General features: G+C 33.0%; 63 protein-coding genes and 5 other annotated features (1 of these 68 running past the window's edge). Of the genes, 60 read left to right on the top strand and 3 right to left on the bottom strand.

Features of this window, described 5'->3' with window-relative positions; all coding sequences use genetic code 11:
* A protein-coding gene (locus ACOX6R_RS01030) for a transglycosylase domain-containing protein (RefSeq protein ID WP_433446325.1) crosses the window boundary here: on the bottom strand, positions 1-499 show its beginning. The gene continues 2297 nt to the left of window position 1, outside the view; the window shows 499 of its 2796 coding nt (coding positions 1-499); its start codon is at positions 497-499; its stop codon lies off the left edge, out of view.
* 105 nt (positions 500-604) lie between these two features.
* Here ACOX6R_RS01030 and hflX point away from each other — a divergent pair, with 105 nt between their 5' ends.
* The 7 genes from hflX (at position 605) to ACOX6R_RS00995 (ending at position 7623) form a co-directional block, all read left to right on the top strand.
* Positions 605-1894, top strand: a complete 1290-nt coding sequence (gene hflX / locus ACOX6R_RS01025) for a GTPase HflX (RefSeq protein WP_433446323.1) — start codon at positions 605-607, stop codon at positions 1892-1894.
* Positions 1887-2519 carry a YigZ family protein gene (locus ACOX6R_RS01020; RefSeq protein ID WP_433446321.1) on the top strand — a complete coding sequence of 211 codons (633 nt, stop codon included), beginning with the start codon at positions 1887-1889 and terminating at the stop codon, positions 2517-2519. The genes hflX and ACOX6R_RS01020 overlap by 8 nt, the downstream gene beginning before the upstream one ends.
* A gap of 8 nt (positions 2520-2527) precedes the next feature.
* Positions 2528-3250, top strand: coding sequence for an NAD(+) synthase (nadE, locus tag ACOX6R_RS01015; protein WP_433446319.1), 723 nt, complete (start codon positions 2528-2530; stop codon positions 3248-3250).
* Positions 3251-3294: 44 nt separating this feature from the next.
* Positions 3295-3526 (top strand) — a binding site (T-box leader).
* 47 nt (positions 3527-3573) lie between these two features.
* A complete protein-coding gene (locus ACOX6R_RS01010) occupies positions 3574-4518 on the top strand; it encodes an ABC transporter substrate-binding protein (protein ID WP_433446317.1) in 945 nt (314 codons plus the stop codon).
* Positions 4519-4650: 132 nt separating this feature from the next.
* Positions 4651-4881: a binding site (T-box leader), on the top strand.
* A gap of 42 nt (positions 4882-4923) precedes the next feature.
* On the top strand, positions 4924-5937 hold the full coding sequence (locus ACOX6R_RS01005) for an ABC transporter substrate-binding protein (protein WP_433446315.1): 1014 nt from the start codon (positions 4924-4926) through the stop codon (positions 5935-5937).
* 17 nt (positions 5938-5954) lie between these two features.
* Entirely contained in the window at positions 5955-6842 is an 888-nt protein-coding gene (locus tag ACOX6R_RS01000) for an ABC transporter permease (RefSeq protein ID WP_433446311.1), read from the top strand.
* Entirely contained in the window at positions 6829-7623 is a 795-nt protein-coding gene (locus tag ACOX6R_RS00995; protein ID WP_433446309.1) for an ABC transporter ATP-binding protein, read from the top strand. The genes ACOX6R_RS01000 and ACOX6R_RS00995 overlap by 14 nt, the downstream gene beginning before the upstream one ends.
* 137 nt (positions 7624-7760) lie before the next feature.
* Here ACOX6R_RS00995 and ACOX6R_RS00990 read toward each other — a convergent pair whose 3' ends face one another.
* Positions 7761-8600, bottom strand: coding sequence for an ABC transporter permease subunit (locus ACOX6R_RS00990; protein ID WP_433446307.1), 840 nt, complete (start codon positions 8598-8600; stop codon positions 7761-7763).
* Positions 8597-9901: an ATP-binding cassette domain-containing protein gene (locus ACOX6R_RS00985; RefSeq protein WP_433446305.1), complete on the bottom strand. Its 1305-nt coding sequence runs from the start codon at positions 9899-9901 to the stop codon at positions 8597-8599. Before ACOX6R_RS00985 ends, ACOX6R_RS00990 begins: the two co-directional genes overlap by 4 nt.
* Before the next feature lie 171 nt (positions 9902-10072).
* On the opposite strand from ACOX6R_RS00985, the gene ychF reads away from it, so the two are divergent.
* From ychF to cas2e, 53 genes are all read left to right on the top strand, one after another.
* Entirely contained in the window at positions 10073-11167 is a 1095-nt protein-coding gene (gene ychF / locus ACOX6R_RS00980; protein ID WP_433446303.1) for a redox-regulated ATPase YchF, read from the top strand.
* A gap of 8 nt (positions 11168-11175) precedes the next feature.
* The gene (locus tag ACOX6R_RS00975; protein ID WP_433446301.1) at positions 11176-11997 is read left to right on the top strand and encodes an HAD-IIB family hydrolase; all 822 of its coding nucleotides are present in this window, start codon (positions 11176-11178) and stop codon (positions 11995-11997) included.
* Positions 11998-12001: 4 nt separating this feature from the next.
* Positions 12002-12850 (top strand): ribosome biogenesis GTPase YlqF, encoded by an 849-nt coding sequence (gene ylqF, locus ACOX6R_RS00970; protein WP_433446299.1) that lies wholly within the window; start codon positions 12002-12004, stop codon positions 12848-12850.
* Positions 12840-13457 carry a ribonuclease HII gene (locus tag ACOX6R_RS00965; protein ID WP_433446297.1) on the top strand — a complete coding sequence of 206 codons (618 nt, stop codon included), beginning with the start codon at positions 12840-12842 and terminating at the stop codon, positions 13455-13457. The genes ylqF and ACOX6R_RS00965 overlap by 11 nt, the downstream gene beginning before the upstream one ends.
* Before the next feature lies 1 nt (position 13458).
* Complete coding sequence (locus tag ACOX6R_RS00960) at positions 13459-13812, top strand: YraN family protein (protein WP_433446295.1); 354 nt, start codon at positions 13459-13461, stop codon at positions 13810-13812.
* A gap of 196 nt (positions 13813-14008) precedes the next feature.
* Positions 14009-14755, top strand: coding sequence for a Fe-S cluster assembly ATPase SufC (sufC, locus tag ACOX6R_RS00955; protein WP_433446293.1), 747 nt, complete (start codon positions 14009-14011; stop codon positions 14753-14755).
* On the top strand, positions 14756-16168 hold the full coding sequence (gene sufB / locus ACOX6R_RS00950; protein WP_433446291.1) for a Fe-S cluster assembly protein SufB: 1413 nt from the start codon (positions 14756-14758) through the stop codon (positions 16166-16168). It begins immediately after the preceding gene.
* Between the two features lie 9 nt (positions 16169-16177).
* Positions 16178-17242 (top strand): SufB/SufD family protein, encoded by a 1065-nt coding sequence (locus ACOX6R_RS00945; RefSeq protein ID WP_433446289.1) that lies wholly within the window; start codon positions 16178-16180, stop codon positions 17240-17242.
* A complete protein-coding gene (locus ACOX6R_RS00940; RefSeq protein WP_433446287.1) occupies positions 17235-18476 on the top strand; it encodes an aminotransferase class V-fold PLP-dependent enzyme in 1242 nt (413 codons plus the stop codon). The genes ACOX6R_RS00945 and ACOX6R_RS00940 overlap by 8 nt, the downstream gene beginning before the upstream one ends.
* Positions 18466-18921: a Fe-S cluster assembly sulfur transfer protein SufU gene (gene sufU, locus ACOX6R_RS00935; RefSeq protein ID WP_433446285.1), complete on the top strand. Its 456-nt coding sequence runs from the start codon at positions 18466-18468 to the stop codon at positions 18919-18921. The genes ACOX6R_RS00940 and sufU overlap by 11 nt, the downstream gene beginning before the upstream one ends.
* 8 nt (positions 18922-18929) lie before the next feature.
* Positions 18930-19325, top strand: coding sequence for an RrF2 family transcriptional regulator (locus tag ACOX6R_RS00930; RefSeq protein ID WP_433446283.1), 396 nt, complete (start codon positions 18930-18932; stop codon positions 19323-19325).
* Positions 19326-19332: 7 nt separating this feature from the next.
* Positions 19333-20457, top strand: coding sequence for a cysteine desulfurase family protein (locus ACOX6R_RS00925; protein ID WP_433446281.1), 1125 nt, complete (start codon positions 19333-19335; stop codon positions 20455-20457).
* 8 nt (positions 20458-20465) lie between these two features.
* Positions 20466-21746: an AI-2E family transporter gene (locus ACOX6R_RS00920; protein WP_433446279.1), complete on the top strand. Its 1281-nt coding sequence runs from the start codon at positions 20466-20468 to the stop codon at positions 21744-21746.
* Between the two features lie 76 nt (positions 21747-21822).
* Positions 21823-24435: an alanine--tRNA ligase gene (gene alaS, locus ACOX6R_RS00915; protein ID WP_433446277.1), complete on the top strand. Its 2613-nt coding sequence runs from the start codon at positions 21823-21825 to the stop codon at positions 24433-24435.
* A gap of 49 nt (positions 24436-24484) precedes the next feature.
* The gene (locus ACOX6R_RS00910; RefSeq protein ID WP_433446275.1) at positions 24485-24739 is read left to right on the top strand and encodes an IreB family regulatory phosphoprotein; all 255 of its coding nucleotides are present in this window, start codon (positions 24485-24487) and stop codon (positions 24737-24739) included.
* A gap of 65 nt (positions 24740-24804) precedes the next feature.
* Complete coding sequence (gene ruvX / locus ACOX6R_RS00905) at positions 24805-25221, top strand: Holliday junction resolvase RuvX (RefSeq protein ID WP_433446273.1); 417 nt, start codon at positions 24805-24807, stop codon at positions 25219-25221.
* 12 nt (positions 25222-25233) lie between these two features.
* Positions 25234-25479, top strand: a complete 246-nt coding sequence (locus ACOX6R_RS00900; RefSeq protein ID WP_433446271.1) for a DUF1292 domain-containing protein — start codon at positions 25234-25236, stop codon at positions 25477-25479.
* A 1-nt stretch (position 25480) separates the two neighbouring features.
* Positions 25481-25954: a Fur family transcriptional regulator gene (locus ACOX6R_RS00895; protein ID WP_433446269.1), complete on the top strand. Its 474-nt coding sequence runs from the start codon at positions 25481-25483 to the stop codon at positions 25952-25954.
* On the top strand, positions 25938-27599 hold the full coding sequence (locus ACOX6R_RS00890) for a ribonuclease J (protein ID WP_433446267.1): 1662 nt from the start codon (positions 25938-25940) through the stop codon (positions 27597-27599). The genes ACOX6R_RS00895 and ACOX6R_RS00890 overlap by 17 nt, the downstream gene beginning before the upstream one ends.
* Before the next feature lie 41 nt (positions 27600-27640).
* A complete protein-coding gene (locus tag ACOX6R_RS00885) occupies positions 27641-28297 on the top strand; it encodes an O-methyltransferase (protein WP_433446265.1) in 657 nt (218 codons plus the stop codon).
* A complete protein-coding gene (locus ACOX6R_RS00880) occupies positions 28284-29516 on the top strand; it encodes a peptidase U32 family protein (RefSeq protein WP_433446263.1) in 1233 nt (410 codons plus the stop codon). Before ACOX6R_RS00885 ends, ACOX6R_RS00880 begins: the two co-directional genes overlap by 14 nt.
* On the top strand, positions 29506-30135 hold the full coding sequence (gene udk, locus ACOX6R_RS00875) for a uridine kinase (protein ID WP_433446261.1): 630 nt from the start codon (positions 29506-29508) through the stop codon (positions 30133-30135). Before ACOX6R_RS00880 ends, udk begins: the two co-directional genes overlap by 11 nt.
* A 59-nt stretch (positions 30136-30194) precedes the next feature.
* Positions 30195-30304: a sequence feature (ribosomal protein L20 leader region), on the top strand.
* Complete coding sequence (infC, locus tag ACOX6R_RS00870; RefSeq protein WP_433446259.1) at positions 30257-30838, top strand: translation initiation factor IF-3; 582 nt, start codon at positions 30257-30259, stop codon at positions 30836-30838. Its footprint overlaps the feature before it by 48 nt.
* Before the next feature lie 16 nt (positions 30839-30854).
* Entirely contained in the window at positions 30855-31046 is a 192-nt protein-coding gene (gene rpmI, locus ACOX6R_RS00865) for a 50S ribosomal protein L35 (RefSeq protein ID WP_433446257.1), read from the top strand.
* A gap of 15 nt (positions 31047-31061) precedes the next feature.
* Positions 31062-31412, top strand: a complete 351-nt coding sequence (gene rplT / locus ACOX6R_RS00860; RefSeq protein WP_433446255.1) for a 50S ribosomal protein L20 — start codon at positions 31062-31064, stop codon at positions 31410-31412.
* 46 nt (positions 31413-31458) lie between these two features.
* Positions 31459-32805: a TrkH family potassium uptake protein gene (locus ACOX6R_RS00855; RefSeq protein WP_433446253.1), complete on the top strand. Its 1347-nt coding sequence runs from the start codon at positions 31459-31461 to the stop codon at positions 32803-32805.
* 3 nt (positions 32806-32808) lie between these two features.
* Positions 32809-33459, top strand: a complete 651-nt coding sequence (locus tag ACOX6R_RS00850) for a potassium channel family protein (protein WP_433446251.1) — start codon at positions 32809-32811, stop codon at positions 33457-33459.
* A gap of 39 nt (positions 33460-33498) precedes the next feature.
* Positions 33499-33987, top strand: coding sequence for a DUF4342 domain-containing protein (locus ACOX6R_RS00845; protein WP_433446249.1), 489 nt, complete (start codon positions 33499-33501; stop codon positions 33985-33987).
* Positions 33988-34025: 38 nt separating this feature from the next.
* The gene (locus ACOX6R_RS00840; protein ID WP_433446247.1) at positions 34026-34772 is read left to right on the top strand and encodes a TrmH family RNA methyltransferase; all 747 of its coding nucleotides are present in this window, start codon (positions 34026-34028) and stop codon (positions 34770-34772) included.
* Positions 34769-35455, top strand: a complete 687-nt coding sequence (locus ACOX6R_RS00835) for a DUF6873 family GME fold protein (protein ID WP_433446245.1) — start codon at positions 34769-34771, stop codon at positions 35453-35455. Before ACOX6R_RS00840 ends, ACOX6R_RS00835 begins: the two co-directional genes overlap by 4 nt.
* Before the next feature lie 58 nt (positions 35456-35513).
* Positions 35514-35692: a binding site (T-box leader), on the top strand.
* 43 nt (positions 35693-35735) lie between these two features.
* The gene (gene thrS, locus ACOX6R_RS00830) at positions 35736-37646 is read left to right on the top strand and encodes a threonine--tRNA ligase (protein WP_433446243.1); all 1911 of its coding nucleotides are present in this window, start codon (positions 35736-35738) and stop codon (positions 37644-37646) included.
* A gap of 201 nt (positions 37647-37847) precedes the next feature.
* Positions 37848-37915: a sequence feature (ribosomal protein L21 leader region), on the top strand.
* A gap of 10 nt (positions 37916-37925) precedes the next feature.
* On the top strand, positions 37926-38234 hold the full coding sequence (gene rplU / locus ACOX6R_RS00825; protein ID WP_433446241.1) for a 50S ribosomal protein L21: 309 nt from the start codon (positions 37926-37928) through the stop codon (positions 38232-38234).
* Complete coding sequence (locus ACOX6R_RS00820; protein ID WP_433446240.1) at positions 38231-38578, top strand: ribosomal-processing cysteine protease Prp; 348 nt, start codon at positions 38231-38233, stop codon at positions 38576-38578. The genes rplU and ACOX6R_RS00820 overlap by 4 nt, the downstream gene beginning before the upstream one ends.
* Complete coding sequence (rpmA, locus tag ACOX6R_RS00815; protein WP_433446238.1) at positions 38565-38864, top strand: 50S ribosomal protein L27; 300 nt, start codon at positions 38565-38567, stop codon at positions 38862-38864. The genes ACOX6R_RS00820 and rpmA overlap by 14 nt, the downstream gene beginning before the upstream one ends.
* Positions 38865-38994: 130 nt before the next feature.
* Positions 38995-40272 (top strand): GTPase ObgE, encoded by a 1278-nt coding sequence (gene obgE, locus ACOX6R_RS00810; RefSeq protein ID WP_433446236.1) that lies wholly within the window; start codon positions 38995-38997, stop codon positions 40270-40272.
* Between the two features lie 8 nt (positions 40273-40280).
* Positions 40281-40568, top strand: a complete 288-nt coding sequence (gene yhbY / locus ACOX6R_RS00805; protein ID WP_433446234.1) for a ribosome assembly RNA-binding protein YhbY — start codon at positions 40281-40283, stop codon at positions 40566-40568.
* Positions 40568-41167, top strand: a complete 600-nt coding sequence (nadD, locus tag ACOX6R_RS00800) for a nicotinate-nucleotide adenylyltransferase (RefSeq protein ID WP_433446232.1) — start codon at positions 40568-40570, stop codon at positions 41165-41167. Before yhbY ends, nadD begins: the two co-directional genes overlap by 1 nt.
* Entirely contained in the window at positions 41164-41736 is a 573-nt protein-coding gene (gene yqeK / locus ACOX6R_RS00795; protein WP_433446230.1) for a bis(5'-nucleosyl)-tetraphosphatase (symmetrical) YqeK, read from the top strand. The genes nadD and yqeK overlap by 4 nt, the downstream gene beginning before the upstream one ends.
* Positions 41733-42611, top strand: a complete 879-nt coding sequence (locus tag ACOX6R_RS00790) for an LCP family protein (RefSeq protein ID WP_433446228.1) — start codon at positions 41733-41735, stop codon at positions 42609-42611. The genes yqeK and ACOX6R_RS00790 overlap by 4 nt, the downstream gene beginning before the upstream one ends.
* Positions 42612-42621: 10 nt before the next feature.
* Positions 42622-42972 (top strand): ribosome silencing factor, encoded by a 351-nt coding sequence (rsfS, locus tag ACOX6R_RS00785; RefSeq protein WP_433446226.1) that lies wholly within the window; start codon positions 42622-42624, stop codon positions 42970-42972.
* Positions 42972-43349: a RidA family protein gene (locus ACOX6R_RS00780; protein WP_433446224.1), complete on the top strand. Its 378-nt coding sequence runs from the start codon at positions 42972-42974 to the stop codon at positions 43347-43349. The genes rsfS and ACOX6R_RS00780 overlap by 1 nt, the downstream gene beginning before the upstream one ends.
* Before the next feature lie 41 nt (positions 43350-43390).
* Positions 43391-43684, top strand: a complete 294-nt coding sequence (locus ACOX6R_RS00775; RefSeq protein ID WP_433446222.1) for a rhodanese-like domain-containing protein — start codon at positions 43391-43393, stop codon at positions 43682-43684.
* 79 nt (positions 43685-43763) lie between these two features.
* Positions 43764-46421: a DNA polymerase I gene (gene polA / locus ACOX6R_RS00770; protein ID WP_433446220.1), complete on the top strand. Its 2658-nt coding sequence runs from the start codon at positions 43764-43766 to the stop codon at positions 46419-46421.
* The gene (gene coaE / locus ACOX6R_RS00765; protein WP_433446218.1) at positions 46408-47007 is read left to right on the top strand and encodes a dephospho-CoA kinase; all 600 of its coding nucleotides are present in this window, start codon (positions 46408-46410) and stop codon (positions 47005-47007) included. Before polA ends, coaE begins: the two co-directional genes overlap by 14 nt.
* Complete coding sequence (locus tag ACOX6R_RS00760; protein WP_433446216.1) at positions 47004-47768, top strand: metallophosphoesterase; 765 nt, start codon at positions 47004-47006, stop codon at positions 47766-47768. Before coaE ends, ACOX6R_RS00760 begins: the two co-directional genes overlap by 4 nt.
* 314 nt (positions 47769-48082) lie before the next feature.
* Positions 48083-50839 carry a CRISPR-associated helicase Cas3' gene (gene cas3, locus ACOX6R_RS00755; RefSeq protein ID WP_433446214.1) on the top strand — a complete coding sequence of 919 codons (2757 nt, stop codon included), beginning with the start codon at positions 48083-48085 and terminating at the stop codon, positions 50837-50839.
* 3 nt (positions 50840-50842) lie between these two features.
* The gene (locus ACOX6R_RS00750; protein ID WP_433446212.1) at positions 50843-52624 is read left to right on the top strand and encodes a type I-E CRISPR-associated protein Cse1/CasA; all 1782 of its coding nucleotides are present in this window, start codon (positions 50843-50845) and stop codon (positions 52622-52624) included.
* Positions 52569-53177: a type I-E CRISPR-associated protein Cse2/CasB gene (gene casB, locus ACOX6R_RS00745; protein ID WP_433446210.1), complete on the top strand. Its 609-nt coding sequence runs from the start codon at positions 52569-52571 to the stop codon at positions 53175-53177. Before ACOX6R_RS00750 ends, casB begins: the two co-directional genes overlap by 56 nt.
* On the top strand, positions 53167-54237 hold the full coding sequence (gene cas7e / locus ACOX6R_RS00740) for a type I-E CRISPR-associated protein Cas7/Cse4/CasC (protein WP_433446208.1): 1071 nt from the start codon (positions 53167-53169) through the stop codon (positions 54235-54237). The genes casB and cas7e overlap by 11 nt, the downstream gene beginning before the upstream one ends.
* A gap of 10 nt (positions 54238-54247) precedes the next feature.
* Positions 54248-54964, top strand: coding sequence for a type I-E CRISPR-associated protein Cas5/CasD (gene cas5e, locus ACOX6R_RS00735; protein ID WP_433446206.1), 717 nt, complete (start codon positions 54248-54250; stop codon positions 54962-54964).
* 1 nt (position 54965) lies between these two features.
* Positions 54966-55598: a type I-E CRISPR-associated protein Cas6/Cse3/CasE gene (gene cas6e / locus ACOX6R_RS00730; RefSeq protein ID WP_433446204.1), complete on the top strand. Its 633-nt coding sequence runs from the start codon at positions 54966-54968 to the stop codon at positions 55596-55598.
* A gap of 1 nt (position 55599) precedes the next feature.
* The gene (gene cas1e, locus ACOX6R_RS00725) at positions 55600-56541 is read left to right on the top strand and encodes a type I-E CRISPR-associated endonuclease Cas1e (RefSeq protein ID WP_433446202.1); all 942 of its coding nucleotides are present in this window, start codon (positions 55600-55602) and stop codon (positions 56539-56541) included.
* Positions 56525-57445, top strand: a complete 921-nt coding sequence (gene cas2e / locus ACOX6R_RS00720) for a type I-E CRISPR-associated endoribonuclease Cas2e (protein WP_433446345.1) — start codon at positions 56525-56527, stop codon at positions 57443-57445. The genes cas1e and cas2e overlap by 17 nt, the downstream gene beginning before the upstream one ends.
* Positions 57446-57671 lie beyond the last annotated feature (226 nt).

Genomic DNA, 57671 nt, shown 5'->3' with positions numbered 1-57671 from the left:
CATCTTCAACTCTAAGTGACAGATAGGCCTCTTGAATTTTTCTATCCATTGTCTTTGCATTAGAAAGATAGACTGACCTAACTAGCTGCTGAGTTATTGTTGATCCGCCGCGGACTAGTGCACCGCTTTTAATATTAGCGACAAGAGAAGACGCAATGCCTATTGGGTCAAGGCCCTTATGTGTGTAAAACCTGTGGTCCTCAATTGCCACAAAAGAATTTTTGACATGATCAGGTATGTCGTCTAAATCCACAAGAGTTCTGTATTCTAAAGATTCAACTTTTTCTATGAGAGTGTTGTCTTTAGAATAAATATAAGAAGTTTGGTTAAAAGAATTGGTCAAATTTTCTAAATTAGTTGATGGAGTCTTTGAAATTATTGAAATAATAATTGCAGAAAGAATTGAAAAAATTAAAATAAGTACAACTAGTACAGCTAGTAGAATAATTTTGACTCTATCTTTTTTGTTTAAGTCTTTAAATTTTGTTAATTTACTCATCAAAACCTCCCAAGCTTATTATACCATCATAGATAATCAAATACTATTTTAAAGGACGAAAGAGACGAGATTTTCAAAATCTAGTTTTATTGGTATAATTGACTTATGGATAATGTTTTTTTAGAAAATTTAAATTCACAAAAGAAAATTGAAAAGGTAATAACTGTTGGAACAGATTTGGGCGCCTTTCCTCATTCTCTTGAGACATCAATGGATGAATTAAGCGAACTTGTTAGAGCTGATGGTGCAGAAGTTGTGGGAGAAGTCACTCAAAATCTAGTAAAATTTAATCCAAAATATTTAATTGGGTCTGGCAAGGTTCAGGAAATTAAAGACATGGCAGAAAAATTAGAAGTTGATGCCATAGTTTTTAACGACGAGCTTTCAGGAATTCAAGTTCGTAACTTGGAAAAAAAGATTAAGAAAAAAGTTGTCGACAGGACAAATTTAATCTTAGATATTTTTGGTCTAAGGGCAACCACATACGAGGCTAAGCTTCAAGTTGAACTTGCAAGGCTTGAGTATCAAATGCCAAGACTTTTGGGAATAGATGGCTGGTCAAGAACTGGTGGGGGAATTGGTACTAGAGGACCAGGGGAGCAAATTATTGAAACCGACAGAAGAAGGCTCCAAAGAGAAATTGATAAGATTAAAGAGAAGTTAAAAAAGGCAGAGAAGACTCGTGATACAACAAGAAACAGAAGAGTCAACAGCAATATTCCTGTAGTTTCTTTAGTGGGATACACAAATGCGGGCAAGTCTACAATTTTAAATAAATTAAAGATGGAAGACTCAAAAGAAGTTTCTGTAAAGAACATGCTCTTTGAGACCCTCGACCCAAGTTCTAGAAGGGCAAGGCTTCCTTCCGGCAGAGAATTTATAATATCTGATACTGTAGGATTTGTATCGAAGCTTCCAACAAAAATTGTCGAGGCCTTTAAGTCAACTCTTGAGGAGATTAAGTATTCTGATTTAATTCTTCACGTAATCGACTCGTCCAGTGAAGATATTGAGATACAGTATAAGACTGCAATTTCAATCTTAAAGGACATTGATGTAATCGACAAAAATATAATTACAGTTTTTAATAAATCGGACAAAATAAATATTGAAGATATAAACTTGCCAAGGGAAATTGCCCCTGAGAAGCAAATTTTTATATCTGCATTTAACGACGAAGATATAGAGAGACTGCTACAAAAGATTGAAGATAATCTTGAAGAAAATTATGTAGATGTAAAACTTAAATTTCCTTATGATGACACAGAAAAATTATTTGAACTCGTCGAGAAATTTGATGTTGTTCCAAATTATGAAGACGACGGTATATATATTGATTTATCCTTAAGACAAGATGAGCTTCAGGGTGTAAAGGAATATATGACAAATGTATAATTCAATTTTAAAAGATAAAAGCGCGACAATTGAAATAAAAAAATCTACATTTATCGGGCATGCTTTTTTTGTAAAAGATGAAGAAAGGGCACTTGAGATAATAGACGAAGTGAGCACGAAGTATAGAGACGCAACTCACAACTGCTACGCCTACATCATCGGCGAAGATGCAAATATCCAGAGGTATTCAGATGATGGAGAGCCAAGTGGCACAGCGGGAGTTCCAATGCTTGAAGTTTTAAAAAAAGAAGAGCTTAGAAATATACTCGTAATTTCGACTAGATATTTTGGTGGAATAAAACTTGGAGCAGGCGGTCTTGTAAGAGCTTATACAAGTTCAGTTGTAGAAGCACTTAATGCAAGTACAAGAGCTGTTAGAAAAATTTTTAACAGAACTAGTGTCAAATACGACTACACAAACCATGGCAAAATATTAAATTATCTTGCTGGGGAAGGTGTTAAAGTTCTAAAAGAAAACTATTCTGATCTAGTTGAGATAATAGTGGACTTAGAAGATGATAGCAAAATCATAAAAGATTTAATTGATCTTACAAGTGCAAATGTAGAATTTAAAATTTTAGAAGAAGTGGAACTGCCGACGATTGACGGTAAGATTATATATTAGAGGTAATTATGGATTATAAAAAAGTTACAGAAGATTTAGTAAATTGGTTAAGAGAAAAAGCAGAAGATGCAGGGGCAAAGGGATTTGTATTCGGACTATCTGGTGGAATTGACTCTGCTGTAGTCGCAGGACTTTCTAAAAGAGTTTTCCCAGATAATTCACTTGGATTAATTATGCCATGCGAAAGCATTGACGAGGACAGAGAAGATGCAATAAAAGTAAGTGAAGCTCTTGATTTAGAAACTAGGACAGTTGATCTAACTAATACTTATAGAGAACTTATAAAAGCATCTTTATATTCAGAAAATAGAATGGCAAGATCAAACATTAAGCCAAGACTTAGGATGACAACAATTTATTACTATGCACAGGACCTTGGTTACTTGGTGCTTGGACCTTCAAATGCAAGTGAGTGGTATCTTGGATATTCAACAAAGTATGGCGACTCTGGTGCAGACCTCATGCCAATTGTAAATATTTTAAAGACTGATGTTTTTGAAATTGCAAAGGAACTTGGCATACCAGATGAAATTATAAACAAAAAACCTTCTGCAGGTCTTTGGGTTGGTCAAACTGATGAAGATGAAATGGGCTTTACTTATGACGAGCTTGACTCATACATCAGAGGAGAAAGAGAACCTGAGAAGGACAAAAAAGAAAAAATTGACAGAATGCACAGACTATCACATCACAAGAGAGAGATGGCACCAAAATTTATTTTAAAAAACTAGTTGACAATATCACTTTAAAGGAGTATATTGAAGAACAATAAATAATAAAAGCGTTAAGAGAGAAAAACATATCGCTGGTCTCTTAAAGAGAGTGGGGATGGTGAGAGCCCACAGAGATACAGGTATTTAATATTCACTCTCAAGCTTAAAGGTTGAAAATATAGTAGATCTTTACGGCAGTCACCGTTACCACAGACTAGAGATTGTTAGATCTTAAAATGAGTTAATCTATTTGATTATAAAATTAGGTGGTACCGCGAATCCTTCGCCCTATGGGGTGGAGGATTTTTTTATTATTTAAATTTATTTATTTGGAGGAAGAAATGAAAAATTTAAAGAAAGTTACAATTAGCATTTTAATAATAATGCTTGCGGTTATGACAGTTGGATGCGCTGATGGAGGAAAAGATGAAAAGACAAGTGGCAAGAAGATTAAAATAGGAGCGATACAATATATTGAACACGTATCTCTTGATAATGCACTTAAAGGATTTGAAGATAGACTAAAAGAAGAAGGACTCGATGTAGAAATTGATGCAACAAATCTGCAGGGAGATCAAGCACTAACAACTACGATGCCAAAAAAATATGAACAAGACGAATACGCACTTGTATATGCAATATCAACACCAGTTGCTCAAGGGGTTAAGCAGTCGCTTCCCAATAAAAATATAATTTTTTCAGCAGTAACTGATCCAGTAAAATCTGGAATTGTAAGTGATAGAGATAAGACCGAAAACATAACTGGTGTAACTGATGCAGTTTCTTCAAAAGAGCAGCTCGAATCTTTCTTAAAAATTTTTCCAGACGTAAAAACTGTTGGAACAATTTATTCAACATCAGAGTCAAATTCAGAAGTTCAAATAGAAGAGCTCAAAAAATCATGTGAAGAGCTTGGACTTGAGTTAAAAGTTACTGGCATAAATAATATTAACGACATTGGACAAGCAATTGCGTCTTTGAAAGATGAAATCGACGTATACTATGCAATTACAGATAACACTGTTGCATCGGCAATTCCAGTAATTTCAGAGACACTAATTCAAAATAAAATTCCTTCACTTTCTGCTGAAGAAGGTCAAGTAGAAAAGGGACTACTCATGAGTGAAGGTGTAAATTATTATGAACACGGAAGACAAGCAGCCGAGATGGCAATAAAAGTTATAAATGGAGAAGAGATAAAAAATATTCCAGTTGAAGATAATAAAGTAACTTCGAGAAAGATAAACGAAGACACAGCGAAAAAATTGGGAGTTGAAATAAAATAAAAAATAAATAAAACTAAATATTGTATGGGACAACGAACAATACTAATCTCCGCAACACTTTAAATTAATAAAATAATTTTCTCAAAAAGCCTTGACATTTATAAAAAGCACAGATATAATATCACTAATTTAATAAATGCTGTGAAAGAGAAAAAAGAATCTAAAATGATTTAAGAGAGTTATCGGGTGGTGCGAGATAATACATTTGGATTTAATATACACTCTTAAGCTTATTTGTTGAAATTAGTAGGCAAGTACGGAAGCCCCCGTTAACTTAGGCTAGAGGTTGTTAGACCTTAAATTGAGTATCTTTTTAGATTAAAATCGGGTGGTACCGCGTGAGATAAGTCTTTCGTCCCAAGTAGTGGATGAAAGACTTTTTTTATTATTTATTTGGAGGTTATTATGAAAATTAAAAAAATTATAATGTTAGTAGCTTTAAGTTTACTCTTTGTGTCCTGTACAAATACAAATAACAAGGTAGAAGAAAATAACAAAAATATTGAGAAAAAGAACACAACAGCTCAAGAAGAGTCAGGTGAACATAAAAAAATTGGAGTTATTCAGCTTGCAGATCACATTGCACTAGAAAGATCTAGAACAAGCTTTGAAGAAGAAATTAAAAACTTAGATAAAGATGTAGAAATTATTAGCAAGAATGCAAATGGAGATTTGACAGTAGTGCCGACGATTATAAAAAACTTCGTCGATGAAGATGTAGATTTAATCTATGCAATAGCAACTCCAGCAGCACAAGGTGCAAAGAATGGAGCAGGAGACATTCCAATAGTATTTTCTGCAGTGACTGATCCAGTTAGCGCAGATTTAGTTAAAAACATTGAAGAGCCAGAAGCAAATGTAACTGGTGTAAGTGATTACTTCTCAGTTAAGGCTCAATTAGAAGAAGCATTGGAAGTTTTCCCAGATATTAAAAATGTTGGAGTTTTATTTTCAACAAATGAAGCAAATTCAAAATTCCAAATTGAAGAGCTAAATAAAGCAGCAGATGATTTGGGACTTGAAGTTATTGAAGTTGGAATAAACAATATTAACGACGTGTCAACAGCGATGAAGTCAATGGAAAATAAAATTGATTTATTTTTTGGAATCCAAGATAACACAGTTTCATCTGCAGCATCAATAATTGCAGAGTCACTAAAGAGTGCAAAAATTCCTTCAGTTGCATCTGAACAGGGTCCAGTTGAAAATGGAATTTTAATGAGCACAGGTGTCGATTACGAAAGTCTTGGAAAAGTTGCTGCAAATATGGCACATGAAATTATAAATGGCAAAAAAGTAAGTGAAGTACCTGTGGCATACTCAGCAGAAGTTAAAAAAATTGTAAACGAAACTACAGCAGATGCTTTAGGTTTATCAGATAATGAAAAATTAACAGAAGATGCAGACTTAGTAAAATAAATTTTTAGGAGGCAAGAATGAGTTCAGTAATAACAGAGTCAATAGTGATGGGGCTGATTTTTTCAGTTTTGACTATTGGAGTTTTCATAACATTTAAAATCTTAGATTTTCCAGATATGTCAGTTGAAGGGACGTTCCCACTAGGAGCTTTCGTATTTGCTAGGGCACTTACCTTAGGGATGAATTCAGTTACTGGCATGATACTTGCCTTTGTGGCAGGAGCAATTGGAGGACTTATAACTTTCGTGCTTTATAGAAAGTTTAAAATCCAATCAATCCTTTCAGGGATTCTAACAATGACTTTTCTATATTCAGTAAATCTTAGAATAACAGGAACGTCAAATATAACTTTTTTCGAATACAAAACTGTATTTCAAATGTTTGAAAAGATTCCTAAGATGTTAATTTTATTAATAATAGTTTTAGTAATAAAAATTTTAATGGATGCTTTTTTAAAAACAGAAAAGGGATACTTGCTACTTGCAACGGGAGATAATGAAACTCTAGTAAAGTCTCTTGGCAAAAATCCAGACAAATATATCTGCCTTGGACTTATGCTTTCAAATGCACTAGCTGCTCTATCTGGTACACTAATGGCACAGTCAAATGGATACGCAGACATCACAATGGGTCAGACAATAATAGTCTCAGCTCTTGCATCAATAACTATTGGAGATGCTTTCTTAAAGAATTCGAGATTTGTAAAGAGAACGACAAGAGCAATTTTTGGAGCAATTATTTATAGAATAATTTATGGAGTTGCAATTCAACTTGGACTTGAACCAAGTGATTTAAAGGGAATTACAGCAATTATCGTTGTAGTATTTATTTTATACAACAACGCATCGTCTAAAGGATTTAATATTTTAAAAGAGAAAAAGAGGGGTCAAAGTGTTAAGAATTAATAACTTATCTAAAACTTTTTACAAAGGTACGCCGGAAGAAAACCAAATTTTTGATAATTTTTCACTTGAAATAAAAGAAAATAGTTGCGTCGCATTTTTGGGACCAAATGGCTGTGGAAAGTCCACACTATTTAATTTAATTAGCGGATCACTTGACAGCGACTCTGGGACAATTGATATTGGAGATAAAGAAATTTCAAAGCTTCCTGAACAGGAGAGAGCTCTTTTAATCGGTAAAGTTAACCAAAATCCATCAATGGGAGTGGCACCGAGCCTTAACATCTTAGAAAATATGTCCATGGCATACAAGAAGGGACAAAAGTTCACACTTAAAAGGCTGATAGACAAAAACAACAACGATGAAATAATAAATAAGCTAAAAACCATTGGTCTTGGACTTGAAAATAAATTAAACACAGAAGTTAAATTCTTATCTGGTGGACAAAGGCAGTGCTTGTCACTTCTTATGGCAACAGTTAGAACGCCAAAGATTTTGCTACTTGATGAACACACAGCAGCGCTTGATCCAAAAACTTCAAGTGTAATCATGGATAAAACGAATGAGCTTATTAGAGAAGAAAAGATCACGACACTTATGATTACTCACAACCTTCGCCACGCTCTTGAATACTCTGACAGAATCATAATGTTAAATCACGGAAAAGTCGTCCTTGATATAAAACCTTCTGAAATAACAGAAGAAGAGCTAAATAGAATTTACTACGAAAAAATTGAAGATACAAAAGAAGTAGAAGTTCCAAAGCTTGTTAAAATCGCGTAAAAATAATTTAATAAATTATTTTTATCCATAACCTCAAAAAGGCTGCTACAGTTTAATTTGTAGCAGCCTTTAAATTTAATTTTAAAGAAGAAATGCACAAAAAAACTATCTCACAACTGCAAGATAGTTTTTATAAATTAATATTTAAGTTCTTTGTTTGAATAGATTGTGTAAGTCAGTATTATGAACACAACAAATATTGCGAGGTTTACTCCAATTGTAAGAACATTTATGTTTGAACTTATAAAGGCATAAGTTGCAAAAGCTACATTAGGGAAAAATGCCACAACATTTGCAAAAGTTCCGCCCATTGTCTTTCCAATAATTGTAAGAAGAACAATTAAGAAAACAAATAGAGCAGAGATAGCATCTTGGTGCTCAGATGATTTAGACATTGATGAAAGTAAAAATCCAAAACTCATAAACACGAGCCCGCTACCAAATAAACTTACAAAAATTCTAATTAGTGCTTGGATGACGTCAAAGTCTGTCATCTCAGGAATATATTTAGAATTTACGCCCGATGCTGCAATGATGAATACAAATCCAAAAGTTGCAAGAGCCATGATTAATAGAAATATTAAATAAAGCACTAAGTTTGCAGTTAATTTTGAAGTTACAATTTCTGATTTAGAAATTGGGTTTGAATAAATATATTCAATGTTTCCACTAGTCTGTTCTTTTGATAAAGAGCTTGCACCAAGTTGCATTGCAAAAATAAACATTAAAACTGCAAGGTAGTGGTAAATAACTGCAAGATAATCTCCAATGTTTGTAATATCTGTTGAAGATGTAAATCCTAAAATTTCTTTTGTTGAATCATTAAAAGTTTCTACCATTGATCCAAAGATTGAATTCATTTGAGGTTCAGCTAAGAATGGATAGAAGGCCATCATGAGTCCAAGAAGTACTATTAAAACTATTGCCCATGCAATTGTCTTAGTAAAGTTTGATTTAAATTCCATATTAAAAATCATTGTTCTCCTCCTTTATCTTCGCCAGGAGTTTGGTCTTCTTCATTTTTTGCATAATCAACATTTTTGCTGCTCAAAATATTTGTATAAGTCTTAGTCTCATTCATGTTGTCTATTTCTTTTTCATCTTCTTTAGTTTTAGGCTCTTCAATTTCTGCATTAGCTAAATCTTCGGCTTTTACTTCTGTTTCATCTTCTTTTGGTTTAATCTCATCGACAAATAAGTTTGTCTGAGTGTTGTGAATGCTATCCACATTATCTTCGCCAAGAGTGAACTTATTTTCAGAAGCATCACTTATAACAGTCTTATCCGAATCATCACTTACTTCATTAGGCTCAGGCTGAATTACTGTTTGTGATACTGTGTCAGTTTCTAGATTTTTATCAACAACTTCTGTATCAACATTTTCTTTTCTTGTGCTTACATTTTTTCCAGAATAGTAAGCGATAATTTTGTCTTCAAGATTTGCATCTTCTAGAGTGTAATTTTCCAAAGCTTCTTCATATATTACTTTAGATAAATCAGTAAGATTTTTGTCGTAATATAGAACTGTTTCGCTGTCAGTATCTTTAATAACTCTTGCACCGATTGATGTAAAGTAATTTAAATTGCCTCGGTATTCTTTAATCTTTAGAACTTTATCTCCAGATACGCTTACATTATTGTATTCAACATCGGCGATTTTGCCGTCGTGAAGATAAGCAACTCTTGTAGAATATTTTCTCGCTTCTTTTAATGAGTCAGTTAAAATAAAAACAGTCAAACCTTCGCTCTCATTTAGGTTTTTGATGTATGAGAACAGTTTATCTATATCAACTTGAGTCAAATTAGTGCAAGGATTATCTAAGATAATGAGCCTTGGCTTAACAATAAGTGCGTTTATAATTGCAAAAAGTTTTAAATCTCTTGGCTCTAAATCTGATATTCTTAGTCTCTCATTAAAATTAAAATAGTCGCATAGAGTGTCGATGTCCTCAGTATTTTGAAGATTGTGAGAGTTTAGGGTTTTTTTCAAAACTACAGAAGACTTCATATTTGTATTTAATAGACTATCTTCTGGAACAAAACTCACACTTTCTTTTATTTCTTTTGATTCTTTAAAAGAATCCATATCGTAAACGCTAACACTTCCACTGTTAGGTTTTAAGTATCCCATTAAAATTCTTGCAAGTGTAGTCTTGCCAGAATCCTTCATTCCAAGTAAGCTAAAAATTTCGCCATCTAAGACTTCTAAATTTAAACTTGTTAGAATTTCCGTTTTGCCTTGATGTTTCGATAGGTCGTTTGTAACGATGGCACTCATATTATTCACCTCTTTAATAAATGTTAAATCTATTATACAATAATAATGCTTATAATTAAAGAAAACTTACAAATACTTAGAAAAGTCTCGTTATTATGCTATTTATTACATTTTGTATAATAATCCTAGGTATTTTTGTGTTATAATTTTATTTCGAATGGAGGTTATTAAATGAAACTTGGAATAGTGGGACTACCTAATGTTGGAAAGTCCACTCTCTTTAATGCTTTGACTAGTGCAGGAGCTGAGGCTGCCAATTATCCATTTGCTACAATTGAACCAAATGTTGGCGTTGTAAGCGTTCCTGATGAAAGACTTGATGTTCTTGCAAAGTTAAGCAATTCACAAAGGATAATTCACACTAATATTGAATTTTATGATATAGCAGGACTTGTAAAAGGTGCCAGCAAGGGCGAGGGACTAGGCAATCAATTTTTATCTAATATACGCGAGGTCGACGCAATTGTTCACGTAGTTAGATGCTTTGAAGACGAAAATATAATTCACGTAGACGGATCAATTGATCCAATCCGAGACATTGAAAATATAAACTTAGAATTAATTTTCTCAGACCTTGAGCAAGTAGAAAATAGATATTCAAAAGTTGTAAAAAAAGCAAAGGGTGATAAGTCCCTATTAAAAGAAAAGAACTTGTTAGAAAAATTAAAGAAGGCTCTTGAAGAAGGAAAATCAGCAAGAGAAGTTGAAGTAGACGACGAAGAGAAAAAACTTATAAGAAATTATTCTCTTTTAAGCGCAAAACCTGTAATCTATGTATGCAATGTGTCTGAAGATGACATAGCAAATGATGGGGCAGATAATGAATTTGTAAAGCAAGTTAAAGAATTTGCCAAGGAGAAGGGCGACAATGTTGTGGTAATTTCTGCAGAAATTGAATCAGAAATTGCAGAGCTTTCTCCTGATGAAAAAGAACTTTTCTTAGAAGAGCTTGGGCTTAAATACTCAGGTCTTGATAAACTTATAAGATCAAGCTACGACCTTCTTGGACTAATTTCTTTCTTAACTACTGGAGAAGTTGAGACTAGAGCTTGGACAATTAAAAAGGGAGCAAAGGCCCCTGAAGCAGCTGGAAAAATTCACTCCGATATGGAAAGAGGATTTATTAAGGCTGATACAATTTCTTATGAGGACTTAGTTGAAAGTGGATCTACTCAAGTGGCGCGTGACAAAGGCCTTATTAGAAGTGAAGGAAAAGATTATGTCGTAAAAGATGGCGATGTAATTGTATTTAAATTTAATGTATAAGGAGATTTATGGTAAAACTTGTTTCTATGGACTTAGATGGCACACTTCTAAGTACTGATAAAGTTATGACAAAAAGTTTTAAACCCTTTGTAGAAAAATTAAAGTCAAAGGGAATAGTACCAATTGTTGCCACGGGAAGAGAATATTTTATGGCAAATAAATTTCTTGGCAATACAGATATTGACATAGTCTGCAATAACGGCAATGTAATAAGAAATAATTTAACTGGCAAGACTAGTTATGTAAATCCAATCGACAAAAAAGACGTGCTCGAGATAATGAGTTTCGATAAATCTGATGAGATAATATCTACAATTCATATTTTGAGAAACGACGGAGTGGATCTACTTTATAGATTAAAAGAAAATCAAGACTATAACAATTCCTATGTAAATGTATTTGCTGGAAGAAACTTAGGAGTAAAAGACTTCCTACAATATGATGGAGAGCCACTTTCCATTGTCTTTGCAGCTAGATACGAAGTTTTAAAAGACTTTAAAGAAGTTTTGGAAGAAAAAATTGGAGACAGGTTCAACATTCATTTAATGGAAATAGTAAGTAAACCTTATTGGATGTTGGAAGTTTTGCAAAAAAATGGCGACAAACTTTTTGGCGTGGAGAAATTTATTGAGGATAAAAATATTAATCTTAAAAATATCATATCTATTGGAGATGACTCCAACGACAAAATGTTAATAGAAAATTCTGGCATAGGAATTGCTATGAAAAATGGCGTCAATGAACTTAAAAAAGTTGCCGATATTATTTCTGATTACGACAACGACAATGACGGCGCTATTAAAATTTTAGATAAAGTTATTTTTGGGTGATATTATGAATATAAACTGGTATCCAGGTCACATGAAAAAGACCATTGAGGATATTGAAAAAAAATTAAAACTTGTCGATTTTTGCATTGAAATAATTGACTCAAGGATTCCTTACTCTAGCAGAAATCCAATTTTTGATGATATCTTAAAAAATAAAAAAAGACTTTTAATTTTTAACAAGGAAGACCTATCTGATCCAAGTTTAAATAAAAAGTGGAGAGATAAGTATACCGATCATGACCACGCAGTTTTGTTTTACAACGCTCTTAGACCAAATGTAAATGCAGTTGTTTCAAAATCAGAAGATTTAATGAAAGAAGAGATTCAAAAGTTTGAACAAAAAGGTTTAAACAAGGGACCACTTAAGGCCATGATTGTCGGAATACCAAACTCAGGTAAGTCAACTTTTATAAATTCAATTTCGGGAACAAAATCTACAAAAACTGGAAATAGACCCGGCGTCACAAAGACAAATCAGTGGATTAGAATAAATCCAAAGCTTCATCTTTTGGACACACCGGGAGTTTTATGGCCAAAGCTAGAAGAAAATGTGGGGCTAAACCTTGCCTTTACTGGAGCTATTAAAGACGAAATAATGGACACAGAGACTCTCGCACTTAAATTAATCGAAAGGCTTAATCAGATTGATAAAAATATTCTAATTAATAGATATAAAATAGAAGTAGATGATAATATAGAGCCGCTTGAAATCATGGAACTTATTGGAAAGAAGCGCGGCGCACTTTTAAGAGGCGGACTTATCGATTATTCAAAAGTTGCTGGAATTATTTTAGACGAATTTAGAAAGGGCACACTTGGCAAGATAACATTGGAGGATCCAGATGATATTTGAAGATTATGAAGGCAAGTATTACAAAGGTGGATACCAAATAGTTGCGGGAATTGACGAAGTTGGAAGAGGATGTCTCTTTGGCGATGTAGTTGCCTGTGCTATTGTAATGCCAAAGGGAGAGTATATAGAAGGAGTCAATGATTCCAAAAAATTATCTCCCAAAAAGAGAGAGGCTCTCTATGACGAAATATTAAAGTCAAGTGTGGCTGTTGGAATTGGAAGAGCAAACGCAGCAAAAATTGACGCAGTAAATATTAAAGTTGCAACTCATATAGCTATGCAAGATGCAATAGAGAACTTGCGCGACAAAGACGGCAAGAAAGTTACACCTGATTTAGTTTTAATTGATGCTGAGACGATTAACACAAAAATATTTCAACAGTCATTAATTAAAGGCGATGAACATTGCTACTCAATCGCATGTGCATCTATTGTTGCAAAAGTTTATAGAGATAGTCTTTGCGTGAGATGGGCAGAAGAGTTCCCAGGTTATGGAATAGAAAAACACAAAGGTTATGCCACAAAATATCACAGAGAGGCACTAAAACATTATGGACCGTCAAAAATGCACCGCATGAGTTTTTTAAAGAATTTGGATAAATGGTAAAATGAATAACCTGTATTATGGAAATATTGGGGAAGATATTGCCACAAAATTTTTAGAGAGAAAGAATTATAAAATACTAGATAGAAATTACAGAGCTCTTGGAAATGAAATTGACATCATTGCAAGGGATAAGGACGAAATAGTATTTGTCGAAGTAAAGACGAGAAACTCTCACAAGTATGGCGAGGCTTATGAAGCTGTAGACAAGTTTAAAATGGAAAATATAATACTTACATCGAGGGCTTATATCGAAAGATATTCACTCTATGACATTATGATTCGCTACGACATTATCGAAGTGTATCTAATGGAGAAAAAAATAAATCATATCGAAGGAGCTTTCGACTTATCATAAACTAGGTTTTCGCCTAGTTTTTTTCTTGCGCAAAAATTTAAGACTTATCGTTTTTTGTGAGTGTAAGTAAATAGCAGAGCACTTATTTTAAAATATTTAAATAACATTTTTAATTTCTCTCTAGTTGTGTTATTATTAATACAGATAAAACATAGTAATTTTGTATGAATTATTTTTTAAATAAATGGAGGATAAAATGACTGAACTTTTAAGGATTGAAAATCTTAGCGCTGGAGTTGGAGAGAAAAAAATTTTAAAGGACATCTCCCTAAAAATTAATTACGGTGAAGTGCACGTAATCATGGGACCAAATGGTTCTGGTAAATCTACTCTTGCAAATGTGATTATGAACAATCCTGTATACGATGTGTATGATGGAAAGATATTTTTAGATGGTGAAGACATTTCAGACTTATCTACAGATAAGAGAGCGAACAAAGGACTTTTTATGTCCTTCCAAACTCCTGAAGAAGTGCCAGGAATTTCTGTAGAAAACTTTATTAGAACTGCAAAATCTGCAAAAGAAGATAAAACTATTCCAATTTTAAAGTTCAAAAAACAAATTAAAAAAGAAATGGAAGAGTTACACATGAATTCTTCTTATGCTGAAAGATACTTAAACGTAGGATTCTCTGGTGGAGAGAAAAAGAAAAACGAAATTCTTCAAATGCTAATGCTTGATCCTAAGCTTGCAATACTTGATGAAACTGACTCAGGACTTGATGTTGATGCTACAAGAATTGTATCTGAAGGAATTGAAAAGTTCTTAGACGAAAATAATTCTGTACTGATAATTACTCACCACAAAGAATTAATTAAAAATATTAAACCTGACTTTGTCCACGTAATCCTAAACGGAGAAATTGTCAAAGAAGGCGATGCTTCTATCATCGACAAGATTGAAGACGAAGGATTTAACTGGATAAGAGAGGAGGTAAAATAGTTGAGTAAAAAAGAGAAAACTCAAGTAGAAGAGATGGATCGTGGAGTTTATGACATTAAAAATAAATTCACTTACAGATCCAAAACTGAAAAGGGACTTACTGAAGATATAATAAGACAAATCTCTGCTGAGAAGAACGAACCTGAGTGGATGCTTGAATATAGATTAAAGGCACTTGAAATCTTTAACCAAAAATCAAATCCAACTTGGGGACCAGACCTATCTGAAGTTGATATAAACGAAATAACAACATACATTCGACCGGACGCCGATCTTTCTGATGACTGGAATAAAGTTCCTGAAGAAATTAGAGATACATTTGATAAGCTTGGAATACCTGAGGCAGAAAAAGAGTCACTTTTATCAGGTGTTGGTGCACAGTATGACTCTGAGGTTGTATATCACAGCATCCAAAAGCACTTGCTTGATCAAGGTGTAATTTATACAGACTTTGAAACAGGTCTACATGAATATCCAGAAATTGTCAAAAAATATTTCCAAAAATGTATCACACCAAATCTTCACAAATACGCAGCATTACACTACGCTGTTTGGTCTGGAGGATCTTTTGTATACGTTCCAGAAGGAGTAAAGGTTGATATACCTCTTCAATCTTACTTCAGATTAAATGCGCCTGGAGCAGGACAATTTGAGCACACACTTATAATCGTTGAAGACGATGCATATTGCCACTTCATCGAAGGTTGCTCTGCACCAAAATACAATGTAGTAAACTTACACGCAGGAGCAGTTGAACTTTTTGTTGGAAAGAACTCTACACTTAGATATTCAACAATCGAAAACTGGTCAAGAAATATGTACAACTTAAATACAAAAAGAGCCATAGTTGAAGAGAACGGAAAAATCGAATGGGTCTCTGGTTCTTTTGGATCAAAAGTATCCATGCTTTATCCAGCATCAATTTTAGTTGGAGAGAATGCGTCTAGTGAATTTACTGGAATTTCTTTTGCAGGTGAGGGACAAAACCTTGACACGGGAGCACAAGTAGTTCACGCAGCACCTCACACTAAATCAACTATTTATACAAAATCAATTTCTAAGGGTGGCGGTGTAGCTATCTATAGAGGTTTAGTTGACATACACGAAAATGCTTATGGATCTAAAAACTCCACATCTTGTGAATCGCTAATGCTTGACTCTATGTCTCGTTCAGACACTATTCCATCAATCAATATCAAAAATAACAATATTGATATGGGACATGAGGCAAAAATCGGACGTATCAGCGACTCTGTAATATTTTATTTGATGACTCGCGGTATTTCTGAAGAAGAAGCTAAGCAAATGGTAGTGCGTGGATTTGCAGAGCCAATTGCCAAAGAGCTTCCACTAGAATATGCAGTTGAGATGAATAACTTAATCAATTTGGAACTTGTAGGTTCAATAGGGTAAGGAGATAAGATGAGATCTAGTATTATAGGAAATGAAATTGCCTTTAAAACTTTTAACTTTTTAAAAGTAAATGATACAGAAATCGAGATTCCAAATTTTGAGAAAAAAGATTTTAAAATTAAGGGCAATGACAATTTTTTAGAATTAAAAGAATTTGACGAAATAAAATACGGAATTAGCAAGGAAGCTTTAGATTTAAATAGAGAATTTTTAAATTATTATAATTCATACGAAGCAGGAGATGGCGAGGACAAGGATTTTGGACTTACACTTTTTGAACTTGATGAAGATTATGATAATTTATCTGATCTGCACGATATAGTTGCAGGAAAAAATTCTAAATTAAGACTTGTACTTGATTACACATCAAGTGGCAAGAAGGACATGTTTAGAAACAGTGTGATTAGAATTTTAGCTGAAGAAAATTCAAGTGTTGAAATTTTTATCATCCAAAGAGATTCACTAAACACAATGGTCCTTGAGTCAATTGGAGTTTATGCAAAAGATAATGCCGAAGTTAATGTTCATCAATATGAAGTTGGTTCAGGAAAATTATATGCAAATTGCAAATGTGAATTAATTGGAGAAGGTGCAAAGGGAAATATTAACTCAATCTACTTTGGCCAAAAAGATGAATATATAAACATTAACTACGACATGATTCATCGTGGAGAAAAGACTCTTTCAGATATTTATGTAAATGGAGCACTTAAAGATAAATCAGTTAAGAATTTAAAATCAAACTTGCAGTTTATTGAAGGAGCTTGTGGAGCTGTTGGATCAGAAGAAGAATACACTATACTACTTGATGATACAGTGCATTCAACATCAGTTCCTCTAATGCTTGCTCACGAAGATGATGTAGTTGGTAACCACGCATCAAGTGCTGGTAAGCTTGATATGGACCAAATATTTTATCTAATGACAAGAGGAATTAGTTTAGAGAGTGCAGAGGCACTAATTATCGAATCTAAATTCTCAACAGCAATTGATATGATAAATGACGAAAAATTAGAAGAAAAAGTTTGGAAGTCAGTTAGAAAAATTATTAAAGAGGGTGGACTTCATGTTTAGTAAAAAAGAAATAGAAGACATTAGAAGAGAATATCCCTTCTTAAACTTAAAGCCAAATGGAAAAGATATAATATATCTAGACAATGGTGCAACAACTCAAAAGCCTAAGGAAGTTTTAGACAATATCCAAAACTTCTACGAAACTGAAAACGGCAACCCTCACAGGGGAGCTCACTATCTCGCAATGGTTTCGACTGAAGCTTATGAGGGAGCAAGAGCAAGAGTTGGAAAATTCATTGGTGCAAAATCTCCAAATGAGATTGTATTTTTAAGAAATGCAACTGAGGCACTTAATTTAATTGCATACTCCTACGCTTTAAACAACTTATCTGAAGGCGACGAAATTGTAATTTCAATAATGGAGCACCATTCAAACTTAGTTCCATGGCAAAGAGTTGCCGAAAAAACTGGAGCAAAGTTAAAATATCTTTATGTAGATGAAGATATGCAAATTCCATTTTCTGAAGTAGAAGAAAAAATTGGCAAAAACACAAAAATTTTATCGCTTACAGGTGCATCAAATGTCGTTGGAACAATGCCCGACTTAGATAAAATATTTAAATACACAAGAGAAAACTCAGATGCAAAAATCATCCTAGATGGTGCACAGCTTGTTCCTCACAAAAAAGTAGATGTTTCTAAACTAGACATAGACTTTTTAGTATTCTCAGGACACAAGATGTATTCTGCAATGGGAATTGGCATATTATATGGTAGAGAAGACTTATTAAATTCAATGGAGCCATTCCTATCTGGTGGAGACATGATTGAATATGTTTACGAAGACAAGACAACTTATCTTCCATCACCACAAAGGTTTGAAGCAGGAACTGCAAATGTTGAAGGTGCAGTAAACCTTGCAGCAGCAATCGACTATATCGAAAGAATCGGCATGGATAGAATTGATGAGTATGAGAAATATCTAACTGATTATGCTTATGATAAACTTAAAAAACTTGATTATCTAGAAGTTTATACAACATCAAACAAAAACAGAGCGCCAGTTATTTCCTTTAACTTTAAAGAAGCTCATCCACATGATGTTGCATCAATTTTAGACACTTATGGAATAGCAATTAGATCAGGACACCACTGTGCGCAACCACTTCACAGATTTTTAGGTTCAAACTTCTCATGCAGAGCAAGTTTTGCCGTTTACAATACAATAGAAGAAATTGACTATTTTGTTGAACATCTTGAAGATGTAAGGAGGCTACTAGGAATTGAATCTTGAAAATATTTATACAGAATTAATATTGGAGCACTCAAGAAACAAAAATAATAGAAGAGACTTAGAGCACTACACTCACAAAGAACTTGGACACAATCCAAGCTGTGGCGACGAAATTACACTTCAGCTTGATGTAGAAGATGGAATAATAAAAGATATCTCCTACACAGGACATGGCTGTGCGATTTCACAAGCTTCAACTTCTATTATGTGCGATATTGTTAAGGGGATAAGTGTAGAAGAAGCAATAGAGCTTGCAGATAAATTTATTGCAATGGTTAAGGGCGAAATCACAGATGAAGACGAACTAGAAGATCTTGAAGATGCAATTGCTTTTGAAAATATTAAAAATTTACCTGCCAGAGTAAAATGTGCAGTACTTTCATGGTACACACTTAAGGATATTTTAGTAAATAATAAGACAGAGGGATCATTTAATCCTAATTGAGGTGAAATATGAAACTTTCAACTAAAGGAAGATATGGTTTAATGGCCATGTATAATTTAAAAGAGAACATGGGTAAGGGTCCAATATCTTTGAAGGATATAGCTAAAGATGAAAATCTTTCAGAGTCCTACTTGGAGCAGTTATTTTCACTACTAAAAAAACATGGTCTTGTTGAGTCAATAAGAGGTGCAGGTGGCGGATATATTTTGGCAAGAGAGCCAAAGGATATTCCCATTGGTGAAATTATAAATGCACTGGAAGGAGACATTTCGCTATCTTGTTGTGATTCAGGCAAAAATGCAAATTGTGACAAGCTAGAGGGCTGTGCAACAAGAGATATTTTATACAAATTACAAAATCAAATTGAAGATGTAATGGACCAAATGACATTGGCAGATATGTGAGGCCTTTATGATATATATGGATAATGCTGCCACAACAAAAATTAAAGATTCTGTGCTAAGAGAAATGATGCCGTATTTTACAGATTTTTATGGAAATGCGTCAAGCATCTATTCTCTTGGTCAGAAATCAAGAGCAGCTATAGAAAATTCAAGAATAAAAATTGCAAATATTTTAAATGTAGCACCAAGTGAAATTTATTTTACATCATCTGGATCAGAAGCAGACAATTGGGCTATTAAAGAGACTTTAAAAGAGGGTGAGATAAACCACATAATATCATCAAAGATAGAACACCCAGCTGTTTTAAATTCTCTTAAATACTTAGAGAAAAAGGGACACAAAATAGATTTATTAGACGTAGATCGATATGGTTTTGTAGACCTTGATGAACTTAGAGAAAAGATTGACGACAAGACGAATCTTGTTTCCATAATGAGCGCCAACAACGAAATTGGCACAATAGAACCAATTGAAGAAATTGCAGAAATTTGTAAAGAACATGGAGTTTTGTTTCACACAGATGCCGTTCAAGCTTTTGGAAATATTGACATAGATTTATCTAATAAAAATATTGATATGTGGTCAATGTCTGGTCATAAAATTGGCGCGCCAAAGGGCGTTGGAATTTTATACATTAAAGACGGCACTAAGATAAATTCTTTTATAAATGGTGGATCGCAAGAAAGAGACATGAGAGCCTCAACAGAAAACGTCGCTTATATAGTTGGGCTTGCAAAAGCAGTAGAAGATGCATACAATAATTTAGAAAAAAATACTGAGTACACAGAAAATCTTAGAAATTATATGTTGGAAAAATTATTAAAAATTGATAAAGTATTATTAAATGGACCAAGAGATAAAAGACTTCCAGGAAATATTAATATTTCCATAGAAAATCTAAAACCTCAGACACTCGTCCAATACTTGGATATGTTTGATATTTGCGTCTCACAAGGTTCAGCCTGTGCTGCAGGAAGTATTGAGCCCTCCTATGTTTTATCTGCAATAGGAAGGGACAAAGATCTATCTTTATCAACAATAAGAATTTCTCTAAACAGTGACAACACAAAAGAAGAGTGTGACTTTGTAGTTGATAAGTTAAAAGATGGAATTAAAAAATTTAGCTATTAGGTGATATGATGTTAGATAAATTTGCAGCAAATACCAATACTGCAAGATTTGTAACCTATGCAATAATTGTCCTTGCAATCTTTTTAATGTTCCTGGCGATTTATTATTTAGTAAACATTGGAAACAGATATATTGAGCCAGATAAAAGAATTAAGTTGGATCTTAGTAGAGTTGCAAAATTATTCTTTGTAATTCTTGGTATTTATTTAATAAAAATAATTTTTGCTAAATACAGAATACTTGGCTATACGCTATCGTCAGTTATTATAGCCATAATCTTTGCGTATATAATCGATCCATTAGTTAACTTTTTAGAACGGAAGGGTATTCAGAGAAAATTTGGCGTAATTATAGTTTATATTTCAGTAGTGCTTCTATTTGGAATATTAATATTTTCAGTAATACCTAAAACAATTCAAGAATTTAGCAACTTGCTTTCTAGAATTCCTTCAATCATTGATGATATGACGACTAATGCAAATAGCTTTTTAGTCAGCGTCTTCGACAAGTTAAATATAAAAATGCCAGAAGATGCCTTTAGTTTTTACGGAGGAAAGAGCAGTGTAAAAGCAGCAGGTGGCGCTGATCCTATAACGAGAATAATAAGTTCTATAAATAGTACAGTTAATGAAGTTATTGGTTCGCTTCAAAAGTCTGCAGTGGACTCTCTTAGAAATGTTGCTACAAAAATTTATTCACTGCTTTCAAATGCAGTTAGAATTGTTTTAATATTAATTTTCTCTTTCTATTTTTCAGTAGACAAAGAAAATTTCACTTTAAAATTTAAAAAATTTATTCCCAATAAACACAGAGATGACATATATTATTTAGGCTCAAGAATAAACACTTCACTTCAACAATTTATTCGCGGAAGACTTCTTCTTGCTATATTTGTTGGTGTGGCTACAATGATATATCTACTCATCTTAAGAGTTGATTTTGCAATAGTAATTGGTCTTATCACTTGTGTTGCCGATATCATTCCATATATCGGGCCATTCCTTGGATATTTGCCAGCTGCGCTATTTGCATTTATGGATTCGCCTGCCAAAGCTTTTTGGGTTACAGTTATTTTCGTATTAATTCAGTGGGCAGAAAACAATATTCTTGCTCCAAAGCTTATTGGCAACTCAACAGGATTAAATCCACTTTTAATTCTTATTTCAATAATTATTGGTGGAGGAATCTTTGGAGTTTGGGGAATGGTAATTTCTGTTCCTGTAGTTTCAATAGTAGTAATACTAATTGACTTCTTTAAAATGAAGTATGCTAGCAAGCAGGATAATTGACTTTTTTAATTGAAATAATTATAATAAATATAGCTCCTCCCATGGAATGGGAGGTTTTTTAATAACGAGGTGCGAGATGAAATTTTTAGGATTACATGAGATAAGAAGCGAATATTTAAAATTTTTTGAATCAAAGGGACATCTAATTTTGCCAAGTTTTTCCTTGGTACCAAAGGATGATGATTCACTTTTATTAATAGGTGCAGGAATGGCGCCAATGAAAAAATATTTTACAGGAGAAGCAACTCCTCCATCAAAGAGAGTTACAACATGCCAAAAATGTATCAGAACTGGAGATATAGACAATGTTGGTATAACAGATAGACACGCAACTTTTTTTGAAATGCTAGGAAACTTCTCATTTGGTGATTATTTTAAACATGAAATCATCCCATGGGCTTGGGAATTTTTGACAGTAAACTTAGAAATACCAGCAGAAGATCTTTGGGTAACAGTTTATTATGAAGACGACGAAGCTTACAATATTTGGAAAGATGTTATAGGCGTTCCTGAAGAAAAAATAATTAGACTTGGAAAAGAAGATAACTTCTGGGAACTTGAAGTTGGACCAAGTGGACCTTGCTCAGAAATTTATGTAGATAGAGGTCTAGAACACGGCAGCGAAGATGAAAGACCTGGTGGAGAAGGCGACAGATTTATAGAAGTTTGGAACCTTGTATTTACTCAGTTCGACAAAGATAAAGAGGGAACTTACCACCCACTATCTCATCCAAACATAGATACTGGTATGGGTCTTGAGAGAATTGCAACAGTTCTTCAAGAGACAGATAATATTTTTGAAATTGATGCAATTAAAGACATCATAAAGAAAATTAGCGATATTTGTGGCATTGAATATGGAAAAAATGAAGACTTTGACGTTTCATTTAGAGTTATTACAGACCACATAAGATCTATGACTTTTATGATTTCTGACTCTATAGTTCCTTCAAACGAAGGAAGAGGCTATGTTCTTAGAAGATTTATAAGACGTGCTGCAAGACATGGTAGAAAGCTTGGAATTAAAAGAGCATTCTTATCTGAAGTGGCAGATCTTGTAATTGACTCTTGGGGTAGTGAGTACACAGAACTTATAGAAAATAGAGAATTCATTAAAGATACAATTAGAAGAGAGGAAGAAAAATTCCTTGAAACTATTGAACAGGGTCTTGTAAGACTAAATGAAAAGATTGAAGAGTTGAGAAATAAAAAAGCAAAAATTCTTTCAGGAGAAGAAGCTTTTAAATTATATGACACATTTGGATTCCCAATTGACCTCACACAAGAAATCTTACACGAAAAAGAATTTAAGGTTGATATAGACGGATTTAATCACGAGATGAACTTGCAAAAAGAAAGGGCAAGAAATGCGCGTGATGATTCAAATGTTGGCTGGTCAAGTCAAAAAGATGAGAGCATCTTTGAAGGACTTGAAAGCGAATTTGTTGGTTACGAAGAAAATGAAGCTTCTGCAAAAATAATAAAAATTATTAAAGACGGCGAAGAAGTAGAAAGTGCAGGAAAAGGCGAAAAAATTATTCTAGTACTCGACAAAACTTCATTCTATGCAGAAAGTGGTGGACAAATTGGAGACACTGGAATAATAACAGGACCTGGATTTGAAATAAGAGTAGTTGATACTCAAAAGACTAAGAGTGGTCTTCACATTCACATCTGCGAAGTAGTTGATGGTGATGTTAAAAAAGAAGAAGTAGATGCAAAAATTGATGTTAAGAGAAGAAACAACATCAGAAGAAATCACTCTGTAACTCACTTGCTTCACAAATCATTAAAAGAAGTTCTAGGAAGTCATGTAAACCAAGCAGGTTCACTTGTAATGGACAAACGAATGAGATTTGACTTTACTCACTTTAAACAAGTTAGCCCAGAAGAACTTAAAGAAGTAGAAAAAATTGTAAATGAAAAAATATTTGAAGCACTTCCTGTTAACACAACTATTACAAGCCTTGATAAAGCAAAAGAAATGGGTGCAATTGGACTTTTCGAAAGCAAGTACTCTGACGAAGTAAGAGTTGTAACAATGGGAGACTTCTCTAGCGAGCTTTGTGGCGGTACTCACGTTTCAAATACTTCTGAAATATCAATGTTTAAAATATTATCAGAAGGCGGAATCAGTAGCGGTATCAGAAGAATCGAAGCAATTACAGGACCAGAAGTTTATAATTATTTAAATAATCTCGATAAAGTCCAAGATAATATTGCAGATAACTTAAAGGCAAATAGAGAAGACATCTTGGCAAAAGTTAAGAACACAATAAAAGAACTTAAAGAAGCTAATAAAGAAATTACAAGACTTGAACACTCCATGGCAAAAGATCAAGTATCAGAAATTATGGAAGATGTTAAAGAAAAAAATGGTGTAAAATACATCGTCAAAAAATTCGAAGGCGTTGATGTCAACACATTAAGAGACCTAGCTGATGAAGTTCGCGACAAAGTCGGTTCAGTTGTAGTATTATTTGCAACAGTAAACGAAGATAAACTTAATTTTGTATGTGCAGTTTCTAAAGATTTAGTCGAAAAAAATATTTTTGCAGGTAAACTTATAAAAGAAATTGCAAAAGTCGCTGGAGGCGGCGGTGGTGGTAGAAACGACATGGCTACTGCTGGCGGTAAAGATTTAAGTAAAGTTAATGATGCTCTAAATAAACTTGAAGAATTATTATAAGGTTTTATATAAATTGTTTTTTATGATATAATTCAATTGGAGGTATATTATGGATCAAGATAACAACACACAAGTTTTTGAAAAGAAATCTTTAGAACAAGAGCGTATTAAAAGTACTTTAAAAGTGGTATATAATGCTTTAGAAAAAAAGGGTTACAACCCAATTGACCAGATTATTGGATATATATTATCAGGAGATCCGACATATATTACGAGCTTTGATAATGCAAGATCCATGATACAAGAAATAGAACGTGATGAACTTCTCCAAGAAATGCTAAAAGTGTATTTAGAAAAGATATGAGATGGGCCTTCCATCTCATATTTTACATATTAAGATATGTACCTATAAGTAAGGTTGTGGTTTAGATGAATAAAATTTTAGGCCTTGATGTTGGAGATGTGTGGATAGGAGTTGCAATTTCAGATGCACTACTTCTAACGGCACAGCCTCTTTGTACAATTAAAAGAGAGTCCAATAAAATTGCTTATGATAAAATTCATGACATAATAATTGAGAATGAAATAGAACAAGTAGTAGTAGGTCTTCCAAAGAACATGAACAATACAATTGGGCCACAGAGCGAAAAAGTCATTAAGTTTGCTGAAAAGCTAAAAAATAAATTTAATGTAGAGATTATTTACGTTGACGAGAGAATGACTACGCTAATGGCAGAGCAGGTATTGATCGAGGGTTCAGTTAGAAGAGAAAACAGAAAGAAATATATTGATAAAATTGCTGCGACATATATTCTGCAGTCCTATCTAGATAATAGAAAAAACTAATAAGGTGATATAATGGAAAAGTTAAAATTTTATGACGATGAAGGAAAATTAGTAGAATTTATTTTAGATGCAAGATTCACTTTAGATGATACAGACTATGTTGCACTTTATACAGATGATGAAGAACCAGAAATCTATATCCTACGAGTAGAAGTTGATGAAAATGGCGATGAATACCTTGAAGGTATCGATGATGATGAACTTAAAGATGCTATAGAAGCTTACGAAGAGCTAACTAATGAACAACTTGGGGATTAAGATGGAAACTAGATTAGAAGAAGTTAAACAGATTCTAAAGGAAAATGGCTACAAATATACTGATCAAAGAGCGAAAGTATACGAAGTTTTTTTAAAGAATAAAGAGAGCCATCTGACTACTGAAGATGTTTATAAGCTTATACTAGAAATTGATCCGACAATGGGAATAGCAACAGTCTATAGAACTGTTCAACTTTTTACTAAACTTGGGATTTTAGATCAAATAGTTTTTGATGACAATATTGTCAGATACGAACTTAGAATTCACGAACACAAACACAGACATCATCATCTTATTTGCCTTGAATGCGGCAAGGTTTCAGAAGTCGACGTAGATGAATTAGATAAAATTGAAGCCGAAATCGAAAAAAATGAAAAATTTAAAATTGTAGACCACACTCTAAAATTTATGGGTTATTGCGAAGACTGCTACCGAAAAATTGAGGAGAAAGGGATAGATGAAAAACACAAATAAATTAAGAATAATACCACTTGGAGGAATGCACGAAATAGGAAAAAACATGACGCTTGTGGAATATCGCGACGATATAATTATAGTCGACTGTGGTATGACATTTCCAGAAGACGAAATGCTTGGCATTGATGTTGTAATACCAGATGTTACCTATTTGATAGAAAACAAGCACAAAATCCGTGGACTAGTTTTGACGCACGGACACGAAGACCACATTGGGGCAATACCATATATAATGAAAAAATTAGATTTAGATATTTATGGTACTGGACTTACAATTGGTTTATTAGAAAATAAATTAAAAGAACATAGACTTAGCAAAGATAGATTAAAAGTAGTTCAAGCAGGAGATGTAGTAAAGCTTGGAAAGATGGAAGTAGAATGGATAAGAGTAAACCACTCAATTCCAGATGCTTGCTCTCTTGCAATTAAAACTCCACTTGGTTATGTATATCACTCTGGAGACTTTAAGGTTGACTTTACACCAATTAGTGGAAAACCAATTGATCTTACAAGAATTGCAGAAATTGGAACAAAAGGTGTAATAGCAATGATTGGTGAAAGTACAAACGTACTTCGCGAAGGCTACACTATGAGTGAATCAAAGGTTGGAGAAACATTTAATAGACTTTTCCAAACTTTGCAGGACCAAAGAATAATTATCGCAACTTTTGCGTCTAATGTTCATAGAATTCAACAAATAATAAATTCAGCAGAAAAGTATGGACGAAAGGTAATTTTATCTGGAAGATCCATGGTAAATGTAACTGAAACTGCAAGAAGACTCGGTCAGTTTAAAGTTAAAAAAGATACCTTCGTCGATATAAGAGATATGGACAAGTACGAAGACAACGAAATTGTCCTTATTACAACTGGTTCACAAGGAGAACCAATGTCTGCTCTTACAAGAATTGCCTATGGCGAACACAGAAAAATTCAGCTTACACCAAATGATGCTGTTATTTTATCTGCGACTCCAATTCCTGGAAACGAAATGGCAGTAAATAAAGTTATAAATAGACTTCTAGAAAGAGGAGCAAAAGTAATTTATGAAACTCTTTCAGAAATTCACGTATCTGGTCACGCTTGTCAAGAAGAGTTAAAGCTTCTTCTAAGCCTAGTTAAACCAAAGTACTTTATACCTGCTCACGGTGAAATAAGACATCTCATGAAGCATGCTCAAATTGCCAATAAAATGGGAATAGATGAGAACAATATATTTATCATGGAAAATGGTAATGTACTTGAGATTTCACAAAAGGATGCCAAATTCGTTGGCGATGTGCCTTCAGGAAATATTCTTGTCGACGGACTTGGAGTTGGCGATGTAGGAAACATTGTACTAAGAGATAGACGTCATCTTTCTGAAGATGGTTTAATAATTGTAGTTGTAAGTATATCTCGCGATGGTAAAGTTGTATCAGGACCAGACATTATCTCAAGAGGATTTGTGTACGTCAGAGAGTCTGGAGATTTAATTGACGATGCCAAAAAAGTTGTTAAAAATATTTTAGATAACAGTTCTAAAGAAAAACTATCTGATTGGACAAGTTTAAAATCTGATATCAGAGATGATCTTAGATCTTTTATTATAAAGAATACGAAGAGAAATCCAATGATTTTACCAATTATTATGGAAGTTTAAAGTATGGGAACTAGAAATAGTTCCCTTTTTTAGAGGTCGACATGACAAATATTAATTATAATTTTATTGAAGAATATATAAGAGACAATATAATTTATACAGATGAAAAATTAATAGAGATGAGAAAGTATGCAGACGAGTTTCACGTTCCAATAGTCGAACCAGAAACTGAGGAGTTTATTAAATTTTTAATCTCTGTTTCTAAACCAAAGAGAATTTTGGAACTTGGAACAGCCATTGGTTACTCTTCAATCTCGTTTGCAAAATTTTCTAAGAGAATAGAATTAATTGATACTGTAGAAATTAGGGAAGAGATGGCAGATATTGCAAAGAAAAATATCCAAGATGAAAATCTAGAAGATATAATAAAAGTCCATCTATTAGATGCTTATGATTATTTACTAGACTGCGATAAAAAGTATGATTTAATATTTATTGATGCTGCAAAGGGACAGTATGAAAAATATTTTAATGAAGCTTTAAAAAACTTGGATAAAAATGGTATTATAATCTGTGACAATGTACTATTTAAAGGAATGGTAGCCAATCAAGAATTGGTAAAAAGAAGAAAAAAGACGATTGTAAAAAGGCTAAGGACCTTTTTAAAAGATATGAAGAGGGAAGAAGAATTTGTAACTTCAATTGTTCCAATTGGAGACGGTGTATTATTAGTGAGGGAAAAAGATGAAGAAGATTGAACTTTTAGCTCCAGCAGGAGATTTGAATAAATTAAAGACAGCAGTAGAATATGGTGCAGATGCAGTATACTTAGGTGGGGAAAGTTTTGGACTTAGAAAGGCATCCAAAAACTTTACCTTAGATGAAATAAAATGGGCTGCAGATTATTTACATGAAAGGGGCAAAACTCTTCATGTAACTTTAAATATAATTCCACACGATAAAGATATGTATGGAGTGGAAGATTATATTAAAGACCTATATGACATAGGAGTAGACGCATTAATCGTTGCAGATCCCGGTATGTTTATGAAAGTAAAATCTGTTGCGCCTGATTTTCCTATACACATATCAACTCAAGGTTCAGTTACAAATGTAGAGACTGTTAAGTTTTGGGCATCACTTGGTGCTACAAGAGTTGTAATGGCGCGTGAACTTAGTCTTGATGAAGTTCGAAATATTATCTCAGAAGTAAGTGATGAGATAGAAATAGAAACTTTTGCTCACGGCGCAATGTGCATGTCTTATTCTGGCAGATGTCTGTTGTCAAATTACATGACTGGTAGAGATGCCAACATGGGAGATTGTGCTCAACCTTGCAGATACAAATATCACTTAGTTGAGGAAAAAAGACCTGGAGAATATTTCCCTATTGAGGAGCATGAAGAGGGAACTTTCATCATGAACTCAAAAGATTTGTGTATGATCGAGCATATTGATGAGCTAATTGAAGCAGGCATTGCAAGTTTAAAAATTGAAGGAAGAGTAAAGAGTGAATACTATCTTGCAACAGTTATAAGATCATATAGAATGGCAATTGATTCGTATTACGCTGATCCAAAAAATTATAAATATGATCCATACCTTCTAGAAGAAATTAAAAAAGTAAGTCACAGAGACTTTACTACAGGATTTTTCTATGGAAATGCTGGCAAAGATTCACAAGTATATGAAACTAATTCATACATCAGAGGATATGACTTCGTAGGTATAGTTAAAGATTATGATGAAGACTCACAAATCGCAACTGTGGAGCAAAGAAACAGAATATTTGTTGGCGATGAAGTTGAAATCTTTGGACCTGGAATAAAGCATTTTAATCAAAAAATTGATAAAATGGTAGATGACAAAGATAGAGAAATAGAAGTGGCAAATCACGCCCAACAAATTTTTAAGATTAAAGTAGATAATCCTGTAAAGCCAGGATATATGTTGAGGATGAGGAATAATGAAGAGTAAGAGTTGCATAATTGGGATATGCGGTGGCAGTGGAAGTGGAAAGAGCACTGTAACAAAAGAATTAGTTGATTTGGTCGGAAGAGAGAATGTGTCAATAATAGAACAAGACTCCTATTACAAGGATCAGTCAAATTTAGAGTTTGAAGAGAGGGTTAAAACTAATTATGACCACCCTTTTGCCTTTGATAATGATCTGCTTGTAAGTCAAATCAAAGATTTAAAAGATGGCAAGGCAATAGAAAAACCAATTTATGATTTTTCAGAGCACAACAGAAAAAAGGACACAGAATTAATTGAACCGAAGGAAGTTGTAATCCTTGAAGGAATTTTAATTTTCAATGAAGAAGAACTAAGAGACTTAATGGACATTAAAGTTTTTGTGGATACTGACTCCGATGTTAGAATCATTAGAAGGATACTTAGAGATATTAAGGAGAGAGGAAGATCCCTTGATTCTGTAATAATGCAGTATATGACAACAGTAAGGCCAGCTCACCTTCAATTCGTTGAGCCATCTAAGAGATATGCAGATATAATAATTCCTGAAGGCGGAAAAAATAAAGTTGCAATAGATTTGTTATATCAAAAAATAAAATCAGAACTTGAAGAGAATTTATAATTTTAAAAATTTTTCATCATAACTTGACAAATATGTTATCGTATCATATAATAATATGCGTGTTTAAGAAGAAGTCCGCTTCTCACCTTGCAACTAGAGTTAGTAAGGTTATATTAGAATTATGATGATTTTGCGGGCATCTTTTTGGTGTCCGCTTTTTTATTTATGGAGGTGCTTAGAAATTAAAGAACTACAAATTAATGAAGAAATTCGAGAAAGGGAAGTTAGATTAGTAGACGAAGAAGGCAATCAAGTAGGAATTGTAAATACTAATCAAGCTATTGATATGGCTGCATCTAAAAAACTAGACCTAGTCAAAGTTGCTCCAAATGCAAAGCCACCAGTATGTCGTATTATGGATTATGGCAAATATAAATATGACATGGAGAAAAAAGAGAAGGAAGCTAAGAAAAAACAAAAAACTATCAATATTAAGGAACTTAGATTTACTCCAAATATTGAAGATCATGATTTACAAACAAAAGCTAAACAAGGTATTCAGTTCTTAAAAAATGGTGACAGAATAAAGGTATCAGTTAGATTTAGAGGAAGAGAAATGGGTCATACTGAACTTGGTCGAGAAGTTCTTGATAAATTTGCGGATTTAGTTTCTGAGTACGGAGTTGTGGACAAAAAACCGAAAATGGAAGGAAGAAGTATGGTAATGTTCCTTTCAGAAAAAACAGATAAAGATAAAGAGTGAGAACGAGGAGGATTTTATGGCAAAGATGAAAACTCATAGAGCTTCTGCTAAGAGATTTAAGAGAACTGGAAGCGGAAAGCTAAGAAGATTTTATGCATACAAAGGTCACTTAACAGGAAAGAAAACTTCTAAGAGAAAGAGAAAATTAAGAAAAGGCGCAATTGTGTCAAAAGCTGATCAAAATAGAATCGATCACATGATTCCATAATGGGGAGGGATATAGATGGCAAGAGTTAAAAGAGGAATGAACACAAGAAAAAAGCACAATGCTATTTTAAAGCAAGCTAAAGGCTACTTTGGAGCTAAATCAAAATTATATAGACCAGCTAACCAAGCTGTTATGAAGTCTTTAAGCTATCAATATATTGGTAGAAAACAAAGAAAAAGAGACTTTAGAAAATTATGGATTACAAGAATAAACGCAGCTGCAAGGATTAACGGAATGAGCTATTCTAAATTTATTAATGGACTAAAAAAAGCAAATGTTGATATTAACAGAAAGATGCTATCAGAAATGGCTATAAACGATCCTGAGGGTTTTGCAAAACTAGTTGAGATTGCGAAAGCACAATAATAAAAAGCTCCCTATGGGGGCTTTATTTGTTTTATAAAGGATTAAAATGGAAATTTTTGAATTATTCATAAAAAAAATTAAAAAAAATCCGCCTCTAGTTATAGTTATATCATTCTTTTTAGTAATATTATTTGGAACATTCTTATTAAGTCTTCCAATCGCATCTAATGATGGTAAAAGTGTTGGAGTTTTAAATGCACTTTTTACTGCAACATCAGCAACTTGTGTAACTGGACTTATAGTCGTAAATACTGCAGCTCACTGGACTGTTTTTGGAAAAGTTGTAATAATTGCACTTATACAAATTGGCGGTTTGGGAACGATGATATTTTTATCGTTAATCTCAATAGTCCTCAATAAAAAAATTGGACTTACTCAAAGGATGATTATAAGAGAGCAGATAAGTTTTGATACTATAACAGGAGTTGTAAAGCTTGCAACCTATATTATCAAGTTCTCCATAATCTGTGAACTAGCAGGGGCACTGTTTTTATCTTTTAGATTTATTCCTGACTTTGGATTAAAAAAAGGAATACTATTTTCTATTTTTCACTCGATCTCAGCCTTTTGTAATGCCGGCTTTGACTTAATAGGAAATTCCATAATGAATTACAGATCAAATGTGCTTATAAATCTTACTATTGCCGCTCTAATTATAATAGGAGGGCTTGGATTTACAGTATGTTTAGATGTTATTGAAAAGAAAAGATTTAAAAATTTAATGCTTCACTCTAAAGTTGCAATAAGTATTTCAATTGTCCTCACAGTTGTGGGAACTTTAGGTTTTTTGGTTCTAGAGTACGATAGTGAGGCTATGGAAGGGTTAAATCTCTTTGGCAAGACACTGGCTTCGTTTTTTATGTCAGTATCTTCCAGAACTGCGGGATTTAATTCAATAGATATTTCAAAGATTTCAGATAGTTCCGTGGTACTGACTGTACTTCTTATGTTTATAGGTGCAAGTCCTGCTTCAACTGGAGGAGGAATTAAAACTACAACATTTGGTGTCTTATTATTTTCAACTATTTCACTTCTTCGAGGAGATGAAAATACTGAAATTTTTCACAAGACAATTCCAATAGATACTTTGTTAAAATCTATATGTATATTTTTCTTGGCATCTATACTTGTAATTCTATCTTCAATGGGTCTTACTATTATTGAGGATGGCAATTTTGCATATCTAGATATTTTATATGAAACTGTCTCAGCATTTGGTACAGTTGGAGTTAGTAGAGGAATTACAGCAAGTTTAAGAGGACTTTCTAAGCTAATATTAATTTGCCTTATGTTTATTGGAAGAGTTGGACCGGCTACTCTTGCAATTGCTCTTATAAATAGGAAGTCAAAAAAACATACACAATATTCACACGGAAAAATAATAGTGGGGTAGAAAATGAGAACATTTATAGTATTTGGCTGTGGAAGATTTGGTTCCGCAGTTGCAAGAAGATTATATGAACTAGATAACGAAGTAGTCGCATGTGATATTAATCCAGAAAAGGTGGACAATATTGCACCATTTGTAACAGATGCCATTGTCTGCGATGTAGAAGATGAAAACGCGACAACAGAGCTTGGGCTTTCAAATTATGATGTGGCAGTTATAGGTATTGCAGAAAATCTTATGGCTGCTGTAATGGCAGTTCTTGCTGCAAAAGAAGCTGGAATTAAAAAAATTATTGCAAAGGCTCCTTCAACGAGAGCTGCAAAAATACTTTTAAAAGTTGGAGCAGATAGAATTGTGTATCCAGAAATGGACATTGGAAGAAGACTTGCCGATAATTTATCAAATAAAAACTTAATTGATTCCTATGAATTTTCTAATGGATATAAAATATTTGATATGGAAGTTCCAGAAAATATAATTGGCAGCACTATTTCCGATATAGATTATAAAAAACATTATGGACTTTTAGTTTTGATGGTTAATAGAGATCACGACACTCATGTAAATCCATCTGCAGACTTTCGTTTCAAAAAAGGTGACATTATCACTCTTCTAGGCACTGACGAAATGATGAATAAGCTTACAAGTAACGAATAATTTGTTGGCTAGTGGGTAAAAATAACTCGAGGTGATACTATGATTAGTATGGAAAAAATTGATTATGTTATAAATGTTACTGGAGCAAGTTATGAGATTGTGCGCAAGGCTCTACTAGATTCTGATGGCGATGTAGACGTTGCAATTGAAATGATAAAAGGAAATCAAAAAGATAGCTCTGATACTGTAGAAGCTGAAGTTATAATTGAAGATGAAGAAGACAAAAAGAAAGATTCAAAAGATTATTTCGAAGAATTTACTGCATACATGGAAGAAATTATCGATGCTGTTAAAGAAATTTGGAGAAAGGGAAATGCCAGAAGACTTCTTGTTGAAAAAGATGACGAGACAGTTCTATCTCTATCTTTGACAACTTCTGCAATAGGTATTGCTCTTGCACTTCCTGCTTCTTTACTTGGACTTTCAGCTGCTTATGTCTATGACTATTCTTTCAAGATAATTATGGAAGATGGAGAAGTTATTGATATAAAAGAGTATCTCAAAGATAAAAATAAATTTTTTAAATAATTAAAAGCCCGATTGGGCTTTTTTTAATAGGTGATGAATTGATAATAACGAGTAAAAATAACGAAATTTTTAAGTACTTAAAAAAATTAAAAAATAAAAAATATCGCGAAGAAGATAAACTTTTTATGGTTGAAAAGCCTGTAGTAATTGTTGAAGCAGAAGGATTTGTTCCAAGATATATTGCACTTTCTGAAACTGTCTACAAGGAAAATAAGTTTAAAGAAATCATAAAAAACTTTGACGAAGAAAAAATTTATATTTTTCAGGATAACTTGTTTAATCAAATAAGCGATGCAGTGACGCCACAGGGGATAATTGCATATTATGAACACTTAGATAGAGAGTTTCACGAGAAGTCTGGCAAGTATCTATACCTTGATGATGTAAGAGAACCTGGCAACTTAGGTGGCATGATTAGATCGGCAGATGCCTTTGGACTTGATGGAATAATTCTTTCACCAAATTGTTGCGACCTTTACAATCCAAAGACTGTTCGCTCATCAATGTCTTCAATATTTAGACTCCCAATTTATAAAATGGATAAGGAAAAATTAGTTGAACTTGGTTTTAATTTGATTTCAACTTCTATTGTAGAGTCAGTGAGCATTAGAGATTACGAATTTAAGGATAAAGACATTGTGATAATTGGAAATGAAGCAAAAGGCGTAAGCGATTATTTGATGGAAAATGCAAGCATGTCCATAAATATACCTATTAGCGAAAAAGTCGATTCACTAAATGCCAATGTCGCCGCATCAATTATTATTTATGAGATGACAAAATGAAATATGTTTTAATAAATAAGGACATGCCAAGTGAAAGCATAAATATTTTAAATAAATATGGAAAAATCGTAAAAACTACAGAAAATAAAAATCTTTTAGAGGGCCTAAGGGCGCATCCAGATATGTTAGTTCACGTGCTTCCCAATAAAGATATAGTTTGCGACAGGGATAACTTCAGTTATTATAAAGAAATATTTAAAGATAGAAATGTTATTCCAACGTCAAAACCTTTGGAGAAAAAATATCCAGGTGATGTAGCATTAAATTGTTTTACCTTTAAAAATTACTTTATTCATAATATAAATTATACTGATGAAAAAATTTTGAGTTATTACAAAAATAATGGGTATAATATTATCTGCGTAAGGCAAGGCTACAGTAAATGTTCAACGCTTGTTACTTGTGATTTTTTAGTTACATCTGATGATGGCATATACAGTAGTTTAAAAGACACACTTCCAATATATAAAATTAATTTTAAAAATATAAAACTTAAAAATTTTGATTATGGTTTTATTGGTGGAAGCAGTGGCAGCCTCTCTAGAGAAGTATTCTTGACAGGAGAGCTTCGAGATTATGATTCTAAGAGTGCGCTTCAAGAAATTCTAAATAAATATGATTATAAATTAAATGTACTTAGCAGTAATCCAATTGAAGATTACGGCTCAATTTTATTTATTTAAATAAAACCTAGTGTATTGCAAGTTTTTATACTTTGTGATATCATAATGATAATTTTAAAAAACGACTTTGAAGAGAAGAGTAAATTTGGTGAAATTTTTAGAGAGGAAATGGTTGCTGAAAATTTCTAATTTCATTATTTTGAAAACTAACTCGGAGTTCTGTAGCAAACTACAGCGTCAGGCGCGTTAAGTCTTTTGAGTTTAATTAAGGTGGAACCACGGTCTATCGTCCTTTGGGATGGTAGACTTTTTTTATTGTAAAATTTTTTAGGAGGAAAAAATGATTATTAGATTACCAGATGGATCAGAAAAAGAGTATGAAAAGGGAGTAAAAGTTTCTAAGGTTACTTCAGATATTTCAATGGGACTTTTGAGGGCTTCTGTTGGAGCAGTTGTAAATGGAGAAATTCTTGGAAACGAAGATGTAATTAACGAAGATTGTGACTTTAAAGTTGTTAAGTTTGAAGACAAAGAAGGAAAACAAATCTTTTGGCACACAGCTTCTCACTTAATGGCATATGCAATTCAGGAGCTATTCCCAGGTACAAAATTTGCAATTGGACCTGCAATCGAAACAGGATTTTATTACGATCTAGATTCTGAGCACAAATTCGTAGAAGAAGATTTTAAAGCAATTGAAGATAAAATGAAAGAACTTGCTAAAAAAGATTTAGCAGTTGAGAGAATTGAAATATCAAGAGACGAAGCAATAAAAATGTTTGAAGAAAAAGATCAATCATATAAAATTGAACTTATTAATGATCTTCCAGAAGATGAAAAAATTACTATTTACAAAATGGGAGACTTCGTTGATCTTTGCAAGGGACCACACCTAACTTCAACTAAATCAATTAAATCTGTAAAACTTCTTTCAATTGCTGGTGCATATTGGAGAGGCGACTCAGACAACAAAATGCTTCAAAGAATCTACGGTATTGCTTTTGAAAAACAAAAACAATTAGATGAATACATCGAAAGAAGAGAAGAAGCAGAAAAGAGAGACCACAGAAAAATTGGTAAAGAACTTGATCTTTTCACAATCCATGAAGAAGGTCCAGGATTCCCATTCTTCCATCCTAAGGGAATGATTTTAAGAAATAATTTATTAAACTGGTGGAGAGGAGTCCTAGAAGAAAATGGATATGGCGAAATTCAAACTCCAATCATCTTAAATGAAGAATTGTGGCACAGATCAGGTCACTGGGATCACTACAAAGAGAATATGTACTTCACAAAAATTGATGATGCTGATTATGCAGTAAAACCAATGAACTGCCCAGGTTCTGTACTAGTATACTCATCAGAACCACATTCATACAGAGATCTTCCTCTAAGACTTGCTGAATTTGGTCTAGTACACAGACACGAACTTTCAGGTGCACTTCACGGACTATTTAGAGTAAGAGCATTCACTCAAGACGATGCTCACGTATACTGCTTATTTAGTCAAGTTAAAGACGAAGTATTTAAGATGATTGAACTTGCAGATTATCTATATAGCACTTTCGGATTCAAATACAGCATTGAACTTTCTACTCGTCCAGACGACTACATGGGAGACTTAGAATCTTGGGAACTTGCAGAAAATTCTCTTAAAGAAGCTCTAGAAGAAAAGGGAATCCCATATGTAATTAACGAAGGTGACGGAGCTTTCTATGGTCCAAAGATTGACTTCCACCTAGAAGATGCAATTGGAAGAACTTGGCAATGTGGAACTATTCAACTTGACTTCCAAATGCCAGAAAACTTTGATTTAACTTATATCAACGAAAATGGCGAAAAAGAAAGACCAGTAATGCTTCACAGAGCACTTCTTGGATCAGTTGAAAGATTTATGGGTATCTTAATCGAACACTTTGCAGGTAAGTTCCCACTATGGCTTGCTCCTGTTCAAATTTCAATTATTCCTGTATCTGATAAATTTAACGACTTTGCTAAAGATCTTAAAGATAAATTCACAAAAGAAGGATTTAGAGTAGAACTTGACTCAAGAGCAGAAAAAGTTGGCAAGAAGATTCGTGATGCTCAACTTAAGAAAATTAATTACATGTTAGTAATTGGTGAACAAGAAGTTGAATCAGGAAAGCTTTCAGTTAGAAAGAGATCAGGAGAAGAAGTTAAGGACGTAGTATTCGAAGACTTCGTTAAAGATCTTAAAGAAGAAGTAGAAAATAAAACAATAACAGAATAAAAAAGATTTACAGATGCATCTTAAAGGGTGCATCTTTTTTACATAGAACAAGTGATGAGAAGGTATATAATTATATCTTTTAATAATTTTATGTGATAAAATAAATATAAGTAATTGTACTTTTAAATTAAAAAAATTATTTAAATTATCCCAATAAATTGCATCAAATAAATTGCATTTGTTGGGATTTTATGGTATTATAATTAACTGTAACCGCTCAGATTAGGTCTTAAAGTTTACTGCCTATGATGGCGAGTCTTGTAATGAGGAGGTGCTACAATGTACGCAATTATCGAAACTGGTGGAAAACAATACGTTGTTGAAGCTGGAAGCAAAATCAAAATCGAAAAATTAGATGTTAACGAAGGTGAAACAGTTACTTTCGACAAAGTACTTTTTGTATCTGGTGATACTCCAAAAGTTGGAGCTCCATATGTAGAAGGTGCAAAAGTAAACGGTAAAGTTTTAGCTCAAGGCAAAAACAAAAAAGTTATTGTTTACAAATATAAATCTAAGAAAAACGAAAGAACAAAAAAAGGACACCGTCAACCATATACTTTAGTTGAAATTTCTGATGTAGCAGTATGACAAAAATTTCTATCTTTAAAATAGGAAACTACTACAAGGGATTCATATTTGACGGACATGCTTCTGAAGGCGATTTGGAAAACTATGTCTGTGCAAGCATCTCAACTCTCAGTCAAACTCTTTATTTTACTTTAATTGACAAGTTAAATATTCCTGAGGACGAGATTAGGGATGTACAAGATGACGGATATCTAGAAATTGAAATTCTAGATAAAAATGTATTTAATAGAAATGATGTTCAAACTTGCTTTGAATTTATGATTAAGGGGATTGAACTTATAAGGTCGCAATACCCACAGTATTTAACACTAAAGGTTGTGGAGGTGCAGAATGATAAAATTTGATTTATTGCTTTTTTCTTCTAAAAAAGGAGCAGGTTCTTCAAAGAACGGCCGTGACTCAAATGCTAAAAGACTTGGCGTTAAGAGAGGCGATGGTCAATTTGTTCTAGCAGGAAATATCCTAGTTAGACAAAGAGGAACTAAAATCCATCCAGGCGAAAATGTAATGCGTGGTAACGACGATACATTATTTGCTACTGCAGATGGAATCGTAAGATTTACAACTAAAGGTAAAGGCGGAAAGAAATTCGCTAACGTAGTTGTTGAAGAAAAAGCTGAATTAGCATAAGACATTTAAAAGCAAGGGTAACCTTGCTTTTTGTTTTTATAAAATAATCACAATAATTTTATTTAACTCACAGAAGGATCAAGTTTTTAACACATATTTATGATATAATTTTAGAAAATGTGAGGTTATTATGTTTATTGATATAGCAAATATTAAATTAAAAGCGGGCAATGGCGGCGATGGCGCGGTTGCTTGGAGAAGAGAAAAATTTGAACCTGCCGGTGGTCCTGCAGGTGGAGACGGAGGTCGCGGTGGAGATATTATTATTAAGACTGACAGTGGCCTTCACACGCTAATGGATTTTCGCTACAAGAGAGAATATAAAGCTGAAAATGGCGAAAATGGCATGAGCAAATTAAAATTTGGAAAAGATGGAAAAGATACAGTTTTAAAAGTTCCTGTTGGAACTCTAATTCGAGATGAAAAAACTGGCGGAGTTCTTTACGATTTAAAAGAAGATGGCATGGAAGTAGTTGTCTGCAAAGGTGGAAAAGGTGGCATGGGAAATGCCAGATTTAAAACTTCTACTAGACAAGCTCCTACCTTTGCTCAAGCTGGAAATCGTGGAGAAGAAAGAGAAATTATTTTAGAGCTTAAACTTATTGCCGATGTTGGACTTGTTGGTTTTCCAAATGTTGGAAAGTCCACACTTCTATCTATTGTAACAAGTGCAAGACCTAAAATTGCAAATTATCACTTTACTACTCTGTCTCCAAACCTTGGGGTAGTGAAGATAGATGAAGGGGAGTCCTTTGTAATTGCAGATATTCCTGGACTTATTGAAGGTGCATCTGATGGAATTGGACTAGGAGATGAATTTTTAAAACACATCGAGAGAACTGGAATTTTAATCCATGTAATTGATGTTTCAGGATCTGAAGGAAGAGATCCTGTTGAAGATTTTTACAAGATTAATAATGAACTTGTAAGCTACAATGAAAGATTATCTAAGAAGAGACAGATAATTTTTGCAAATAAAATCGACATTCCAGGTGCCGAAGAAAATCTAAAGAGACTAACTGATGAACTTGGAGGCGACTACGAAATTATAGCAGGGTCGTGCGCGACAACAGAAAATATTGACAAGCTCATGAAATTAACTTATGAAAATCTTAAAAAATATCAAGACAATGAATACGAAACTTACGACGAAGAGTATGTTGAAGTTGTAGAGGAAAGAGAAGAAGGTATAAATGTTTATAAGGAAAAGGAAACTGGCAGATTTATTGTCGATGGTCCTTATATCGATAAACTTCTTCGCTCAACTAACTTTGAAGATATTGAGTCACTTAGATATTTCCAAGAGAACTTAAGAAAGAACAATGTCGTTCTTAAGCTTGAAGAGCTTGGAGTGGGTGAAGGTGAGTCAGTATTTATTGGCGGATATGAATTTGAATTTTTTGAATAGGAGAATATATGTTAACTGGTAAACAAAGATCTTTTTTAAAAGGACTTGCAAACACAAGAAATCCACTTATTCAGGTAGGAAAAGACGGAGTAAATGAGGGATTTTTAACTCAACTTGATAAACTCTTAGAAGATCACGAACTTGTCAAAATAAAAGTTCTTCAAAATAGTCCTGTTGATGTTGAAGAAATCGTAGATGAAATCATGGAAAAGACAAATGCTGAGTTTGTCCAAATGATTGGAAGTAAATTAACTATTTATAGAGAATCAAAAGAAAATAAACAAATAGAATTGTAATGGAAAAATACGGAATTTTTGGTGGAACTTTTAATCCAATTCATTCGGGGCATCTTATGATTGCAGAGTATCTCAGAGAAGAGATGAATCTCGATAAGGTAATTTTTATTCCAACGGGCAATCCGCCCCACAAGGATTTAAAGATTTCAGCAATTGATAGATACAATATGGTAAAACGTGCCATTTCTTCAAATGATAAGTTTGAAGTTACTGATATTGAGACAAAGAGAGAAAAATTATCCTATACCGTTGATACAATAAAGGAATTAAAATTAATTTTAAAAGATGTGAAGCTTTATTTTTTAATAGGGCTTGACACTTTGTTTCAACTGAGAACTTGGAAATTATTTGGAGAGCTTTCAAAGGAAATTGACTTTGTGGTGGCACTTAGACCAAAATACATTGATATTTCTAAAATTAATGCAGAAATATCTTATTTACAAGAAAATTTTGACACTAACATTAAGATAGTTCATACTCCTCAGCTAGAAATTTCTTCAACTGATCTTAGACAAAGAATAGGCGAAGGAAAGTCTGTGAAATATCTTTTGCCAAGTGAAGTTATTGAATATATTGAGGAGAATAATTTATATAAATGATTGAAGATATTTTAAAATATAGTGATGAAATTAAAGATAGAATTGGTGAAAAAAGATTTCTGCACACTTTAAGGGTTAAGGACACTGCAATAGAGCTTGCTAAAATTTATTCTGTAGATGAAGACAAAGCGGCTGTTGCAGGACTTTTACATGATTGTGCAAAAATTAGAGACGTCAATTTATTAAAAGAAGAAGCTCAGGAGAATGGATTAAAGGTAGAAGGTGATTTTGAAAAGGCACCACAAATTATCCATTCATACCTTGGCAGTCTCTTTGCTGAAAAGCTATATAATGTTCATGATGAAGATATATTAAATGCAATAAAATATCACACTACAGGAAGAGAAAATATGTCTAGCTTAGAAAAAATTATTTTTTTAGCAGATAGCATCGAGCCAATGAGAAACTTTGATGGAGTTATTAAACTCAGGGAGCTTTCTTACAAAGATTTAGATGAGGCCATGTATTTTTCTCTAAACAGCACCATAAAAATGCTAGCAGAAAAGAATATTTACATTGTACCTGAAACTCTTTATGCTAGAAATTTCTATAGGGAGATGGTTAATTGAAATCTTTTTTTAAGGCCTTTCTGAGCACTATTCTCGTAATCCTAATCTTAGGCCTTGGGCTCGTGGCAGCTTATTTTTATTTCTTCGACGAAAAAGACTCAGAAAAGTTAAACACTAATGGCGAAGGACTACAATTTTTACTCCTTGGAGTTGACTCTTTAGATGCAAAAAATGCAGATAATGCTAGATCTGATACAATAATGATTGTAAATGTAAATCCTAAAGATTCTTCTGTAAATATTATTTCTATTCCAAGAGATACTTACACTGCAATTAAGGGCTACAAAAACCAAAAGATAAATCACTCATTTAAATACGGAGGAACTGAACTTACTCTTGATACAGTAAACAATTTGCTCGGCACAAATATAAATCACTACATAACTATTGATTATAGGTTTGTAGAGGCCGTTGTCGACGCTCTAGGTGGAATTACTGTTGATGTTCCAATAGATATGAAGTATGACGATCCGACAGCAGATCCGCCACTTCACATTGATATTGACCAGGGAAGAAGAAATTTAAATGGACATGATGCAGTTGGATTTTTAAGATTTAGAAAAGGCTATGCCAACGCAGATCTTGGAAGAGTTGAAGCACAGCAACAATTTATGAGTGCCATGTTTTCTAAGATAAAAGATCCTAAAATTATTTTAAAGACACCAAAGTTAATGAGTGCCTATGTAAATTACAGTGAAAATAATATGTCGGCAAAAGAACTTATGAAGCTAGCCTTTAGCATGAAGAATATGACTAGTGAGAATATTAAGACAAGTACTTTGCCGGGATATCCGAAATATAAGGGTGGAGTATCCTACTATATTATGAACGAGAACGAAGCAGATGTTGTGTTAGTTAATGCAGGTTTCAAATAAGAGGTGAACAATGGATAACAAAAAGTTAGATATTATCGTTGACTCCTGTGAGTCGAAAAAGGGAATTGATATTAAGGTACTTGATATCAAGGGTATGACTTCTATTGCTGATTATTTTGTAATCGTAAGTGGTAACTCATCTACTCAAGTTTCTGCTCTTGCAGACGAAATTGAAGACAAGATGGCAAAAGAAGGTTATGAATTAGAAAATACTGAAGGTAAGAATTCTAGCAGATGGATTTTGTTAGATTTTGGTGATATAATAGTACATGTATTCCACAAGGATGAGAGAGAATATTATAATCTCGAAAGACTGTGGACAAAAGATGAAGACGAATATGAATTAAAGGAGGAAGATTAATGTTAAAAACATTACACACAGACAAAGCTCCTGCAGCTGTAGGACCATATTCACAAGCAATTGAAGTAGAAGGACTTATCTTTACTTCAGGACAAATTCCACTAGTTCCAGAAACTGGCGAACTTGTTTCAGAAAGCATCGAAAAAGCTACTGAAAGATCACTTGAAAATGTTAAAGCAATTCTTGAAAATGCTGGATCAAGCTTAGAAAAAGTTATAAAAGTTAATATTTTCTTAGACGACATGAACGACTTTGGTAAAGTTAACGAAATTTATGGAAAATATTTTGACAGTCACAAACCAGCAAGATCTTGCGTTGAAGTTGCAAAACTTCCAAAAGATGCTCTAATCGAAATCGAAGCAATTGCTGTAAAATAATTAATTAAGAGTCCTTTGGGGGCTCTTTTTTTGAGGTATGTATGAGTAAAGAAATAGATGTAAACGAGATAGATAAAATAGATAATCCCTATATTATTGACATTAGGGAAGAAAACGAAATTAAAGACACAGGCACTATGAAAGATGCTATTAACATTCCGATGATGAAGCTTCAGACAAAAATATCTGAACTTCCAAAGGATAGAGAAATTTATCTACTTTGCAGGAGTGGAGCGAGATCAAGAATGGCAGCAGGATTTTTAAATGCCTTTGGATTTAATGCAATAAGCCTTGATGGTGGAATAATTAATTATAAGGGTAAGTTATATAAATAATTTGTTGAAATATTGGGGGCATTGCCCCTTTTATTTTTTTGCGACAAAATCTCTGCTATAATAGGGATAGGGGGTACTTATGGAAAATAAATTTTTAATTATAGATGGAAGTTCATTGTTCTTTAGAGCTTTTTACGCTCTGCCACTTTTAAAAACCAAAAAGGGTCTTTACACAAATGCAATTTATGGCTTTGTGATGATGCTTGAGAATGCAATCGAAAAAATTAAGCCGACTCACATCGCCGTATGCTTCGACATGAAGGGAAAGACTTTTAGGACTGACCTTTATAAAGATTACAAGGGTACGAGACAAAAAACTCCAAATGAACTTGAGCAACAATTTCCTCTAGTTCGCGATATTTTAAAACACATGAATATTAAAATATTGGAGTCTCCAGTCTATGAAGCCGACGACATTGCAGGAACTCTATCTTCTATTGCATCAGAGGAAGGTTTTGAGTCTTATTTACTTACTGGAGATAAGGACTATTTCCAACTTGTAAATGACAAGACAAGAGTCCTTCTAACTCGCAAGGGCATTACAGAGATGGATATAATTACTGAAGAGAGCTTAATGGAAGACTACGGAATTGAGCCAAAACAATTTATAGATTTAAAAGCACTAATGGGCGATAGCTCCGATAATATTCCTGGAGTATATGGAATTGGCGAAAAGACAGGTTTAAAATACGTAAAGGAATTTGGAACGCTTGAGAATTTATATGACAATATTGACGAAATTACTGCAAAAAAAGCAAAGGAAAAGTTAGAAGATGGAAAGACTTCTGCCTTTATGAGTAAAAAGCTCGGCACAATAGTTAAAAATGTACCACTAGATGAGAGCCTTGACGATTTTAAAGTGGAAGAATACGATTATGAATCTCTTTCTAAAATGTATCGCGAGTTTGAATTTAATTCACTACTTGATAGGCTTCCAGAAGAATATAGGAAAGAAAAAACTGAAAAAATCGACATAGGAAATTTAGAATTTGACGATAATATAGATATTGACACTGTAATTTCAAAAATTAAAGATAAAAAATCCTTCGCATTTAAATTCATAACTGATGGCAAAATTTATGAAGATATAGATCCAATTTATATTGCGATAAAACCGGGAGACGATGCAGTTTATTTCTTGGAATATTCAAAAGAAATCCTAGAAAAATTAAAAGATATCTTTGAAGATAAAGATATAGAAAAAATTGGTTACGATTTAAAAGAAGACATAATAATTTTAATTAACAGTAATATAGATTTAAAAAATTATGTACACGACCCTTCAATTGCAGAATATATTCTAAACTCAACACAATCTGATTACAGCATAAATAAACTTTCTCATGTGTATTTAGATAGGGACTATAAGGACGAAGAAGAGCTACTTGGAAAAGGTGTAAAGAAGAAAAAATATTCTGAAATAGACAAGGATGAGCTGTTTAATTACTTTACCTTTATGTTAAATGTAAGCTACAAGTTAAAAGATCTTCAAATTAAAAAAATAGAAGAAGAGGATATGATTTCTCTGTATAGATATGTTGAACTACCGCTTGTAGAAGTTTTGGCATCAATGGAATACACTGGAATAAACACTGATGTGGCAGTTCTCGATGAAATCGACGAACAAATTAGCGACAAGATTTTAAATTTAGAAAAACTAATTTATGAAGATGCTGGTGAAGAATTTAATATAAATTCACCAAAGCAGCTCGGTGTGATTTTATTTGAAAAGATGGACTATCCAGTAATTAAAAAAACAAAGACAGGCTATTCAACTTCTGCAGATATTCTTGAAAAACTAAAGGGAGAGGACGATATTATCTCTCATGTTTTGGAATACAGAAAGCTTGCAAAATTAAAAAGCACATATATCGACGGGCTAAAAGCTGTGATAAATCCAAAGACAAATAGAATTCACTCAAGATTTAATCAAACTGTTACGGCAACGGGAAGAATTTCATCAACTGATCCAAATCTTCAAAATATTCCAATAAGAACAGAAGAGGGAAGGCTAATCAGAAAAGCCTTTTTAGCATCACCTAATTCTGTTTTAGTCGATGCAGACTATTCACAAATTGAGCTTAGGATACTTGCTGCGCTTGCAGAAGATAAAGAAATGCTTAAAGCTTTCGCAGACGGACTAGACATTCACAGAAAAACTGCATCAGAAGTTTTTCATGTGGATTTTGACGAAGTATCGTCAAGACAAAGGTCTGATGCCAAGGCAGTTAACTTTGGAATAATCTATGGCATAAGCGATTATGGATTATCTCAAAACCTAAATATACCTCGAAAAGAAGCAAAAGAATATATCGACAACTATTTGGAGCACTTCGTTGGAATAAAAAATTATATGAAGAGTGAAATCGAAACGGGAAAAGAGATGGGATATGTTAAAACTATTTTAAATAGAAGAAGATACATTCCAGAACTTAAAGCCAAAAACTTTAACATCAGATCTTTTGGAGAAAGGGTTGCACTAAATACTCCAATTCAAGGATCAGCTGCAGATATAATTAAAATCGCCATGGTTAAAGTCTATAACGAACTTAAAAAGAGAAATCTAAAATCAAAGCTAATTATTCAAATTCACGACGAACTTGTTGTCGACGCTTGTGAAGATGAAGTGGAAGAAGTTAAGAGCATAATGAAAGAACTTATGGAAAATGCAGTAAAGCTTAATGTAGATTTATTTGTAGATATGAATGTGGGAAATAGCCTTTATGAATCAAAATAAAAAAATAATAGGACTTACCGGTTCAATAGCAACTGGTAAGTCTTTAGTATCAAAATATTTATCCGACAAGGGGTTAAAAGTAATTGATGCAGATAAAATGGCAAGAGTCGCTGCCGAAAAAAAAGAAGTAATAGATAAAATAAAACTTGCCTTTGGAGATGACATTTATAACGGAAAAGAGCTAGATAGAGATAAACTTGGAAAAATTATCTTTAAAGACGATAGCGAGAGGGAAAAATTAAATTCTATAATGTTTCCTGTGATTTATAAACTTATTAACGATGAAATAAAAAGAAACGATGGAATTATCTTTGTCGACATTCCACTTCTTTTTGAAAACGAAGAAATAAATAGTGAAAACAATTTATTCTTTGACGAAATTTGGCTCGTTTATTTGGATAGAGATACACAGGTCGAAAGACTTATGCTTAGGGATAATATTGACAGAGATTATGCGAAAGAAAAAATTTCATCACAAATTTCTGTTGAAGAAAAAAAGAAAAAGAGCGATGTAATAATAGACAACAGCGGCGATATTAAAAAAACTTATGAGCAAGTGGATGAGTTTTTAGGGAAACTTAAATGAAATATTTTTTTATATTTGTCGCATTAATTTTTATCTATCTAATTTACGAAAATAAATTTTATAAAATAGAAAAAGTAAAAATAAAATCTGACAAAATTAAGGACAAAATAAAATTTGTGCAGATAACAGATTATCATTTAAACTCGCTCATTAACTTGGAAAAATTAAAACGAGATATAGAAAAAATAAATCCTGATTTTGTCTTTATCACAGGAGATGTGATTAACAGGACATCGACTGCAAAAGAGATAGATAAATTAAAAAAGTTTTTAAAAATATTTAACTGCGAAGTATATTTTATAACGGGAAACCACGAATTTGAAAATAAATATTTTTCATCATTTAAAAAAGTTTTAGATGAAGATGGTATAAAAACTTTTAATGGAAACTATTTTGAGCCTCAAATAGACGCAAGAATATACGGATTTAATTACAAAAATAATTTTAATTTTTTGGAATTAGATGACTCTAAATTCAATATACTATTAATTCACGATCCGCTAAATTATATTTATGGCATCTTCCCACGCTTTGACCTTACACTTTCAGGACACATTCACGGCGGACAAGTAAGACTTCCAGGTGTTGGAGCAATAATAGATCACGATGGAGAAATATTTCCCAAATACTCCAAAGGATATTACGAAGAAGACGGACTTAATCTCTATATAAGTTCAGGCCTCGGCTCAAAATTTTTAATTAGAACATTTAACCCAGTTGAGATAGTAGAATTTGAAATTTGTGGCAAGATTAATGAATAATTATTTTAAAAAATATTTTAGAGAAAAGGTAGATAAGTGACGAGCTTATCTATTTTTTTATATAAACTTTTAAAGAAAATGATATAATGTATATAATTCTTGCTGAGCAAGGGTGATCCAGTAGTGATTTGGATAACATTTAAAAATTATTTATTGTTCCCGCATGGCGGGGGAAGCAAAACTATATTTACACATGCGAATACATTGCTTTTGGAAAGAACAAAACATTTTCCTAAAAAGACTTGAAATAATTTTCTCATAGTTGTATATTAATCATAACGTAGTAATTTGTATAATACATTTAGGAGATGGCTATGGAATTAAATAAATTTTGGGCGAAAAAATCGAGTGATCACGGAGTGCTCAAGTGGTTGCCTTTAGAACAACATTTACTCGATACTCGTTTTGTCATGAAGATGCTTTATAACCAGTGGCTTGATGATGGGCAGAGAAATTTAATTGAAAGCTCATTAAGTGGTGGCAACACAAATCCAGTTGACTTAGTCGAATTTATCGCGACAGTCCATGATCTTGGAAAATGTATTCCTGCCTTTTCTGCAAGAAAGTCTTTTAATGAATCGGCGAAAGATTTAGATGAAATAGTTATTGGAAAAATAGTAAATACAGGATTTTCAGAACTATCAGACTATACTGATGAGAATGCAAAATTCACTAAGCATGCATTAGGAAGTGAAGCGCTTTTAAATTATTTTGGTGTAAACGAAGACATAGCATCAATTGTAGGTGCCCATCATGGTAAACCTGTCGACATATCGAGCACTGTGAACGAAAATATCTCAACCTATCCGAGCAATTATTTTGTGAAAGACAATTCAGAAAATTTAAAAGAAAAATGGATGAATATTTATAAAGAGGTATTAGATTGGGCGCTTGAAATTAATAATTATGAAAGTGTGAAGGACCTTCCTAACATTAAACAAAATGTACAAGTTCTTTTGGCAGGGCTATTAATTATGGCAGATTGGATTGCAAGTAATGAAAATTATTTTCCTCTAATTTCAATTTATGATGGCGCTGTAGAAGATAAAAGCTCTAGATATAGAGATGGCTGGAACGCTTGGAGAAAATCAAACAATTGGACTCCTAGTCTTAATTTAAATGTAGACACACTATTTTCCGAGAGATTTGATTTTATAAATAAACCGCGCGAGGCACAATATAATTTTGCAAAGATTATAGACGAATGCACAAGCCCTGGAATATTTATTTTCGAAGCTCCAATGGGACTAGGAAAGACTGAGGCAGCTCTTGTTGGTGCAGAAATTATGGCTAGTAAACTCGGCAAAAACGGTTTGTATTTTGGACTACCGACTCAAGCGACGAGCAACGGAATTTTTCCACGATTATACGATTGGCTTGGAAAAGTTGCCGACGAAAATGGAGAAAACTTACAAATAAGACTTGCTCATGGCAAAGCAGCTCTAAACGATAAATTCGAAAGCCTTGCCAGAAATATTGATATTGACGGAGGGACAAATGTCTATGTAAATGAATGGTTTGGAGGAAGAAAGACAACAGCCCTTGATGATTTTGTCGTTGGAACAGTGGATCAATTACTTCTTATGGGTCTTAAGCAAAAACATCTCATGCTTAGACATTTGGGATTTAGCAAAAAAGTCGTAATTATCGACGAAGTACATGCTTATGACATCTTCAGCTCACAATTTTTGTTTACTGCCATTAAATGGCTCGCTGCCTATAATGTTCCAGTGATAATTCTATCGGCAACTCTTCCTTATAAAAAACGAGAGGAGCTAATTCATAGCTATACTCTTGGCAAGGGACTAAAATTTGGAAAAGTTAAGAAAGAAAATGTAGATTTTAAAACTGATTCTTATCCACTTGTCACATATACAGACGGAGAAGAAATAAAACAGTTCCAAGAATTTCAAAAAGAAGATGGTAAAGATGTAAAAATAGTATTAGAAGAATCTGAAAATTTAGAAAATTTAGTGTCAGACTTGTCTCAAGATAAAGGGATAATCGGAATCGTTGTAAACACGGTAAAAAAAGCACAAGAGATTTCAAAGTCCTTGGCAGAAAAATTTGGAGATGAAAATATATTTCTACTACATTCAAGATTCATCGATACAGGTAGGGCAAAAAAAGAAGAAGAGCTATTAAATTTAATAGGAAAAGAGGGACAAAGACCAAAATTTAAAATAATTATCGGTACACAAGTAATTGAACAATCTCTTGACATAGACTTTGATGTTTTAATATCAGACCTTGCGCCCATTGACCTTTTGATACAAAGAATAGGTAGACTTCACAGACATAAAAGAGAAAATAGGCCAGAAAAATTAAAGATGCCAACCCTATATGTTCTTGGAACAAGTGATAAATTAGAATTTGAAAAGGGATCTAGTTCAGTATACGGAGAATATTTACTTGCAAGGACACAGTATTTTCTACCAGATAAAATAAATCTACCAAATGATATTTCACCTCTCGTGCAAAAAGTATATGCAGAAAATGAAATTGACTTTGGAAGTGATACCTTAAACGAAAAATATTATGGATTTAAAAAGTCTTACGACGCATTGCAAAATGAGAAGGAAGAAAAAACTCACGCATATATGTTGCAAAATCCAAAGCATTTAATAAGTAAATTTAGATCAAATTCTCTGATTGGATGGCTAAGTACATCACAAATTGAAGATAATTTGAAGTCAGAGGTAAAGGTTGCTGCACAAGTTAGGGATATAGAAGAAACGATTGAGGTGATAGCTGTTAAAAAAATTGGAGATGGTTATGGATTTTTTGATGGATGTGAAGATATTTCTGGAGAAATAGACATGGCGAACATTTCTAAAGAGCTGGCTAAAAATACATTGAGATTGCCACAATCATTATCGAAGCCATATATTATTGATAAGACAATTAAAGAATTGGAAGAATATAATTTAAAGCATCTCAGAAGTTGGCAAGATGAAAATTGGCTTAAAGGAAGCCTGGGAATAATTTTTGATGAAAATGGTGAGTTCATACTAAATGGATTTAAACTACATTATGACAATAAGTATGGACTACTTTGTGAAAGGTTGTGAAAAATGGCAAGATATAATTTAATTGATGAGGATTGGATTCCCGTACTTTTAGACAATTCAGGTGAAGTAAAGAAAGTTAATTTAAAAGAATTATTTGAAAATTCACAAAATTATGTTTCACTTGCTTGTGATACGAAGACACAGGAATTTGCAATATTAAGATTTTTACTATCAATACTTCAAACAGTATTCTCTAGATTTGACTCTGAAGGCGAAAAATATGAATACATTGAACTTAACGAAAACTTTAAACCAATAGAAAAAGTTTCTCAAGATTATGAAGAAAATTATGTAGAAGATCTGTTTGGAACTTGGGAAACTTTATTTAATGAGAGAGAGTTCCCAGATATTATTTCAAAATACTTGGATAAATGGCATGACAGATTTTATCTATTCGACGACAAATATCCTTTTTATCAAGTGACAGGTGATTTAATTACACCAGACAAAATATATAAAAATAGAAAAGTCGGAAGCATCTCTGGGAAGAATATAAATAGAAAAATTTCCGAATCTGGTAACAAAATTGCACTTTTCTCTCCGAAATATGAATATAAAAACAACAAAGAGATTTTAAGTGAAGACGAAATAGCAAGATGGCTTTTGACACTACATGGCTATATTGGAACATCAGATAAAACAAAATTTAAAGGCGATAATAAAACTTCTTCCAAGGGCTGGCTATTTGATATTGGAGGTCTATATCTAAGTGGGGAAAATTTATTCGAAACACTCCTTTTTAATACGGTCTTAGTTGACTCTTTTGAATCTTATAAAAATATACAAAGACCTTGTTGGGAATATAGTCCAAGTGAACTTATAGATAGGTATCTCACTTCAAATAATCCAGATAATTTAGCAGAGCTATATACTACATGGAGTAGAGCAGTTTATATTGATCCTGAAACTGATGCAAGTAAACCTTTTGAAATGAATATAGTTAAAGTTCCTGACGTAAATAAGGTAAATAATTTTTTAGAGCCTATGACAATTTGGAGATTCAATAGAGAAGGCGACAACAAAGGCAAATTTACTCCAAAGAAACATGTCCTAAATCAGTCAATGTGGAGAAGCTTTGGAAATATTATAGAGGAAGACATCATTAAAGAAGAAAATGAATCTAAAAATGAAAAAAAGACTAATAATAAGATGCCAGGAATTATCGAATGGTATAAAACTTTATCTGATGTTTTAGAAATTGATAATATTACATTAAATTCTGTAAGCATGAAGGACGATGGAAATGCTACATCGTGGGTACCTGTAGATGAAATTTGTGACAGCTTAAGTATTGCAGATATTATTATCACCGACGATGATGAAAATGGATGGAAAAATAGAATCCTTCAAACTATATCAGATACAAAATACTGTGTAAGTGTAATTTATAAAAGATTTATTCAAGATATTAAAGAAATAAGAAATCTAGAGTCCAAACTTTTTGTCGATCAAAATGTAGAGGAATTATATTTCATAATCGACGAACCATTTAGAGATTGGATTACTTCAATTGACAAAAATGACAGCAAGGATGAAAAATGTAATGAGTGGAAAATAACTTTAAGGCGCCTCGTTTTAAACCAAGCAAATTCACTAATTAAAGAAGCGGGGAACAGAGACTTTATAGGAATAGTAAAAGATGAAAAGGTAAAAAACATTGCGACAAGCTATTCTAGTTTTAAATATTATTTAAACGATAAATTAAAAATAAAAGAAAAGGAGGAGAACAATGGAGAAAATGACCAAAAGCAAGATGGTACTCATGACGACATCAAGGATAATTAATATAATCTCTAGTGACTTGAAAAGTCCAAGGTCGAAAGCACTGCTCTCAAATTTGCGCAATTCTGTAGGTAGGCCAATTTCAGAAAATATTGGAAGTCTTCAAATAGTTTATGAGAACATGCCTGAAGAATTGTTAGGAAAAAATTTTAGTATGACAAAGGAAGAGTGTGCAATACTTACAACTTTGCAACTTTTTGCCATACACCAACAGTCAAATGTAGAGCCAGTGAGCGAAAGAATTGAAGGAAAATGGAATAATGTTGGATATTCACTAAAAGCACTTAGATCTGATGGAAGTTTATCTACAGACCAAAGATTTAATGCTCTTGTGACATCACAAACTTTTGAAGAACTTACTCATCACTTAAGACAGATGATTAAACTTTTAAAGTCTAAGAAGAAGGGAGTAAAAGTAGATTATCCAGCACTATCATTAGATTTATACAATTTTTTAAGAGGTTATGACGAAAGCGTGAGACTTAATTGGGCAAGAGCCTACTATAGTTACAGTAAAGAAGAAAATGAAAAAGGAGAGATAGAAAATGAACAATAATTTATTTTTAGATGTACATGTAATTCAAACACTACCGCCATCAAATATAAACAGAGATGACACAGGAAGCCCTAAGACTGCACAGTATGGTGGAGTTAGAAGAGCAAGAGTCAGTTCACAATCATGGAAAAGAGCGATAAGAGAATATTTTAAGAAAAACAGTGAAGCAAACAATATTGGGATAAGATCACTTGACATAGTAAGATATGTTGCGGAGCAAATTCAAAAATTTGATGAATCTATAGATACAGATGAAGCAATTAAAATGGCAAATGAAATATTAAATAAAGCAGGAGTGAAGACTAAAGATAATAAAGCAAAAGCACTATTCTTTTTAGGAAAATCACAAGCTGTTGGACTTGCAAAGGCAGCAATTGAAGGAAATACTGATAAAAAAGAATTGCAAGAAATATTAAAATCAAACCCCGCAATAGATATAGCGCTATTTGGAAGAATGGTAGCAGATGATCCATTCCTAAACGAAGATGCATCATGCCAAGTTGCCCACGCAATTTCAACTCATGCAGTACAAACAGAGTTTGATTTCTTTACAGCATCAGATGATTTGGCGCCTGAAGATAATGCAGGAGCTGGAATGCTTGGAACAATTGAATTCAACTCCTCTACAGTATATAGATATGCAAATATTGCGCTTCATGAACTTATTAATCAACTTGGAGAAAAAGAAGCCACAATAAACACAGCGAAATTATTTGTTGAAGCTTTTGCCAACTCACTTCCAACAGGTAAGGTAAATACATTTGGAAACCAAACACTTCCTAAATTTATATTAGTGACTCTTAGAGATGATAGACCTGTTAACCTTGTAACTGCATACGAAGAACCTGTTTATTCTACAAAAGGATATGTAAAAGAGTCAATCGATAGACTATTAAGCGAATATAGAAGTGCACAAAAATTTGTAAATGAACCAATTGCAAAATTATTTGTAACAGGTGAAGATATTTTAGAAGAAACTGAATTTGAAGAATTAAATACTTCAAAGGAATTAATAGAAAGACTTGGAAATGAATTAGAAAAAATATTACCTGAGAAATAAGGTGATTAAAGTGAAGACAATTTTAATGAAATTTGCAGGACCCATGCAATCATGGGGCACAAATTCACATTTTGAAAGTAGATATACAGACTTTTATCCATCAAAAAGTGCTATCATCGGACTAATTGCTGCAAGCCTCGGATACAGAAGGCATGAAGATGAAAAAATTCAAAAATTAAACAAAATAGAATTTGCACTAAGAGTCGATCAACAGGGTAAACTCCTAAGAGATTATCAAATAGCTGCTAAATATAAAAATGGAGCGTTCGATAAGAACTATGTAACAAACAGATACTACTTAGAAGATGCAGTTTTTGTCGTTGCCATAAGTGGTGAAGATGAAATAATGAAGGAGATTTATAGGGGACTTAAAAATCCATATTTCCAACAATTTATGGGCAGAAGGTCTGTGCCAGTTAATTTTGACTTTTTGATTTCAATAAACGATGACAACATAATTTCAGCAATAGAAAAATTACCTTGGCAAGCTCAGGACTGGTATAAAAAAGAAAATAAAAATAAAGAATTTTTATATCTTGATGTATACGCAGATGGAAATTTAATAGATGAAAAAGTTAAATTTAGAAGGGATAAGGTCTTGTCATTTTCACAAAAGCACAGGAAATTTACATTTCGACCAGAGGGACGAACTAAAGTACGCGTGAACAATGACAAATTTGCTGATACAAATGATGAACACGATATTTTTGAAGTTTTAGGAGGATGAGATGTATTTAACTAGAGTTGAAATTGATTTTAATAATAGAAAGAATGCAAAAGAGTTAAATCATCTTGGAGCATATCATAATTGGGTGGAAGAAAGTTTCCCACAAGAAGTTGACAAGAAAATCAGAACTAGAAAACTATGGAGAATAGATACATTAAATAACAAAGAGTATCTATTAATAGTAAGTGAAGATAAACCTGATTTAAATAAATTAGAAAGATACGGTGTAAAGGGCAGCGCTAAAACTAAAGATTACGGAAAATTTTTAGAAACACTTGAAGAAGGGCAAAAATATAAATTTAGATTAGTTGCCAATACCACAGTATCAAAACCAGTTGAAGGAAAGAGGGGACGAGTAGTCCCAATAGTAGATGTAACCAAACAGATGGATTTTCTATTGGCACGTGCAGAAAAAAATGGATTTGAACTAAATCCATCCGACTTTTATGTACTAGATAGTTCATTCTTGCCACTAAAAAAACATAACGAAAAAACTATAAACTTAATAAAAGTAACTTACCAAGGTGAACTTACAATTAAAAATAAAGAAAAATTTCTATCACTTCTCACAAAAGGAATCGGCAGAAAAAAAGCATATGGTTTTGGCATGATGACAGTAATACCAATAAAATAAAATGGATAAACAAATAGGTGCCAAGAAAACAGAATTAACGGAATTACCTCGAATTGAAGACAGAGTCAGTTTTATATATGTAGAGCATGCCAAAATAAATAAAATTGACAGTGCAATAACAGTTACAGACTACAGAGGCCAAGTTAATATACCAGTTGCCATGATTGGAGTACTTTTACTAGGACCGGGAACAGATGTGAGTCATAGAGCGATGGAATTAATTGGAGATACTGGCACATGCGTTGTTTGGGTTGGAGAACGAGGAGTAAGACATTATGCACACGGAAGGGCCTTGGCACATTCAACAAGATTTTTAGAAAAACAAGCAAAACTTGTATCTAACACAAAGGCGAGATTAAAAGTTGCAAGAAAAATGTATCAAATGCGATTTCCAGGAGAAGATGTCTCAAAACTAACTATGCAACAACTAAGAGGACGTGAAGGAGCAAGAGTTAGAAATGTATACAGACATTATTCAAAAACTACTGGAGTTCGGTGGGATAGAAGAGACTATGACCCAGATGATTTTGACAATTCAGATTTAGTTAATAAATCACTCTCAGCTGCAAACGTGGCACTATATGGTGTGGTGCATAGCGTAATAGTTGCCCTCGGATTATCACCAGGACTTGGATTTGTTCATACAGGCCATGACTTAAGCTTTGTATATGACATAGCCGATTTATATAAAGCTAAGGTTACAATACCAATAGCCTTTGAAGTTGCAGCTAATATTGAAGAGAGTGAAGATGTTGGGGCAATAACGAGAAGAAGAGTTCGAGACGAAATGGTCGATGGGAAAATAATGAACCAGATTGTGAAAGACATACAGTATTTGATGGAAGTTGAAGCAGACGAAGAAATAATTACAGACAGCATAAGTCTTTGGGATGACAAGAACAAATTAGCAAAATATGGAGTGAGTTATAAAGAGAGGGATTAAAATTCCATTTACAATAATAACTTTAAAGAAAACGCCAAATTCCTTGAGGGGAGATTTGACAAAGTGGATGCAAGAAATAGCGACGGGAGTATATGTAGGAAATTTTAATGTAAAAATTAGAGAAGAGCTTTGGAATAGAGTATTAGATAGTGTAGGAGTTGGAGAAGCAACGCTTAGCTACAGCACTCGTAACGAAATTGGATATGAATTTAAAACACATAATACGCAGTCAGTTGTGCTAGACTGTGAGGGAATTCCTTTGGTTATGAAAAAATTCGTAGAAGAAAGTGGAGAAGAAAAGAATCTTGGATTTAGCAATGCATCAAAAATGCACAAATCAAAAAAATTCCAAAGCATGAATACAACAAAACCTCAAAAAGGTGAAACAAAGACACTTTTGTTTCTTGATATAGAAACAAATGGATTAAGCGAAAGAGACAATGATATAATAGAAATTGGCTCAGTTAAAGTTATCGGCGAAAATGTAGAAACATTTCAAAGTTTAATTAAGACAAAGGGCGATATTCCTGATGAAATAACTAAGCTTACAGGAATTACAGACGAGGATTTAAAAAGTGGCCAAGAACTTAAAGAAGTGTTGATTAAATTTTTAGAATTCATTGAGGGAACAATCATAATTGGTTACAATGTGAATTTCGACATAAAATTTATAAATAAAAACTTAGAAAAACTTGGACTAAATAAGATTAACAACAAAGTATATGACCTAATGGACTTTGTAAAAAAAGACAACCAATTTTTGGATGACTATAAATTACAGACGGCTTTGTTGGGATATGGAATAAAAAAGACAGTGCCTCACAGAGCATTGGAAGATGCAAAATTATGTTATGAGCTATCAACTAAAGTGAATAAATTCCAGAGGTTTATTGAAAAAATATAGCTATTTTATGGGATCTTTTAAGTGTACTTCCCGCGTAGGCGGGGGTGATCCTAATTATCGATGAGAATAACTTATATGCTCTTAGTACTTCCCGCGTAGGCGGGGGTGATCCCCAGTTGCAAGATGAATCCTATCTTTTGATAACGTGCTTCCCGCGCGAGCGGGGGTGATCCGTATATTAGAAGATTAGACACAGCAGAAATTGAGTACTTCCCGCGTGAGCGGG

It is taken from the genome of Peptoniphilus sp. (assembly GCF_050943655.1).
Lineage (GTDB): Bacteria > Bacillota > Clostridia > Tissierellales > Peptoniphilaceae > Peptoniphilus_A.
The sequence above is the reverse complement of the archived record's forward strand: the minus strand, read 5'-3'. Positions and strand labels throughout refer to the sequence as shown.

Bases quoted from the DNA above. Each gene is read 5' to 3' on its own strand.
- ACOX6R_RS00910 (WP_433446275.1), top strand. From the start codon at position 24,485: ATGGATCAAGATAACAACACACAAGTTTTTGAAAAGAAATCTTTAGAA.
- ACOX6R_RS01020 (WP_433446321.1), top strand. From the start codon at position 1,887: ATGTATAATTCAATTTTAAAAGATAAAAGCGCGACAATTGAAATAAAA.
- nadE (WP_433446319.1), top strand. From the start codon at position 2,528: ATGGATTATAAAAAAGTTACAGAAGATTTAGTAAATTGGTTAAGAGAA.
- thrS (WP_433446243.1), top strand. From the start codon at position 35,736: ATGATTATTAGATTACCAGATGGATCAGAAAAAGAGTATGAAAAGGGA.
- rsfS (WP_433446226.1), top strand. From the start codon at position 42,622: ATGGATAACAAAAAGTTAGATATTATCGTTGACTCCTGTGAGTCGAAA.
- obgE (WP_433446236.1), top strand. From the start codon at position 38,995: ATGTTTATTGATATAGCAAATATTAAATTAAAAGCGGGCAATGGCGGC.
- yqeK (WP_433446230.1), top strand. From the start codon at position 41,164: ATGATTGAAGATATTTTAAAATATAGTGATGAAATTAAAGATAGAATT.
- infC (WP_433446259.1), top strand. From the start codon at position 30,257: ATGATGATTTTGCGGGCATCTTTTTGGTGTCCGCTTTTTTATTTATGG.
- yhbY (WP_433446234.1), top strand. From the start codon at position 40,281: ATGTTAACTGGTAAACAAAGATCTTTTTTAAAAGGACTTGCAAACACA.
- ACOX6R_RS00975 (WP_433446301.1), top strand. From the start codon at position 11,176: ATGGTAAAACTTGTTTCTATGGACTTAGATGGCACACTTCTAAGTACT.
- ACOX6R_RS01005 (WP_433446315.1), top strand. From the start codon at position 4,924: ATGAAAATTAAAAAAATTATAATGTTAGTAGCTTTAAGTTTACTCTTT.
- ACOX6R_RS00965 (WP_433446297.1), top strand. From the start codon at position 12,840: ATGATATTTGAAGATTATGAAGGCAAGTATTACAAAGGTGGATACCAA.
- ACOX6R_RS00945 (WP_433446289.1), top strand. From the start codon at position 16,178: ATGAGATCTAGTATTATAGGAAATGAAATTGCCTTTAAAACTTTTAAC.
- cas7e (WP_433446208.1), top strand. From the start codon at position 53,167: ATGAACAATAATTTATTTTTAGATGTACATGTAATTCAAACACTACCG.
- ACOX6R_RS01010 (WP_433446317.1), top strand. From the start codon at position 3,574: ATGAAAAATTTAAAGAAAGTTACAATTAGCATTTTAATAATAATGCTT.
- alaS (WP_433446277.1), top strand. From the start codon at position 21,823: ATGAAATTTTTAGGATTACATGAGATAAGAAGCGAATATTTAAAATTT.
- ruvX (WP_433446273.1), top strand. From the start codon at position 24,805: ATGAATAAAATTTTAGGCCTTGATGTTGGAGATGTGTGGATAGGAGTT.
- ACOX6R_RS00925 (WP_433446281.1), top strand. From the start codon at position 19,333: ATGATATATATGGATAATGCTGCCACAACAAAAATTAAAGATTCTGTG.
- ACOX6R_RS00855 (WP_433446253.1), top strand. From the start codon at position 31,459: ATGGAAATTTTTGAATTATTCATAAAAAAAATTAAAAAAAATCCGCCT.
- ACOX6R_RS00985 (WP_433446305.1), bottom strand. From the start codon at position 9,901: ATGAGTGCCATCGTTACAAACGACCTATCGAAACATCAAGGCAAAACG.
- ACOX6R_RS00885 (WP_433446265.1), top strand. From the start codon at position 27,641: ATGACAAATATTAATTATAATTTTATTGAAGAATATATAAGAGACAAT.
- ACOX6R_RS00930 (WP_433446283.1), top strand. From the start codon at position 18,930: ATGAAACTTTCAACTAAAGGAAGATATGGTTTAATGGCCATGTATAAT.
- polA (WP_433446220.1), top strand. From the start codon at position 43,764: ATGGAAAATAAATTTTTAATTATAGATGGAAGTTCATTGTTCTTTAGA.
- sufC (WP_433446293.1), top strand. From the start codon at position 14,009: ATGACTGAACTTTTAAGGATTGAAAATCTTAGCGCTGGAGTTGGAGAG.
- ACOX6R_RS00820 (WP_433446240.1), top strand. From the start codon at position 38,231: ATGACAAAAATTTCTATCTTTAAAATAGGAAACTACTACAAGGGATTC.
- ychF (WP_433446303.1), top strand. From the start codon at position 10,073: ATGAAACTTGGAATAGTGGGACTACCTAATGTTGGAAAGTCCACTCTC.
- ACOX6R_RS00880 (WP_433446263.1), top strand. From the start codon at position 28,284: ATGAAGAAGATTGAACTTTTAGCTCCAGCAGGAGATTTGAATAAATTA.
- ACOX6R_RS00920 (WP_433446279.1), top strand. From the start codon at position 20,466: ATGTTAGATAAATTTGCAGCAAATACCAATACTGCAAGATTTGTAACC.
- ACOX6R_RS00990 (WP_433446307.1), bottom strand. From the start codon at position 8,600: ATGATTTTTAATATGGAATTTAAATCAAACTTTACTAAGACAATTGCA.
- ylqF (WP_433446299.1), top strand. From the start codon at position 12,002: ATGAATATAAACTGGTATCCAGGTCACATGAAAAAGACCATTGAGGAT.
- ACOX6R_RS00845 (WP_433446249.1), top strand. From the start codon at position 33,499: ATGATTAGTATGGAAAAAATTGATTATGTTATAAATGTTACTGGAGCA.
- cas1e (WP_433446202.1), top strand. From the start codon at position 55,600: ATGGATAAACAAATAGGTGCCAAGAAAACAGAATTAACGGAATTACCT.
- hflX (WP_433446323.1), top strand. From the start codon at position 605: ATGGATAATGTTTTTTTAGAAAATTTAAATTCACAAAAGAAAATTGAA.
- cas6e (WP_433446204.1), top strand. From the start codon at position 54,966: ATGTATTTAACTAGAGTTGAAATTGATTTTAATAATAGAAAGAATGCA.
- rpmA (WP_433446238.1), top strand. From the start codon at position 38,565: ATGATAAAATTTGATTTATTGCTTTTTTCTTCTAAAAAAGGAGCAGGT.
- ACOX6R_RS00760 (WP_433446216.1), top strand. From the start codon at position 47,004: ATGAAATATTTTTTTATATTTGTCGCATTAATTTTTATCTATCTAATT.
- ACOX6R_RS00835 (WP_433446245.1), top strand. From the start codon at position 34,769: ATGAAATATGTTTTAATAAATAAGGACATGCCAAGTGAAAGCATAAAT.
- ACOX6R_RS00750 (WP_433446212.1), top strand. From the start codon at position 50,843: ATGGCAAGATATAATTTAATTGATGAGGATTGGATTCCCGTACTTTTA.
- ACOX6R_RS00780 (WP_433446224.1), top strand. From the start codon at position 42,972: ATGTTAAAAACATTACACACAGACAAAGCTCCTGCAGCTGTAGGACCA.
- rplT (WP_433446255.1), top strand. From the start codon at position 31,062: ATGGCAAGAGTTAAAAGAGGAATGAACACAAGAAAAAAGCACAATGCT.
- udk (WP_433446261.1), top strand. From the start codon at position 29,506: ATGAAGAGTAAGAGTTGCATAATTGGGATATGCGGTGGCAGTGGAAGT.
- coaE (WP_433446218.1), top strand. From the start codon at position 46,408: ATGAATCAAAATAAAAAAATAATAGGACTTACCGGTTCAATAGCAACT.
- cas3 (WP_433446214.1), top strand. From the start codon at position 48,083: ATGGAATTAAATAAATTTTGGGCGAAAAAATCGAGTGATCACGGAGTG.
- ACOX6R_RS00850 (WP_433446251.1), top strand. From the start codon at position 32,809: ATGAGAACATTTATAGTATTTGGCTGTGGAAGATTTGGTTCCGCAGTT.
- ACOX6R_RS00900 (WP_433446271.1), top strand. From the start codon at position 25,234: ATGGAAAAGTTAAAATTTTATGACGATGAAGGAAAATTAGTAGAATTT.
- ACOX6R_RS00775 (WP_433446222.1), top strand. From the start codon at position 43,391: ATGAGTAAAGAAATAGATGTAAACGAGATAGATAAAATAGATAATCCC.
- ACOX6R_RS01000 (WP_433446311.1), top strand. From the start codon at position 5,955: ATGAGTTCAGTAATAACAGAGTCAATAGTGATGGGGCTGATTTTTTCA.
- nadD (WP_433446232.1), top strand. From the start codon at position 40,568: ATGGAAAAATACGGAATTTTTGGTGGAACTTTTAATCCAATTCATTCG.
- ACOX6R_RS00940 (WP_433446287.1), top strand. From the start codon at position 17,235: ATGTTTAGTAAAAAAGAAATAGAAGACATTAGAAGAGAATATCCCTTC.
- casB (WP_433446210.1), top strand. From the start codon at position 52,569: ATGGAGAAAATGACCAAAAGCAAGATGGTACTCATGACGACATCAAGG.
- ACOX6R_RS00960 (WP_433446295.1), top strand. From the start codon at position 13,459: ATGAATAACCTGTATTATGGAAATATTGGGGAAGATATTGCCACAAAA.
- rplU (WP_433446241.1), top strand. From the start codon at position 37,926: ATGTACGCAATTATCGAAACTGGTGGAAAACAATACGTTGTTGAAGCT.
- ACOX6R_RS00895 (WP_433446269.1), top strand. From the start codon at position 25,481: ATGGAAACTAGATTAGAAGAAGTTAAACAGATTCTAAAGGAAAATGGC.
- ACOX6R_RS00890 (WP_433446267.1), top strand. From the start codon at position 25,938: ATGAAAAACACAAATAAATTAAGAATAATACCACTTGGAGGAATGCAC.
- rpmI (WP_433446257.1), top strand. From the start codon at position 30,855: ATGGCAAAGATGAAAACTCATAGAGCTTCTGCTAAGAGATTTAAGAGA.